This is a genomic window from Photorhabdus cinerea (assembly GCF_011189575.1).
Classification (GTDB): Bacteria; Pseudomonadota; Gammaproteobacteria; order Enterobacterales; family Enterobacteriaceae; genus Photorhabdus; species Photorhabdus cinerea.
The window spans coordinates 57,672-115,342 of record NZ_PUJW01000015.1 but is presented as its reverse complement, the minus strand read 5'-3'; the positions used below and the strand labels follow the sequence as shown (position 1 = coordinate 115,342).

Annotated in this window: 57 protein-coding genes, 1 tRNA gene and 1 pseudogene (2 of these 59 cut by a window edge); 21 read left to right on the top strand and 38 right to left on the bottom strand. The window is 40.6% G+C overall.

Annotation, left to right across the window (positions count from 1 at the left end):
- The 3 genes in view from C5469_RS15340 to C5469_RS15330 are tightly spaced (at most 46 nt apart) and all read right to left on the bottom strand, a layout consistent with a single transcriptional unit that may run on beyond the window.
- Positions 1 to 206, bottom strand: the 5' end (the start) of a protein-coding gene (locus C5469_RS15340; RefSeq protein WP_166308376.1) for an MFS transporter. The gene continues 988 nt to the left of window position 1, outside the view; only the first 206 of its 1,194 coding nucleotides appear in the window; the start codon lies at positions 204 to 206; the stop codon falls past the left edge of the window.
- Between the two features lie 22 nt (positions 207 to 228).
- Positions 229 to 1,410, bottom strand: a complete 1,182-nt coding sequence (locus C5469_RS15335; RefSeq protein ID WP_166308373.1) for a cysteine desulfurase family protein — start codon at positions 1,408 to 1,410, stop codon at positions 229 to 231.
- A 46-nt stretch (positions 1,411 to 1,456) separates the two neighbouring features.
- On the bottom strand, positions 1,457 to 2,173 hold the full coding sequence (locus C5469_RS15330; RefSeq protein ID WP_166308370.1) for a hypothetical protein: 717 nt from the start codon (positions 2,171 to 2,173) through the stop codon (positions 1,457 to 1,459).
- Between the two features lie 447 nt (positions 2,174 to 2,620).
- Here C5469_RS15330 and greB point away from each other — a divergent pair, with 447 nt between their 5' ends.
- From greB to C5469_RS15315, 3 genes are all read left to right on the top strand, one after another.
- Complete coding sequence (gene greB / locus C5469_RS15325; RefSeq protein WP_166308367.1) at positions 2,621 to 3,094, top strand: transcription elongation factor GreB; 474 nt, start codon at positions 2,621 to 2,623, stop codon at positions 3,092 to 3,094.
- A gap of 308 nt (positions 3,095 to 3,402) precedes the next feature.
- Positions 3,403 to 5,727, top strand: a complete 2,325-nt coding sequence (locus C5469_RS15320; RefSeq protein ID WP_166308364.1) for a Tex family protein — start codon at positions 3,403 to 3,405, stop codon at positions 5,725 to 5,727.
- Positions 5,728 to 5,981: 254 nt separating this feature from the next.
- Positions 5,982 to 6,143: a hypothetical protein gene (locus C5469_RS15315; protein ID WP_166308361.1), complete on the top strand. Its 162-nt coding sequence runs from the start codon at positions 5,982 to 5,984 to the stop codon at positions 6,141 to 6,143.
- Between the two features lie 54 nt (positions 6,144 to 6,197).
- Here C5469_RS15315 and C5469_RS15310 read toward each other — a convergent pair whose 3' ends face one another.
- Both C5469_RS15310 and C5469_RS15305 read right to left on the bottom strand, forming a co-directional pair.
- On the bottom strand, positions 6,198 to 6,863 hold the full coding sequence (locus C5469_RS15310; protein ID WP_166308358.1) for an RES family NAD+ phosphorylase: 666 nt from the start codon (positions 6,861 to 6,863) through the stop codon (positions 6,198 to 6,200).
- A complete protein-coding gene (locus C5469_RS15305) occupies positions 6,856 to 7,530 on the bottom strand; it encodes an MbcA/ParS/Xre antitoxin family protein (protein WP_166308355.1) in 675 nt (224 codons plus the stop codon). The genes C5469_RS15310 and C5469_RS15305 overlap by 8 nt, the downstream gene beginning before the upstream one ends.
- Before the next feature lie 261 nt (positions 7,531 to 7,791).
- On the opposite strand from C5469_RS15305, the gene C5469_RS15300 reads away from it, so the two are divergent.
- The 4 genes from C5469_RS15300 (at position 7,792) to C5469_RS15285 (ending at position 10,923) form a co-directional block, all read left to right on the top strand.
- Positions 7,792 to 8,010, top strand: a complete 219-nt coding sequence (locus C5469_RS15300; RefSeq protein ID WP_166308352.1) for a hypothetical protein — start codon at positions 7,792 to 7,794, stop codon at positions 8,008 to 8,010.
- 64 nt (positions 8,011 to 8,074) lie between these two features.
- On the top strand, positions 8,075 to 8,299 hold the full coding sequence (feoA, locus tag C5469_RS15295) for a ferrous iron transporter A (RefSeq protein WP_166308349.1): 225 nt from the start codon (positions 8,075 to 8,077) through the stop codon (positions 8,297 to 8,299).
- Positions 8,300 to 8,361: 62 nt separating this feature from the next.
- The gene (gene feoB, locus C5469_RS15290; RefSeq protein ID WP_166308346.1) at positions 8,362 to 10,674 is read left to right on the top strand and encodes a Fe(2+) transporter permease subunit FeoB; all 2,313 of its coding nucleotides are present in this window, start codon (positions 8,362 to 8,364) and stop codon (positions 10,672 to 10,674) included.
- Between the two features lie 9 nt (positions 10,675 to 10,683).
- Positions 10,684 to 10,923 carry a FeoC-like transcriptional regulator gene (locus C5469_RS15285; RefSeq protein ID WP_166308343.1) on the top strand — a complete coding sequence of 80 codons (240 nt, stop codon included), beginning with the start codon at positions 10,684 to 10,686 and terminating at the stop codon, positions 10,921 to 10,923.
- 132 nt (positions 10,924 to 11,055) lie between these two features.
- Here C5469_RS15285 and C5469_RS15280 read toward each other — a convergent pair whose 3' ends face one another.
- The 8 genes from C5469_RS15280 to bioH form a co-directional block, all read right to left on the bottom strand.
- Positions 11,056 to 12,054 carry a sterol desaturase family protein gene (locus tag C5469_RS15280; protein WP_166308340.1) on the bottom strand — a complete coding sequence of 333 codons (999 nt, stop codon included), beginning with the start codon at positions 12,052 to 12,054 and terminating at the stop codon, positions 11,056 to 11,058.
- A gap of 30 nt (positions 12,055 to 12,084) precedes the next feature.
- On the bottom strand, positions 12,085 to 13,107 hold the full coding sequence (locus C5469_RS15275; RefSeq protein WP_166308337.1) for a Gfo/Idh/MocA family protein: 1,023 nt from the start codon (positions 13,105 to 13,107) through the stop codon (positions 12,085 to 12,087).
- Positions 13,100 to 13,399 carry a pyrimidine/purine nucleoside phosphorylase gene (locus C5469_RS15270; protein WP_166308334.1) on the bottom strand — a complete coding sequence of 100 codons (300 nt, stop codon included), beginning with the start codon at positions 13,397 to 13,399 and terminating at the stop codon, positions 13,100 to 13,102. The genes C5469_RS15275 and C5469_RS15270 overlap by 8 nt, the downstream gene beginning before the upstream one ends.
- Positions 13,392 to 13,994 (bottom strand): hypothetical protein, encoded by a 603-nt coding sequence (locus C5469_RS15265; protein WP_166308331.1) that lies wholly within the window; start codon positions 13,992 to 13,994, stop codon positions 13,392 to 13,394. Before C5469_RS15265 ends, C5469_RS15270 begins: the two co-directional genes overlap by 8 nt.
- A 3-nt stretch (positions 13,995 to 13,997) precedes the next feature.
- Complete coding sequence (locus C5469_RS15260; protein ID WP_166308328.1) at positions 13,998 to 14,237, bottom strand: hypothetical protein; 240 nt, start codon at positions 14,235 to 14,237, stop codon at positions 13,998 to 14,000.
- Positions 14,238 to 14,435: 198 nt separating this feature from the next.
- On the bottom strand, positions 14,436 to 14,744 hold the full coding sequence (locus C5469_RS15255; protein WP_166308325.1) for a hypothetical protein: 309 nt from the start codon (positions 14,742 to 14,744) through the stop codon (positions 14,436 to 14,438).
- The gene (locus C5469_RS15250) at positions 14,728 to 15,906 is read right to left on the bottom strand and encodes an MFS transporter (protein ID WP_166308322.1); all 1,179 of its coding nucleotides are present in this window, start codon (positions 15,904 to 15,906) and stop codon (positions 14,728 to 14,730) included. Before C5469_RS15250 ends, C5469_RS15255 begins: the two co-directional genes overlap by 17 nt.
- Positions 15,907 to 16,808: 902 nt before the next feature.
- The gene (gene bioH, locus C5469_RS15245; protein ID WP_166308319.1) at positions 16,809 to 17,591 is read right to left on the bottom strand and encodes a pimeloyl-ACP methyl ester esterase BioH; all 783 of its coding nucleotides are present in this window, start codon (positions 17,589 to 17,591) and stop codon (positions 16,809 to 16,811) included.
- 39 nt (positions 17,592 to 17,630) lie between these two features.
- On the opposite strand from bioH, the gene gntX reads away from it, so the two are divergent.
- From gntX to C5469_RS15220, 5 genes are all read left to right on the top strand, one after another.
- The gene (gntX, locus tag C5469_RS15240; protein ID WP_166308316.1) at positions 17,631 to 18,314 is read left to right on the top strand and encodes a DNA utilization protein GntX; all 684 of its coding nucleotides are present in this window, start codon (positions 17,631 to 17,633) and stop codon (positions 18,312 to 18,314) included.
- 59 nt (positions 18,315 to 18,373) lie between these two features.
- Positions 18,374 to 18,949 (top strand): Fe-S biogenesis protein NfuA, encoded by a 576-nt coding sequence (nfuA, locus tag C5469_RS15235; RefSeq protein ID WP_166308313.1) that lies wholly within the window; start codon positions 18,374 to 18,376, stop codon positions 18,947 to 18,949.
- A gap of 98 nt (positions 18,950 to 19,047) precedes the next feature.
- Complete coding sequence (gene glpE / locus C5469_RS15230; protein ID WP_166308310.1) at positions 19,048 to 19,383, top strand: thiosulfate sulfurtransferase GlpE; 336 nt, start codon at positions 19,048 to 19,050, stop codon at positions 19,381 to 19,383.
- A gap of 10 nt (positions 19,384 to 19,393) precedes the next feature.
- Positions 19,394 to 20,242, top strand: a complete 849-nt coding sequence (gene glpG / locus C5469_RS15225) for a rhomboid family intramembrane serine protease GlpG (RefSeq protein ID WP_166308308.1) — start codon at positions 19,394 to 19,396, stop codon at positions 20,240 to 20,242.
- Positions 20,243 to 20,258: 16 nt separating this feature from the next.
- A complete protein-coding gene (locus tag C5469_RS15220; protein WP_166308306.1) occupies positions 20,259 to 21,017 on the top strand; it encodes a DeoR/GlpR family transcriptional regulator in 759 nt (252 codons plus the stop codon).
- A 153-nt stretch (positions 21,018 to 21,170) separates the two neighbouring features.
- Here C5469_RS15220 and C5469_RS15215 read toward each other — a convergent pair whose 3' ends face one another.
- Positions 21,171 to 22,055, bottom strand: a complete 885-nt coding sequence (locus C5469_RS15215) for an RNA-guided endonuclease InsQ/TnpB family protein (protein ID WP_339414506.1) — start codon at positions 22,053 to 22,055, stop codon at positions 21,171 to 21,173.
- On the bottom strand, positions 21,977 to 22,300 hold the full coding sequence (locus C5469_RS15210; RefSeq protein ID WP_166308304.1) for a hypothetical protein: 324 nt from the start codon (positions 22,298 to 22,300) through the stop codon (positions 21,977 to 21,979). Before C5469_RS15210 ends, C5469_RS15215 begins: the two co-directional genes overlap by 79 nt.
- A gap of 187 nt (positions 22,301 to 22,487) precedes the next feature.
- Between C5469_RS15210 and glpD the strand changes: the two genes are divergently transcribed.
- Positions 22,488 to 23,990 (top strand): glycerol-3-phosphate dehydrogenase, encoded by a 1,503-nt coding sequence (glpD, locus tag C5469_RS15205; RefSeq protein ID WP_166308302.1) that lies wholly within the window; start codon positions 22,488 to 22,490, stop codon positions 23,988 to 23,990.
- A gap of 331 nt (positions 23,991 to 24,321) precedes the next feature.
- A complete protein-coding gene (locus C5469_RS15200; RefSeq protein ID WP_166308300.1) occupies positions 24,322 to 24,801 on the top strand; it encodes an Hcp family type VI secretion system effector in 480 nt (159 codons plus the stop codon).
- Between the two features lie 243 nt (positions 24,802 to 25,044).
- Here the strand turns inward: C5469_RS15200 and C5469_RS15195 are convergent, their stop codons facing one another.
- Together C5469_RS15195 and C5469_RS15190 are read right to left on the bottom strand one after the other, a co-directional pair.
- Positions 25,045 to 25,347 carry a hypothetical protein gene (locus C5469_RS15195; protein WP_166308298.1) on the bottom strand — a complete coding sequence of 101 codons (303 nt, stop codon included), beginning with the start codon at positions 25,345 to 25,347 and terminating at the stop codon, positions 25,045 to 25,047.
- A gap of 17 nt (positions 25,348 to 25,364) precedes the next feature.
- Positions 25,365 to 25,745, bottom strand: coding sequence for a hypothetical protein (locus C5469_RS15190; protein WP_166308296.1), 381 nt, complete (start codon positions 25,743 to 25,745; stop codon positions 25,365 to 25,367).
- A 227-nt stretch (positions 25,746 to 25,972) separates the two neighbouring features.
- Here C5469_RS15190 and C5469_RS15185 point away from each other — a divergent pair, with 227 nt between their 5' ends.
- Positions 25,973 to 26,860, top strand: coding sequence for a hypothetical protein (locus C5469_RS15185; RefSeq protein ID WP_166308294.1), 888 nt, complete (start codon positions 25,973 to 25,975; stop codon positions 26,858 to 26,860).
- 378 nt (positions 26,861 to 27,238) lie between these two features.
- Here the strand turns inward: C5469_RS15185 and C5469_RS15180 are convergent, their stop codons facing one another.
- The 3 genes and pseudogenes from C5469_RS15180 to C5469_RS15170 all read right to left on the bottom strand — a co-directional run.
- A complete protein-coding gene (locus tag C5469_RS15180; protein ID WP_166308292.1) occupies positions 27,239 to 27,886 on the bottom strand; it encodes a bifunctional 4-hydroxy-2-oxoglutarate aldolase/2-dehydro-3-deoxy-phosphogluconate aldolase in 648 nt (215 codons plus the stop codon).
- Entirely contained in the window at positions 27,870 to 28,847 is a 978-nt protein-coding gene (locus C5469_RS15175; protein WP_166308290.1) for a sugar kinase, read from the bottom strand. The genes C5469_RS15180 and C5469_RS15175 overlap by 17 nt, the downstream gene beginning before the upstream one ends.
- Before the next feature lie 139 nt (positions 28,848 to 28,986).
- Positions 28,987 to 29,055: pseudogene (locus tag C5469_RS15170) on the bottom strand (IS200/IS605 family transposase); the annotation flags it as partial.
- A 74-nt stretch (positions 29,056 to 29,129) separates the two neighbouring features.
- Here C5469_RS15170 and C5469_RS15165 point away from each other — a divergent pair.
- Positions 29,130 to 30,335: an RNA-guided endonuclease InsQ/TnpB family protein gene (locus C5469_RS15165; protein ID WP_166308287.1), complete on the top strand. Its 1,206-nt coding sequence runs from the start codon at positions 29,130 to 29,132 to the stop codon at positions 30,333 to 30,335.
- Between the two features lie 83 nt (positions 30,336 to 30,418).
- Here the strand turns inward: C5469_RS15165 and C5469_RS15160 are convergent, their stop codons facing one another.
- The 3 genes from C5469_RS15160 to C5469_RS15150 are packed head-to-tail and all read right to left on the bottom strand — an operon-like array spanning position 30,419 to position 33,755.
- Entirely contained in the window at positions 30,419 to 31,876 is a 1,458-nt protein-coding gene (locus tag C5469_RS15160; protein WP_166308284.1) for a fructuronate reductase, read from the bottom strand.
- Positions 31,877 to 31,914: 38 nt separating this feature from the next.
- Positions 31,915 to 33,216, bottom strand: a complete 1,302-nt coding sequence (locus C5469_RS15155; protein ID WP_036839621.1) for a TRAP transporter large permease — start codon at positions 33,214 to 33,216, stop codon at positions 31,915 to 31,917.
- Positions 33,217 to 33,248: 32 nt separating this feature from the next.
- Entirely contained in the window at positions 33,249 to 33,755 is a 507-nt protein-coding gene (locus C5469_RS15150; protein WP_166308281.1) for a TRAP transporter small permease, read from the bottom strand.
- A 329-nt stretch (positions 33,756 to 34,084) separates the two neighbouring features.
- Between C5469_RS15150 and C5469_RS15145 the strand changes: the two genes are divergently transcribed.
- The 3 genes from C5469_RS15145 (at position 34,085) to uxuA (ending at position 37,361) form a co-directional block, all read left to right on the top strand.
- The gene (locus C5469_RS15145) at positions 34,085 to 35,065 is read left to right on the top strand and encodes a TRAP transporter substrate-binding protein (RefSeq protein WP_166308278.1); all 981 of its coding nucleotides are present in this window, start codon (positions 34,085 to 34,087) and stop codon (positions 35,063 to 35,065) included.
- A gap of 119 nt (positions 35,066 to 35,184) precedes the next feature.
- Positions 35,185 to 35,946: an FCD domain-containing protein gene (locus C5469_RS15140; protein WP_166308391.1), complete on the top strand. Its 762-nt coding sequence runs from the start codon at positions 35,185 to 35,187 to the stop codon at positions 35,944 to 35,946.
- Between the two features lie 227 nt (positions 35,947 to 36,173).
- The gene (gene uxuA, locus C5469_RS15135; RefSeq protein ID WP_166308276.1) at positions 36,174 to 37,361 is read left to right on the top strand and encodes a mannonate dehydratase; all 1,188 of its coding nucleotides are present in this window, start codon (positions 36,174 to 36,176) and stop codon (positions 37,359 to 37,361) included.
- A 187-nt stretch (positions 37,362 to 37,548) separates the two neighbouring features.
- On the opposite strand, the gene C5469_RS15130 is transcribed toward uxuA, so the two are convergent.
- The 14 genes from C5469_RS15130 to C5469_RS15065 form a co-directional block, all read right to left on the bottom strand.
- Positions 37,549 to 37,728 (bottom strand): hypothetical protein, encoded by a 180-nt coding sequence (locus C5469_RS15130; protein WP_166308273.1) that lies wholly within the window; start codon positions 37,726 to 37,728, stop codon positions 37,549 to 37,551.
- Positions 37,729 to 37,758: 30 nt separating this feature from the next.
- Positions 37,759 to 38,505: a deaminase gene (locus C5469_RS15125; RefSeq protein ID WP_242689485.1), complete on the bottom strand. Its 747-nt coding sequence runs from the start codon at positions 38,503 to 38,505 to the stop codon at positions 37,759 to 37,761.
- Positions 38,506 to 38,976: 471 nt separating this feature from the next.
- Positions 38,977 to 40,572 carry a serine hydrolase domain-containing protein gene (locus C5469_RS15120; RefSeq protein ID WP_166308270.1) on the bottom strand — a complete coding sequence of 532 codons (1,596 nt, stop codon included), beginning with the start codon at positions 40,570 to 40,572 and terminating at the stop codon, positions 38,977 to 38,979.
- Positions 40,573 to 40,688: 116 nt separating this feature from the next.
- Positions 40,689 to 42,290, bottom strand: coding sequence for a serine hydrolase domain-containing protein (locus C5469_RS15115; RefSeq protein ID WP_166308267.1), 1,602 nt, complete (start codon positions 42,288 to 42,290; stop codon positions 40,689 to 40,691).
- A gap of 212 nt (positions 42,291 to 42,502) precedes the next feature.
- The gene (locus C5469_RS15110) at positions 42,503 to 43,384 is read right to left on the bottom strand and encodes a DMT family transporter (RefSeq protein WP_166308264.1); all 882 of its coding nucleotides are present in this window, start codon (positions 43,382 to 43,384) and stop codon (positions 42,503 to 42,505) included.
- 306 nt (positions 43,385 to 43,690) lie between these two features.
- Complete coding sequence (locus C5469_RS15105) at positions 43,691 to 44,557, bottom strand: 2OG-Fe(II)-dependent halogenase WelO5 family protein (RefSeq protein WP_207629070.1); 867 nt, start codon at positions 44,555 to 44,557, stop codon at positions 43,691 to 43,693.
- Between the two features lie 63 nt (positions 44,558 to 44,620).
- Complete coding sequence (locus C5469_RS15100) at positions 44,621 to 45,577, bottom strand: fatty acid desaturase family protein (protein ID WP_166308261.1); 957 nt, start codon at positions 45,575 to 45,577, stop codon at positions 44,621 to 44,623.
- Positions 45,578 to 45,820: 243 nt separating this feature from the next.
- A complete protein-coding gene (locus C5469_RS15095) occupies positions 45,821 to 45,958 on the bottom strand; it encodes a hypothetical protein (protein WP_166308258.1) in 138 nt (45 codons plus the stop codon).
- 650 nt (positions 45,959 to 46,608) lie between these two features.
- On the bottom strand, positions 46,609 to 48,204 hold the full coding sequence (locus C5469_RS15090) for a serine hydrolase domain-containing protein (protein WP_166308256.1): 1,596 nt from the start codon (positions 48,202 to 48,204) through the stop codon (positions 46,609 to 46,611).
- Between the two features lie 366 nt (positions 48,205 to 48,570).
- A complete protein-coding gene (locus tag C5469_RS15085) occupies positions 48,571 to 49,671 on the bottom strand; it encodes an amidinotransferase (protein WP_166308253.1) in 1,101 nt (366 codons plus the stop codon).
- A gap of 742 nt (positions 49,672 to 50,413) precedes the next feature.
- A complete protein-coding gene (locus C5469_RS15080) occupies positions 50,414 to 50,716 on the bottom strand; it encodes a hypothetical protein (RefSeq protein ID WP_166308250.1) in 303 nt (100 codons plus the stop codon).
- Positions 50,717 to 51,520: 804 nt separating this feature from the next.
- Positions 51,521 to 51,826, bottom strand: coding sequence for a Cro/Cl family transcriptional regulator (locus C5469_RS15075; protein ID WP_166308247.1), 306 nt, complete (start codon positions 51,824 to 51,826; stop codon positions 51,521 to 51,523).
- Between the two features lie 743 nt (positions 51,827 to 52,569).
- Positions 52,570 to 53,502, bottom strand: a complete 933-nt coding sequence (locus tag C5469_RS15070; protein ID WP_166308244.1) for an alpha/beta hydrolase family protein — start codon at positions 53,500 to 53,502, stop codon at positions 52,570 to 52,572.
- 592 nt (positions 53,503 to 54,094) lie between these two features.
- Positions 54,095 to 54,189, bottom strand: a tRNA-Sec gene (locus tag C5469_RS15065).
- A 237-nt stretch (positions 54,190 to 54,426) separates the two neighbouring features.
- On the opposite strand from C5469_RS15065, the gene prlC reads away from it, so the two are divergent.
- Positions 54,427 to 56,469, top strand: coding sequence for an oligopeptidase A (prlC, locus tag C5469_RS15060; RefSeq protein ID WP_166308241.1), 2,043 nt, complete (start codon positions 54,427 to 54,429; stop codon positions 56,467 to 56,469).
- 5 nt (positions 56,470 to 56,474) lie between these two features.
- Positions 56,475 to 57,218 (top strand): 16S rRNA (guanine(1516)-N(2))-methyltransferase RsmJ, encoded by a 744-nt coding sequence (gene rsmJ, locus C5469_RS15055; protein ID WP_166308238.1) that lies wholly within the window; start codon positions 56,475 to 56,477, stop codon positions 57,216 to 57,218.
- A 35-nt stretch (positions 57,219 to 57,253) separates the two neighbouring features.
- Here rsmJ and gdhA read toward each other — a convergent pair whose 3' ends face one another.
- A protein-coding gene (gene gdhA / locus C5469_RS15050) for an NADP-specific glutamate dehydrogenase (protein ID WP_166308236.1) crosses the window boundary here: on the bottom strand, positions 57,254 to 57,671 show its 3' portion. It continues 926 nt past the right edge of the window; the window shows 418 of its 1,344 coding nt (coding positions 927-1,344); the start codon falls outside the window, past its right edge; it ends in the stop codon at positions 57,254 to 57,256.

The following is a 57,671-nucleotide window of genomic DNA, read 5'->3' as shown; positions in this document are numbered from 1 at the left end:
CGCGATGCTTCCAGCCGCCCGGCAAACCATCCGACCAAAGGAACACCAATCAAGGTGCCGACCAAGGCCACACCGAGAGTCGTCCCAGCGTCAATGTCACTCCCCCCTTGTGACCGAAAATACGCGGAAATAAGAAAGGTGGCGCCATATCCCCCCGCAGTGAACAGGGTTCCGAACAGGAGAAAAAGTGCCGACATTGTTCGCATGAGTCAAACTCCATCTTAATTATCATTGAGTAACGAATGACTTTGGTGCCATGGACCGCAGTTTATTCACTGCTTTTTCCAGACGGAGACAAACATACCGTATCTCGTCCTCATTATTAAATCTTCCCAGTCCGAAACGCACACTGGCTTGAGCCTGTGCATCACTGACCCCTATTGCTTTCAGTACATGTGACGGTGCCTTGTTAGCGGATGTGCATGCAGATCCAGAAGACAGAGCAACCTCAGAAAGCTCTAGCAAAAGCGAGTCAGCATCTATGCCGTTGAAGGAGACATTTAACAGACCAGGAAGGCATTCGGTGAGATGGCCGTTTATCCGAGCACCAGCCACATTCTCGATAATATACGACCGAAGCAAATCCCGTAAATAACGTAACCTTATCGACTCATCGGTCAAGTTTTTCACAGACAGCTCGACAGCACGACCGAAGCCTACGATCCCTGGGACGTTAAGAGTTCCAGAACGTAATCCTCGCTCATGTCCCCCTCCGACAATGAGAGGGGTAAGTGTTATATTTTTATTGCGTGAGTTGATATAAAGTGCGCCGATCCCCTTTGGCCCATAAATTTTGTGCGCGGAAAATGAGGCAAGACTAATGTTCATGCGCTGTACATCAAATTCTATTTTGCCGAGCGCTTGCGTGGCATCTGTATGAAGAGGAATATCATGCTCCTTACAGATTGCGCCTATCTCTTCAATTTTTTGTATTGAACCAATCTCGTTGTTAGCAGCCATAATTGAGACGAGATAGGTATCATCTCTTATTGCACGAGATATTGAGTCTGGGGATACGATACCGTCGCTTTGCGGCGGTAAATAGGTCACCTCTGTTCCCATTGATTCGAGCCGACTGCAACAATCAAGAACAGCTTTATGCTCAATTGTCGATGTGATGACATGCCCCCTCTTGCCCCGATGTTGAAGGCCCGCGATTGCAAGATTGTTCGACTCGGTCGCGCCAGACGTGAATATAATATCGGAATGACTCATCGCATTTATCGATGTTGAGATCACTTTCCTTGCATTATCAACAGCTTCCATTGCTTTCCACCCAAATGCATGGTTATTGCTGGAAGCGTTTCCATAAGCGTTGGTAAAATAGGGCATCATAGATTGAAGCACATCGGGATCTAATGGCGTTGTAGCGTTGTTATCCAGATATATAGGTCGGGCTAAGTTATACATAATTTTCTACCTTAACAAAGATGAAATTATTTTCTTATTATCTTGACTATATCTGCTGGGCAGTAATTATATCGCCTTTGCTCACATCGCCCGCTTCATTAACAAGATTAAGACGAATGGCGGTTGAAACACCGAGCATGTGGCTGAGCTGAAGCCCACGCACATATGCCAAAGCTCTCGACCAGGCGCAATCCTCAAAGAACACCTCCAGAAGAGCGTCTGAGCCTTTGTGATCGCCGGCGGCTTTCTCGAAGTACTCCTTCGTAATTGCTGCACAAGTGAGTTTCTGAGTCGGCTCTTCGTAAGAAGCATCTGACGTCGATGGTTTGCCGTCAGCGAGGTTTTTGGACACCATCCGTCGTGTGATAATTTCGGGTATTTCCCCGGAGGCAAGGATGTGAACAAGGTGCTGCCTGGCTGAATCTTCGTGAATAACGCGTATTTCACTGAGCGGGATCTGATATTTTTCCGTTACGGGCAAGAATACATTCCTGATCGAGGTATGGAGATGACTCAGGCGAGGGTTCCGCTTTTGAGAATTAGTGAGGTTTTCTGTCAGGAACTGAAGGCGGAATATCCCATGATGATCGAAAGCCACGGATATCCTTGGCAATTGACCACATTTATCTTGGCTTTGCTTGGCGAACAGCAGCGCAGCCTCAAAGGCTTTCAGTTGAGCCTCGACAACTATCTCACTATCCTTATTGAGATAAGCCCGTGAATTCCCCGCCAATATGCTTACGTTAGTTTCTTGCTGATTCATTATCATCAATATCCTTTTCCATGATGGATCGTACGTATAAGAATGACCCAATTTTTGGATCGGGGAACGTTCAGAGTGGCTGGTATAACACATGAGAGAATAATGCGATCTTTATAACTAAAAGTTCGCTAAATACCGTTTTCTCTTGAGACCCCTGTTATATGAAATAAGAATTTCTTATATCAACAAGAGTATATTTCCCAGAAAAAAAGGAAGGGTAAAGGTTAACGTCTCTTTTTTGTTTAAAAGTGGATCTTCGTCTTATTTAGACTGAAAATTAATGTGTCTTCTTATGTCAAAAGTAGATCTCTATCTTGTTTAAAATATCGTTGGTTGATGAGATTATTTTGAATCGTTAGGATCTTTATAGTTAACTACAGTATTCAAAGTCAGGAACAAAAAGCTGTACTTATCTCCTGTTCTGAACATATATCAAAGCAAATCAAAATGAAAACTAAGCTTATAACTCGTGAAGGCTACGACAAACTAAAGAAAGAATTGGATTATCTATGGCGTGAAGAGCGCCCGGAAGTCACCAAAAAAGTAACCTGGGCGGCGAGTCTCGGTGACAGGAGTGAGAACGCAGATTATCAATATAACAAGAAGAGACTGCGGGAAATTGATCGACGGGTCAGATACCTTACCAAGAGCCTGGAAGCACTACGATGTGTTGATTACTCACCTCAACAAGACGGAAAAGTGTTTTTTGGTGCATGGGTAGAGATAGAAAATGATCAAGGAGAGATAAAACGCTTCCGTATCGTTGGGTACGATGAAATTTTTGGTCGTAAAGACTACATATCCATCGATTCTCCAATGGCTCGAGCTTTACTAAAGAAAGAAGTCGGAGACAGCGTAATCGTTCATACGCCAACAGGAGAAGCCATGTGGTACGTGAATAAGATCGAATATGTGAAATAGGCAGAGCCAGCGAATAAGATTAAATTGCGAATACAAGAGCTGATTGCGGGTTTGAGGCTGGAATAAAGAGAAATAATCACTAAAACAAACTAACCTTTTCCGGTGATGGGGTGACTTTTTCCATGAAAAATCCAAGGAAAAGATTCGATTTAATCGCGGTTGCTCTGACGTAACTTGCAATAAATTCGTTGAATTGTGGCGTAACCGATCAAAATAAGATTAGGCATGAACTGGAAATTGTTTCTCCTAAAACGTATAAAGGGGTTTTTGCGAATATTTGAAGCCTATCCACCAGAAGAAAACACAACATGAATGAATCTCTGAGCCAAATTATTGCAAGTGAGCTACAGGCCCAGCCACAACAGGTACTTTCAGCGATCAGTTTACTTGATGAAGGGAATACCGTTCCTTTTATTGCTCGATATCGTAAAGAGGTCACCGGAGGTCTGGATGATACCCAACTTCGCCAACTTGATAGCCGCCTTAGTTATCTGCGTGAACTGTCAGATCGTCGCCAAACCATTCTTAAATCCATTGATGAACAAGGTAAGCTGACACCAGAGCTGGCCGAAGCAATTAATGGAACACTGAGTAAAACAGAGCTGGAAGATCTTTATCTTCCATACAAACCCAAACGCCGCACCCGCGGGCAAATCGCTATTGAAGCGGGCCTTGAGCCTCTGGCGGATTCTCTATGGCAAGATCCGCAACAAGAACCAGACTTAATTGCCGCTGCCTTTGTCGATACCGATAAAAGTGTAGCTGACACCAAAGCTGCTCTGGATGGCGCCCGTTATATCCTGATGGAGCGCTTCTCCGAAGATGCCGCATTATTAGCAAAAGTTCGGGAATATTTATGGAAAAATGCCCATCTGGTCGCTAAAGTTGTCACAGGAAAAGAGGAAGAAGGCGCTAAATTCCGCGACTACTTTGATCATCATGAGCCTATCGCACAGGTCCCTTCTCACCGTGCACTAGCCATGTTCCGTGGCCGTAATGAAGGAATACTGCAACTTTCTCTGAATGCTGATCCCCAATTTGATGAGCCACCCAAAGAGAGCCACGGCGAGCAGATTATTACGGAGCATCTTAATCTACGTCTGAACAATGCACCGGCAGATAGCTGGCGCAAAGCCGTAGTAAACTGGACATGGCGTATCAAGGTATTGCTGCACCTTGAAACTGAATTAATGAGTACCTTACGCGAAAAAGCAGAAGATGAAGCCATCAAAGTGTTCGCCCGCAACCTGCAAGATCTGCTAATGGCTGCACCAGCAGGTATGCGTGCAACAATGGGGCTCGATCCTGGTCTGCGTACTGGTGTTAAAGTTGCGGTAGTCGATGCCACTGGCAAATTGATAGCCACAGACACTATTTATCCACATACCGGGCAAACCACCAAAGCAGCCGCAAGCGTAGCAGCGTTGTGTATCAAACATCAGGTAGAACTGGTCGCTATCGGTAACGGAACCGCTTCTCGCGAAACAGAACGTTTCTTCGCGGATATACAAAAACAGTTCCCGGAGATAAAAGCACAAAAAGTCATTGTCAGTGAGGCAGGAGCCTCTGTTTATTCTGCATCTGAGCTGGCAGCCCAAGAGTTTCCTGATCTGGATGTTTCACTGCGTGGTGCAGTTTCTATCGCCCGCCGCCTGCAAGATCCACTGGCTGAGTTAGTGAAAATCGATCCTAAATCCATTGGTGTGGGCCAGTATCAACATGATGTCAGCCAGACTCTGCTTGCCAAGAAACTGGATGCGGTCGTCGAAGATTGTGTGAATGCTGTCGGTGTCGATCTGAATACCGCCTCCGCACCTCTGCTCACTAAGGTTGCCGGGCTGACGCGTATGATAGCCCAGAATATCGTAAACTGGCGTGATGAGAATGGCCGCTTCAATAACCGTGCACAATTACTGAAAGTCAGCCGCCTTGGGCCAAAAGCTTTTGAGCAGTGCGCCGGATTCCTGCGTATTAGTCACGGTGATAACCCACTGGATGCATCGACCGTTCACCCGGAAGCCTATCCAGTCGTTGAGAAAATTCTGGCAGCTACTGAACAGAAGCTTCAAGAATTAATGGGTAATCCTTCCTCACTGCGTGGATTGAAACCTGAAGATTTCACCACAGAACAATTTGGGGTTCCAACCGTTAGCGATATTCTGAAAGAGTTGGAAAAACCGGGCCGCGACCCACGCCCAGAGTTTAAAACCGCGACCTTTGCAGAAGGCGTGGAAACGATGAACGACCTGCGCCTAGGTATGATACTGGAAGGTACCGTGACAAATGTGACTAACTTTGGTGCATTTGTCGATATCGGCGTCCATCAGGATGGTCTGGTGCACATCTCTTCATTGTCAGAGCGGTTTGTAACAGATCCCCACACGGTGGTAAAAACAGGCGATATCGTCAAAGTAAAAGTACAGGAAGTTGACCTAAATCGTAAACGTATTGCGCTGACCATGCGCCTCGATGAACAACCGGGAGAAACCAGCTCACGCCGCAGCAGCAATACCCAAGCTGACCGCCGTCCTGAACGCAATGACCGGAACCGCAATACTCCACGCTCTCCTGCCTCAGCCGGGAACAGTGCCATGAGTGATGCACTCGCCGCCGCATTCGGAAAAAAACGCTGAGATTCATATACCTGTAAATAGATGCACTGCCTTGGCAGTGCATCTCAGATTACGGAGATTTCTGCCATGTTAAGAACACTGCCCCCTCAAACTTTCACTATAAATATACATTTCAAGGAGTAGATTAGATGGAAGTAACATAGTGAATTTATCATCAACGATGTACTCAAACGTCGGGAAAAGAATCTGGTGCACTCCTGAGAAATCTTTAGAAAAGTGACAGGCAGATCTACTTAATTGAGCTAACAATTTCAATGAGAACACAGCCATGCCGCTCGTTCATTATGTCAAAAGATGATGGTCTTACTCATCAGTCATATGGCAGGGCTGCTCGCCACATTATTCCGTCCTTTGATTTGGTCTATCTGGAGGTGAAGATACCAGAACAACACTCAGCAACGTTACTACTGTCATAGTAGAGGACGGAGCCCACCTACAATTCAGGCTTTCAATAACAAATATGCCGTAGATTATGCTATATCTTTAGGTACTAAAACCAACTCCATTTCATCTGCAAGCTCTTTAAGTTTTTCGTTAACTTCTTTAGAGGTAGTGGCTGGTTCAGATTCAAGAGACACATGCAAATCTTTTTCTCCCACTCGATCTCCAAAAATTATTATTGCTTTGCCGCCGTGTTGCTTAGAGGGCCATCGAATTGCTTGAGCATCAGGATTATTATGATAAATTTTTGCTGCCCAGAGCTGAGTAATATGATAATCCGATGCTCCAGATTCTATTAGTTGGCTTTGAATAATCCCCCATTTCTTCAGTATTCTTGGATTGATATCGACATACTTGATATCTCTTTGCGGAGTAATTTGGCTGTGCGCTAAATCATCTAGTTTACCCAGATCAACAGGTATACCAGCGCAATTTAATGGAATATCATGCAAAATCGTCTCCATAATAGCTACTCCTACGTTTTCACCGCCATAGAGCGTTGGAACAGATATTCCATTATTTTTGAACGGACTAAAACGAGCATTGCCAACTCCAGGATTAAATTCAGCTCCTTTAAACTTAGACTTATGAATACGTTCAATAGGTGTACCTGCTTTCCATTTTTGGGTTTTGGTTGCTGTATTCTCTGGAGGAAGCGGTATACCTTCTTGAAATTCTTTTTTATCATCAGCCATGACATGGCCCTTCAACTTCTTCTTTGGCTGCTATATAAACATCATTCGGTTGAGTTAATAGAAGGTCCTTTGGCTTTTTATTACCAAGCCAACTATTTGGTGTACCAAACCAGATAGCTATTGCCCAAGGCGTCTTTTTATCCCCAAACAACGCAATAATTTTTTTTATCACTGGCAATGGCTGGCCGCCTTCGTCTAGAGCATACAGCGGGAATAGGTCTTTGCCACCAATTTGTAATGCGAATATTTTTTTCGACTTTTTCAACCGATTTGCCGCAGCGCTGGGATTCACTGATTTAGACCCGACTAATTTGCTGAGTTCACTCGCAGTCAGCCACTTTGAATCAGTAATGATCCGATTTTTTAATTCTTCAAGGCGTGCTTCATTACGGGAAGTAAATCCAATTTTTGAAGATGGTTCGGTTACAATAGACTGATATTTGTTCTTATTGAATGTAGTGACAGCTGTTACTGCACTAGCTATTGCCAACTTAATATCATGATAATCAATTGCTCTTGGCAACTTTACTACCACATACTGATTTGCCTCATCAGCAGAAATTTCAGACAAATTGATATGTTTGGCAGCATCCTTGTCATTTAATAACTCAATTGAAAGAAAGTCAAAGCTGACATTTTCTGATTTGGCTTGCGATTTAGTAATCATACTGCCTCCATATTGTATCTACTTGAGTTCATATTTTACGTATATTCGTTATATAGATGATATGGAGTATTTGCGAAAAGTGCAAAAATTATTACTGTCTACGGACCGAACATATCAACATTGATACAGGAATTAGAGAAGGGGCTAATATAGTTCCTAATCAAGCATTTAGAATACCCGGTAAATGTTATAAAGTTAGCATTATATAGAAAATCAATGAATTACCTTTGGATTTAAGAGGATCGGAATACAAACGATACCATGAATATCGCTGCTGAGAGCCAGAAACATCGAAAGACAAAAGCACCTTCGATTAAGGGTGCTGCACTGCTCCGGCAGTGCATCTTTATCTCTTTAACCAGAAAAAATCCACATTCACTGATCAATATCAACCTTGGTGACTTCAATAATGAAAATGCAATTAATATTGAAATCAATGTTGGTTATTATTTCCATTTACAATTAATATGGATAGAATAAAAATCGTACTTTATATTAATTAATACGATTATCACTTTTACTTGCAAACATCGCGGAAGGTTATATGCAACTTCTTCCAGACCATAGTTACAAAATCATTGGCTTTTCTCCAAAGATAAGCCCCGCTTACCGGCAAAAATTGCTGTCATTAGGCATGTTACCCGGCTCCTCTTTTCATGTTGTCCGCTTAGCTCCTTTAGGCGATCCGATACAAATTGAGACTCGTAGAGTCAATCTGATTCTGAGAAAAAAAGACCTAGAATTTCTTATATTAGACAACGCTCAGTGAAACGAATAATCCATTACAAACCGTAAAACTGTTATTCCTAATCTTAATTTGGCAACGAAAACATGAAAGCACTCACCATTGGCTTAATCGGTAACCCCAATGCCGGCAAAACAACATTATTTAACCAACTTACTGGCGCCCGCCAGCGTGTAGGCAACTGGGCGGGCGTCACGGTAGAACAGAAAACTGGTCGTTTTATCACTGCGGATCATAAAATCGAATTAGTTGACCTGCCAGGAACCTACTCTCTCACCACGATTTCCGAACAGACATCACTGGATGAGCAAATAGCCTGTCACTATATTCTAGGCGGTGATGCTGACATGCTGATTAACGTAGTCGATGCTTCTAACCTTGAGAGAAATCTCTACCTGACACTGCAACTCCTTGAATTAGGCATTCCATGCATTATTGCACTGAATATGCTAGATATTGCTAAAAACCAACATATCCAAATTGATATTGCCGAACTGGAGCAACGCCTTGGCTGCCCGGTTATTCCAATGGTGTCAACACGTGCTACCGGGCTAAATGAGCTGAAACAGGCGATAGATCATCATAAACAAAATTCAGAGCAGTCACTGATTTGCTACCCTGACAGTCTATTACAGGAAGTTGACAAGCTATCTGGTGCAATCTCAGACAATTTTAATCCTCAACAACGCCGCTGGTTAGCGCTTCAGATGCTTGAAGGAGATATTTACAGCCTGGAACGTTCCGGTCTTGCTACTTCAATATTGGCTGAATCTAAAGAACGCCTGCAACAACAGCAACATGAAGAACCGGAACTGGTCATTGCCGATGCTCGCTATCAAAGTATCAACGCGTTATGTATGGCAGTGATCGACACCCAAAAAGCCATGCCAAACAAACTCACACAGGCAATCGATAAAATTATCCTCAACCGCTGGCTGGGTGTGCCAATTTTCTTGGTTGTTATGTATTTAATGTTCGTGCTGGCAATTAATATCGGTGGTGCATTACAGCCTATTTTCGACGGTGGCTCTATTGCTATTTTCATTCACGGCGTTCAATGGCTTGGTCATACATTAAGCTTCCCTGAATGGCTGACGGTTTTCCTCGCACAGGGTATCGGTGGCGGTATTAACACCGTGCTACCACTCGTGCCACAAATCGGCATGATGTATCTTTTCCTCTCTTTCCTTGAAGATTCCGGTTATATGGCACGAGCGGCGTTTGTCATGGATCGCCTAATGCAAGTTCTGGGACTGCCGGGTAAATCTTTTGTCCCGTTGATTGTTGGCTTTGGTTGTAACGTCCCATCGATTATGGGTGCGAGAACACTGGATGCACCACGTGAACGTCTGATCACAATTATGATGGCGCCATTTATGTCCTGCGGTGCACGGCTGGCAATCTTTGCTGTATTCGCCGCTGCATTCTTTGGCAAAAATGGTGCCACCATTGTTTTCTCCCTTTATATATTGGGAATTATGGTTGCTATCCTGACTGGCCTGATGCTGAAATGCACCATTATGCGTGGTGAAGCTTCACCATTCGTTATGGAGCTTCCGGTTTACCATATTCCACATCTGAAAACCCTGTTTCTGCAAACCTGGCAACGCCTGAAAGGTTTTGTTATCCGTGCCGGTAAAGTGATCGTTATCGCCAGTATATTTATTGGTGCACTCAACAGCTTTTCTTTCTCAGGTCAAGCGGTGGATAGCATCAACGAATCCGCGCTGGCTTCGGTCAGCAAAGTCATTACACCTGTATTACAGCCAATCGGAGTTCACTCAGATAACTGGCAGGCAACCGTGGGCCTGATAACTGGCGCAATGGCAAAAGAAGTGGTTGTTGGGACACTAAATACCCTGTACACCGCGGAAAGTATCACTAATGAACCGTTTGATGCAGATGGGTTCAACCTACTTGGTGAGCTGAAAGATGCTGTTGATGAAACCTGGGATAGTTTGAAAGACACCTTCACTCTGAGCGTACTTTCTAACCCGATAGAAGCTAGTAAAGGTGACGGTGACATGGATAGCGGCTCTATGGGAACAATGAGTACCAAATTCGGCTCTGCGATTTCCGCTTACAGTTATTTAATCTTCGTTCTACTGTATGTTCCCTGTGTTTCTGTGATGGGTGCTATCGCCCGCGAAACTAGCCGCGGCTGGATGACATTTTCTATTCTGTGGGGACTGAATGTAGCTTACTCAATCTCAGCTCTGTTCTATCAGATTGTGACTTTTTCACAACACCCACAAAGCAGCCTGATCACTATCCTTACTATAGCCATATTTAACGCATTAGTGTTTTTCTTCCTACGCCGGGCACGCAGCCGCGTAACGATGAAGCTGAACAACAACACTGTAAATCGCTGCCACTGTTCCAGTGGAAACTGCCACTAGGAGCCGAGAATGATTAGCCTGTTAAAAGTAAGGGATGCAGTCGCTCTGAATGGACGGGCTGATGCTAAACTGTTGAGCCACCAGCTATCTGCTTCACTGTCGATGATTGAAGCTATGCTTGAGCAGCTCACAGTGATGGGTAAACTGGAAAAGATCAATGCAACTGCCTGCCTAAGCGGCAGTTGCAAACAATGCCCTGAAGCACAGAAATGCGATACGGCGGTTTATCGGATAGTTGGGGAGCGGTGATCATATGATTGGAAATTGCCTCTTGACGAGATAAAAATTATGATTCACCCACCGCTAATTCCTCAAAGGCAACATCGACTTCTTCCTTCTCCCCTCTGACGAACTCGACAAAAGTGTATGTTCACAAGGATTTTACTGGCATCGGAGACCTTCAATTATTTTCTTCAGTCGTTTTACAACTCGTTTAAAAGGCGTTACATACATATTTTTCACCCCAGAATAATTATCATATCTTTCTCCTGCTGCACCAAAAGTCAATACTTCATCTGCCTGAGGCATAATTTGTGTTTTAAATAAGCGATCCCAAAATGAAAAAATGAAACCAAAATTTTTATCATAGTGTTTAACGGAACTACTATGATGTAACTGGTGATATGCAGGGCTAACAAAAATATCTCTGATAAAAGGGGGATATTTTAAGTAAACCATAGAATGTTGCAAATTCAAACCAAACATAAGAAGTAAAAACATAAATACGTTTTGCCCAGAAAAAAGAATATATGTGTGCTGAGCATCGAAAAAATAAGATATTCCACCTGCATATATACCTGTAAACAAACTTGCTATTAAGATAAAAAATCCTTGATTTACAGGGTGAGATCTATAAGCAGTTAAAGGTGTCAAATTTTCAGCAATGTGATGAACTTTATGAAATTCCCATAATAGCCTGATTTTATGAGACAGAAAATGTTCAAAAAAAACGGCAAAATCAAAAACAATTATTGCGCCAAGAGTTAAAACCAAGTTGATAGCTATGCCTGGAGTAACATGGAAATGAGGAATGCTAAGAAATGACAAGATATTTATGGTGCCCTCTTTAAAGAATAAAGCTGACGATAAAATAAGGGCATATGTAAACCCAAACACTATCTTGTCGACAAAATAAAAAATGAAATCATCCTTTGATGATTTTGATGTGAATTTGTGCGCCTTGATTACCATTTTGCTGGCTTTTAATGGGTTAGCCGTTTTATTTTTATAAGCATAAAACAAAACGGCAATTAAAAAAGCCATAAATAAATATCCAATGAACAACCCATGACTCGGTGTAAAAAACACAGTTAATCTTTTAAAAAAAGGGATAACAATATCCTGATATATAAAATCAAAATAATTATTGATATTCTCCATGTTTTTTCCTTTTTTTAAATAGCTATAGATTTAAATTTGTAGAGAATCTGATTGGCATTGGATGGTTTCAATCAGTTTGATAGTGTCTAAAGATTTCCTCTGGAGTTCATCAAGTATATATTTATCTTTATTTCCTTTGATGAAATCAATAAAATTATATACCATTCTGTGATGTTGTAATTCTTTAAAGAATATTCTTTTATATTCCTCATCAACCAATGGCTTTAGTCCCGATGCTATTTTCACCCTCAAAAATGGCAGCATCCTATCATAGACAAAGGAACCGCAATATGGCATTACAAAATCTCGAATGCTAATCTCACCCTTTTCACCAGATATTGTTACTTCCTGCCGGGCTGTGGAACCCCGATAGGATGAAGCCATACTGAAGGTTATATTAGAATTTGTTAAACCTATCGCATTAAATTCTAGAATGGCTCCTGTTTCTTTCTTCAAAACAAATGAGTCTAATTTATATATCTCTTTTCTTTCAATAAGCGATAAGACCATGCGAATAGGATACCAACCAAGATCGCCAAGAGCACCTTTATCCTCAAGACGACGGTTAAATTTTATATGTGAATAATCAGTACTAGGCCAAAAAAAACTTGAATCAATTCTGACAATTTTTCCCACATTTTCATTTATTAGTTGCGGTAATGAATTATATAACTCATTATGTACAAAGTGCGTTGCATCCATCCAAATAATATTTCTCTCTTTTGATAATTCAAGAAACTCCGAGAGAAACATAGATGAAGGCAAAGGCTTTTCAACTAAAGTATGCTTTTTATATTCGAGACATAATCTCATATAAAACTCTTTTGTTGAGCTAGGAGTTGCAATATAGACCGCATCCAACCCCGGATCTTCGAAAAAAGCCTCAGGTACAGTGTAGCCTTTTCCTCTTTTGCCACAAAACTCTCTACAAAATGATTCCGCATTGTTTTTACTCCTTGATAATACAGAATAAACTTTTACACCAGTATTAACACAACTCTTGGCTATGATTTTTGCTATTAATCCTGTGCCAATAATTCCTAAATTAATCATAAAAGCACCTATAATCTAAATGTTCTATTACTTCGACTTCAAAGGTTAAATCTTTAGGAACAATAATTTCATCACCAGATTGTAATAATCTCCTTTTTCCTTCAATGGTAAAAGAGGCTACTCCACTATAAATCCTGAAATTCTCAGTAGTTTCCGCCAACCAGCGATATTTACCTTTTGCCATAAAGCCAAAGGTAACAAGATTATCATCTTCATCTTGAAAATTGCGGAGAACAGATCTCCCGTCAAAAAAAATATACGTTTCTACAAATTTGTATCGGCCATTACACATAGTAAGTGCTTAGCTCCTTTATATAATCATCGTCGATATTTAATTTTTCTTTAAAAGGTGATGTTATAACTTCAGGTACAGGATCGTAGCCAAGATGTGACCTTTTATCGAATCTTAATGATAAATCCCGTGTATAGCACAAAATAAGTTGTAATCTGTTTTTGTATGGGCAAGGCTCTCTCCAGTGTTCAAATCTCTTCCCATCTAAAATCAGAATATCACCAGATTTCATATTTACTGGATTGCTCTCTACGTATAAACTCCAGTCAGCTTCCTCTTTAGTATGTATACCAATCGAAATAATATAATCTACAGAGTTTCTGTCCTTATGCTTTGGAAGTGTATATTTCTCTTTATAATTCCATAAAAAAGAATAACTTGGATATACTTTTTCATTTACAGTATCTGATACTAAATCACAGTAATGACTCAGCATGGCTTCAAAATAAGGTGTGGCATAATACATATGGGCTCTGGTTGAGTCATTATTCCCTTTTAAATGCCCCAGATTTTTAGAGATAGCTAAGTATCTGTAAATAATATCTATTTCTCGTTCTGTTATTGCATCTTCGATGACGCGAACACCATTGAACATTAATTATTTCTCCATTATTTTATTAATGAAATTATCATGTCGATTTTTAATTCTAGTTTCAATTTCATCAGCCGGAATACCGCTGATATCTGACAGCCAGTTAATCCCTTCTTTATTAACATGCAGTATTTTCTTAAAAGTAGTCAGATGATCTATAACCATTTCTCTTTTAGCTGGTGACTTCTCGATAAGCTCCCTGAAATATGTAATTCCCATTTGAACATGTCTTGCTTCATCCTGCATCGCACCCTTATATATCTGGCCAATTAAACTTTTATCACCAAAAGCATGAATAAAAATGTTAAATTGCTCAAGAGCACCATTCTCAAGAAAAACATGACTGAGAAATGTTTCATTAAAATTTCTTAATTTGGCAAAGTGCTCAACATATATATCCCTAGTTTTCGGCAGATCCTTTATGCTACCATTCGCTAAAATCGCCTATTTCGCGAAAAGTTCAGAGTGTCTGGCTTCATCATTAACAGCTTGAGCTAGCCCTATTTTAAGCGAAAAGTCATCACATTGAAGCAGTAACTCCGCAGCATTTTGCATTCCCAGAATTTCAACATGAACTGATAAACTCGCAACGATTGCAGCTGTCTCGTATAAACTTTCAGGGATTAAATCTTTCCCGGCCAAGTCCCAGTTCAGATTGCTATCCCATATTTGCTTAGTTTTTCCTTTCAGATATAAGTCATAATGTTTCGCATTGATAAAATCAATATTACTAAGTTTATTTGGATTGTACATATTTATCCTTTTCCTCAGTTAATTCATGCTTTTTAAATAAAAAATATAGGAATATCACCACAAGCAAGATACTTGTTAATTTGAAAGTAAATTCGATAGAAATGAGTTTTGCAGTATACCCAACAATAATCGGCATCAAAATTGCCACTACAGATGAAATTTTTTGTATATTTCCTGTAGCTTTTCCTACGTGTTCAAAACCAATAATATTTCTCACACCATATCTAATCGCGAAGAATGTTACACCAGAGGCCGTACCAACAAGGAAAACCAACAAATAGTATGTGGCATAATGATATGTTTTTGCATCTAAGAAACCAAATCCCCAAAAAGCCACAAAATTAACCATAACGGAGAATAACAGGACATTCTTAGCTGACAATTTTTTAAGTAACCAACCAGACACTCGAGTTCCTACTATTCCTCCGACCCCAAGAAGTGAAATTATGTAGCCAATGCTACTTTCATTCTGCCCAATCCTCTCAAAGAAGATACCGAGCATATCGTTACTGAGAAAAAAAGCTAAATTTGACAAAGTATAGGCCGAAACAAGTAAATATAAATCTGGTTTATTTTTCAATTGTTGCATGAATGAGAAATGTTCTACAGCCGTAGGCTGTATACTTTTATTTGCATCAGGTCGGAAAGTATTATCAAAGTATGATATCAGCATGCCGACCAAATTAAATGTCATTGATAATAACAGGACAAACCATAGTCCATAATTCGTATTTAAATATACAACAAACAAAGGAATAACTATTCTACTAAAGTTGGTAATATATCCATAAATTTCATAAAATCTTTGAGATTCATTATCATCTACGTTCAATTTTGTGTTTGATATTCCAAGCCCACACCGACAAGTTGTCTTGATTAATGTAATAATATAAAGAAATATAATTGGATCAGCTACAGATAAAAAAAGTATGACAATGCCATTAATAAAGAACAGCAGTGTCCTCCAATTTAATATATTTCCGTTGTCAAACAGCTTGCCGAATAATCCACTTGCCACCAGGAATGGCACTGCGAAGCAAGCACCCAATATTCCCATTTCGGATGGAGTAGCATGCAGACTATATATAGCTATGATGCTTAAAATAGCATAATCAAGATAAGTATCAAGCTCATGGACACCTATACTAATGTATTTTTTCATTGATTATCATCCACGTGAGGATAGGTATAAATAAATATTTACACCTATCCTTGGTTTTTAAAGTTTTATATTAGCTAGCCAGAGGTTGATAGTCCATAACATCTCCTTTTTAAATTTTAGGCTGATATTTACTTATTTCCCGTGAGGGAATTTAAATATAAGCAAGAATCTTATTCCATGTAAATTAGCTGTTAACGTAAAAATTTTATTATTGTGAAACAACTCATGTTTTTTAACTTTCTAATATCTTTCATTATTGTATTTAAAAATCATTTAAATACATATACATATACATACTACATAAAACATGAATAATATTTCCTCATATTAATCTAATTTCCAATTTTACTTTTATTTAGCATATCTATTTAATAGTACCATTAGATTATTGTCTGATTTTTGAGATCACTCATACCCTTGTACCGTGATTTGGTTCAATAATATCAATATATGCATTTTTATTAATGTTAAAAGATAAAATTCTGCATTAGTGAAGCCAGCACTTTATTTTATAAAATTATTCACTTTAAAATATGTTTGCTGAAATCAATAATGTTCACACCTAACTTTTTGCTTCGTGGCAATATACCCTATTTGGTGGCTAATCTCAGTATGTAAAAAGGAGATTCTACAAGACATCATCAGAAAAACTCTAAAGTCCCTGTAGCAGTGCAATACCTGACGAAGGCTTATGCTGGAGCTGCCTGGATAATCTGACCGTTAGCAGCGGTTTGTCCTCTTCAATCATATGACTCTCCCTTGAGATACATCAAAACAAAGCAGAAAGTACAGCCAAGTAAATCTCATTTGGCTTTACCTACAACCCAATTCTTTCCTGAACCATCACTGTTTTTATAAGCCAGAAATAATATATTGATATCATTATAGAAATACTAGCAAAACTAACCATTTCTTAACGCCCTGCCAGCAAATTCAGTTAATACCCCAACAAACTCATCAGGATGAGAAATAAAAGGCGCATGAGCGGCATGGCGCATTATGGTTGAAACCGAACGCGGCCATTTTTCATCAAGAATATTCTGGATTTTTCTTGGCACCAAACCATCCAGATAGCCGTAAATCCGCAGGAATGGGATGGCAAGCTCAGCCAAAGGCTCCCTTAAATCTTCAGTCCGCAAAATTTCTAGTCCAACATGCAACACTTCAACAGAAGGCATCGGCTGCGCCAGCACAACGGATTTCAATAGCCTCGCATCCTGACGGGCGCTATCTGTGCCTAATGTCTGTAAAGCCAAAAACCGCTCGACGGTACGCTGAAAATCTTCACTCAACCGATGTTCGAAATCGCGCAAAACTTCAGGCTTAATCCCCGGCCAGTCACTTTCTGCACTGAAATGCGGTGAAGAAGCTACGGTAATTAATCCAGCAACCTTATCCTGATGATCAAGCGCAATCCGGCTGGCAACCAGCCCACCCAATGACCATCCCAACCACAGCGCATTTTCAGGGGCATGCCGCCAGACTTCATCCGCCATATCCGCGAGGCTCATCGGGCCATATTTATGGCTGCGGCCATAGCCCGGTAAATCCACCAGATGCAAACGAAAATGCGGAGCGCATCGCATTTCCATGGAACGCCAGACTTCCGCATTCAGCCCCCATCCGTGCAGCAGCACAAGATCACGCGAACCTTCATCAGAAACCTGCCAAAACAGATCAGCCATTGTTATTCTCAACTTTATTTGCCATCAAGGAAGAAACCTATGCTAACAATGGTTGGGTACTGTTGGCTATGCCATCAGTCTCTTTGGTTTCCACATCACGGAATATGCAGTTTTTGCAGCAAGCGGTTGAAACGTCTGACAAACATGTGCCCATGCTGTGCCCTGCCCTCAGAGTTAACTTCATTACCTTGTGGGCGCTGCATCAAAAAACCACCTTTGTGGGAAAATATGATAGCGATTACCGATTATCGCCCTCCCTTAAGCCGCCTGATTCGCCGCTATAAATATCACAGTACCCCACAACTTGCGTCAGTTTTGGCGCGTCTGTTTCTGCTGCACTGGCAACAGGGCTATCGTGATGGACGATGGTGTAAACCCAATATTCTGCTTAGTGTGCCACTGCATCGGCACAGACGCTGGAAACGAGGATTTGATCAAGGCGAATTAATGGCAAAGCAATTATCAGAATGGCTACAATGCGACTATCAGCAAAGCATTCTGCAACGCACGCGTGCTACACTACCACAAAGAAATTTATCAGCGGCACAACGTAAAACCAATCTCAGGAAAGCATTTCAGCTTTGTGGCCCAGTTGCTGGACAACATGTCGCCATACTTGATGATGTTATTACCACTGGTGCGACGATAACTGAAATTTCCCGTTTGTTAATTCGTGCTGGCGCCCGTTCAATACAGGTCTGGGCGATTTGCCGAACCTTGTAGTCAATATGAGAATGGGCGTATTATAACCAACTATAGCAGTCAACTATTGAGCAAATGACATGATTAATATTACTGAAGCAGCGCAAACCCATTTTGCCAAATTATTGGCAAACCAAGAACCCGGTACGCAAATCCGCGTATTTGTTATCAATCCGGGTACACCTACCGCTGAATGTGGCGTGTCTTACTGCCCGCCGGATGCAGTTGAAGCAACTGATACTGAACTGAAATTTGAAAAACTGTCAGCATACGTTGATGAACTGAGCGCCCCGTTCCTTGAAGAAGCAGAAATTGATTTTGTCACTGATCAGCTAGGTTCTCAGCTAACACTGAAAGCGCCTAACGCCAAAATGCGCAAGGTTTCTGATGATTCACCCCTTGTAGAACGCGTGGAATATGTTTTGCAGTCACAAATTAACCCACAGCTAGCGGGTCACGGTGGTCGTGTCAGCCTGATGGAAATCACCGATGAAGGTTTCGCTATCCTGCAATTCGGTGGTGGTTGTAATGGCTGTTCAATGGTCGATGTCACCCTGAAAGAGGGGATCGAAAAAGAGTTATTGAATATGTTCCCTGAACTAAAAGGGGTGAAAGACTTAACCGAACATCAGCGCGGTGAACACTCTTATTACTGACAACTGATTTTCCCGCTCGGATAACCGTCGGGAAAACATTATTACGATAATAACCAATTGGTATAATCTCTAAATTCTAAGAGCAATTCAGAATATATATGGATCATTTTCAAACAATTAACCCCGAGCAAGCCTACCAATACTGGCAAGATAAATCCGCTATTATGGTAGATATCCGTGATCCACAAAGTTTCCGATCCGGTCATGCGTGTGGGGCTTTTCATCTAACCAATGAAACATTAAATGAGTTTATGCTACAGGCCAATTTCGAGCAGCCGGTGATGGTCATGTGTTACCACGGCCACAGCAGCCAAAGTGCCGCTCAATACTTACTGAACATGGGTTTTGAGGCCGTTTATAGCATTAATGGCGGCTTTGAAGCTTGGCTGAGAGACTATCCTCACGCCGTTGACTCCTTACATAACCCGGCATAACACACATCCCATGATCCACGTAATCACTATTTCAAACCCGCGTCTGGCACAAGGCTTTATCGATTATATGGCAACTCATCAGGTATACCTGACTATGCGTCCGGGTCACGATGAACAACATGTAGAACTGTGGCTAGAAGATGACTCTAAACTCACAATGGTTCAGCAAGAGCTGGAGCAATTTACCCGTGATCCACTGAACGAACGCTATCAGACCGCCAGTTGGCAATCTGGCAAAGTCAGCCATTCATTGCAATACCAGAATAATCTGAATTGGCATTATTTGAGTCATCAGGCTGGCCCGTTAACAATGATAGTGCTGATCTTGAATATCGCTGTTTATCTCTGGATGCAGTTCGCCGGGGATTATCAGGTAATGTCCTGGCTGGCCTGGCCTGACAACAGCCAACATATGGAGCTGTGGCGTTGGGTCACTCACGGTTTGCTGCATTTCTCACTACTCCATATCATATTTAATCTCATGTGGTGGTGGTATCTTGGCGGGCAAACAGAAAAACGTCTCGGTACAGGAAAACTGTTTGTTATCACTATTGTCTCTGCCGTTTTCAGTGGCTGGGGACAATCATTATTCAGCGGCTCTCATTTTGGGGGCCTTTCAGGTGTTGTTTACGCCTTAATTGGTTATGTTTGGTTAACCGGTGAACGCGCGCCCGAACGCGGCATTGGCGTTCCTCGTGGTTTGATGGCCTTTTCGATCCTCTGGCTGATTGTTGGCTACTTCGATACATTTGGACTCTCCATTGCTAACGCAGCCCATTTCTCTGGTTTAACCATCGGCTTACTGATGGCGTTGTGGGATAACCGCTATACATTCAAAAATAATAATCAGCATTTTTAAGAATTAGGGGACTATCGTGAAGCAAACTCAACGGCATGATGCAATTGTTGAGCTGGTACGTCTTCAGGGCTATGTCAGTACTGAAGAGTTGGTTGAACACTTTAATGTCAGCCCCCAGACTATTCGCCGTGACCTGAATGATCTGGCAGACAAAAATAAAATACAGCGGCATCACGGCGGTGCAGCATTGCCATCAAGTTCAGTTAATACTGCTTATCATGATCGCAAGATCATGTGGTCAGAAGAGAAAGCGCGTATTGCCCAGCGTGTTGCCAGCCAGATCCCGGATGGTGCAACACTGTTTATTGATATCGGCACGACACCAGAAGCCGTCGCTCACGCACTGTTAAATCATAAAGATCTGCGGATTGTCACTAACAACCTCAACGTAGCTACCCTGTTGATGGTAAAAGAAGACTTCCGCTTAATCCTCGCAGGTGGGGAAGTTCGCACCCGTGACGGTGGGATTATCGGCGAAGCCACACTGGATTTTATCTCCCAGTTTCGGCTCGATTACGGCATTCTGGGTATTAGTGGCATTGATATGGATGGCGCACTATTGGAATTTGATTACCATGAAGTACGAATCAAACGCGCAATTATCGAAAATTCCCGTTGCGTTATGCTGGTAACTGACCATTCTAAGTTTGGCCGTAATGCCATGGTTAATCTGGGTAATATGGACCTCATTGATTGCTTGTTCACCGATCAAATGCCTCCTGCAAGCATCCAGAAAGTGATTGAACAACATAACGTTCAACTCGAACTTTGCTAATTATTTTTTCTCTGTACTGGGGATAGAGCTATCCCCAGTATGCTCTCGCAATTCCCCATAATTCCATCTCTATAATCCCCTAATTAATACCATGTCAATTATTTGACATCCTCCCCCACTTTCGCACTTCGTGACTCAGGAGGGGGATTCCCGTTAGTGGGCGACGGCTGATCGCTCTGCGTCTGGTTCCTGCTTCAACGGGCGGCCTGACTGCTCCGTCCCTCCACAGGCAAGCACGGCATGCCCTGCCGCTAAAATGTTACGTGCGCCGTTGACATCTGCGTTCGCGGTATATCCACACACCTGGCACACGAATTTACTCTGCGACAAGCGGTTCTCTTTGACTGTATGACCGCAACATGCACACCGCTGGCTGGTGTAGGCCGGAGGGACTGCCAGTACCTGACCGCCGCGCCAGAGCTGCTTATATTCTAGCTGACGGCGCATTTCATACCAGCCCTGCTCCCGTATCGCGCGATTTAAGCCTGATTTAGCCCGAACGTTCCTTCCGGGCTGTTCTGCCGTGCCTTTCGCTGACTTCGACATGTGACTGACCTTCAAATCTTCAATCACGATCATCGCGTGGTTTTTGCTTATTTTCGTGGTGGTCTTATGAAGGTAGTCGCGGCGAATATTAGCAATATGCGTGTGCAGACGCCGAATTTTTCGCTTCTGTTTCTGCCAGTTGGCGCTGAACTTAACTTTGCGGCTTAACTGACGCTGAAGCCTCGCCAGCTTGCGCTGACTGGTTTTAAAACTGTTGACGGGTTCGTATATCGTACCGTCTGAGAGCGTCGCCAGTTTCGATATCCCGGCATCCAGACCCACCATTGTTGTTGATTCGTGGGGGGGCTCAGAGGCTTCTATCTCGACTTGAAACGACACATACCACTTACCCGCTGACTGTCTAATCGTGGCATTTTTGATTTTGCCGTTCACCTCCTGCGATTGCCGGAACTTTATCCATCCGAGTCCAGAAGGCAGCCTGACTCTGCGATTTTCAAGGAGACAATATTTCTCAAAATTGACGAACCGGATTGAATCCCTGCCGTCATTTTTTCGTTTCCATACAGGCGCTTTCCTGCCTGTGTTTTATCGAAGCAACGCCTCCATGCCCCCTGTAAGTCTTTCAGTTTTTGTTGAAGGTTATCGGTGTAAGCTTCCTGCAAGAAGGCGTATTCCGGTGTTTTTTTCCACCCCGTGAGCATGCGGTTTAGTTCAAACGCGGAAGGAAGTTTTCCGCCAGAATCCAGAATGTGTTTTGTTACCTCAAGCCCGTCCAAATTCCCCTCCCGCCTGATGTCGGCGGGAGTACCCTTTTGGAGGTAAAGATGGGTACGATAATATTTGCCACCGATATCACGCAAATGTGTTTTTTCTCAGTTAGTGGTTGGCTATTGGCAAATTTCCGATTACAATTGTGAGCGAAAACGAACATTAAAGAACTGTTTCGAACATTTGGGAGGATGAATGGAAACTAAAGACTTGATTGTTATCGGCGGCGGGATCAACGGCGCTGGTATCGCGGCTGACGCCGCTGGCCGGGGACTCTCCGTTCTGCTGCTGGAAGCACAAGACTTAGCTAAAGCCACCTCATCCGCCAGTTCAAAACTGATCCACGGTGGCCTGCGCTATCTGGAACATTATGAATTCCGTCTGGTCAGCGAAGCGCTGGCAGAACGTGAAGTTTTACTAAAACTCGCCCCACACATTGCTTTTCCGATGCGTTTTCGCCTGCCGCACCAGCCACACCTGCGCCCAGCATGGATGATCCGCATTGGTCTGTTCCTCTATGACAATTTGGGTAAACGAGTCAGCCTACCAAGCAGTAAGGGGCTGAAATTCGGTGCTAATTCCGTGTTGAAACCAGAATTGGTCCGTGGCTTTGAATATTCTGACTGCTGGGTTGATGATGCTCGTTTAGTTGTCCTTAACGCTCAGGAAGTGAAAAAACACGGCGGTGAAGTCCGTACACAAACAAAAGTTACCCGCGCCTGGCGCGAACATGACAGTTGGATGGTTGAAGCCGAAGATCTGCGTACAGGTAAAACCTATACCTGGCGGGCAAAAGGTCTGGTTAATGCCACCGGCCCTTGGGTTAAAGAATTCTTTGACGATGGCCTGAAATTGAAATCACCTTATGGTATTCGCCTGATCAAAGGTAGCCATATTGTGGTACCAAGAGTGCATGATGAGCCGCAAGCTTATATTCTGCAAAACGAAGATCATCGTATCGTATTTGTTATTCCCTGGATGGATGAATTCTCCATTATTGGTACAACCGATGTGGAATATAAAGGTGATCCAAAAGAGGTGAAGATAGACGATCAGGAGATTAACTATCTGCTGAAAGTCTATAACGATCATTTTAAGAAACAGCTTAGCCGTGAAGATATCGTCTGGACCTATTCTGGCGTCCGCCCACTGTGTGATGACGAGTCTGATTCACCTCAAGCGATTACCCGTGACTACACGCTCGATATTCATGATGAGCAGGGTAAAGCCCCATTGCTATCTATATTCGGCGGTAAGCTAACCACTTACCGTAAACTGGCAGAACACGCAACCGAGAAGCTCATGCAGTACTATCCCAATGCCGGAAAAGCCTGGACCAAAAATGGTCAGTTGCCGGGGGGTAATTTAGAAGGCTGTGACCGTGACGGTTATGCCCGTTTATTGCGTAAACGCTACAACTGGTTACCGGAAGCCGTTGCCGTACGCTATGCACGCACTTATGGCAGCAACAGTGAACTAATTCTGCAAGGTGCTAATGATCTAAGTGATCTAGGTGAGTCCTTCGGCCAGGGCTTGTATGAAGCTGAACTTCGTTATCTGGTTGACAACGAGTGGGTTGTTGAACTGGATGATGCCATCTGGCGCCGCACCAAATTGGGTATGTGGCTGAAAGAAGAGCAGAAGCAACGTATTGCGGCATGGTTGGCGGAGAATGCGAAGCCACGTACCGAGATTTGATTTTTCTTTACAGAAAACCATTGCTTTTCCAGTTTAAAAAACGCGACTACCGCGAGAATATTAAAAACTTCTTCGCGGTTTTTATTACATTGAATTTATATCCAATTTCTCCCTTCAACGTTATATCAATCTTTCCAATTAATTATTGACACATAAATTGACCAAATATCATATATATTCAGTGTAAAATACTATCTCATGTTCCCTCTTGGAGTAACTAGCCACAAACATTTTAAGATTATTATATAAACAATACTTTTGATTCTTTTGTATTATGGAGATAATATAGACACTTCTATTAACTGTTATGGGATTGATATAGGATGTTTATATGAGCTTTTCTATTTACTTAAAACTAACTGGCCGTAAACAAGGGTTAATATCATCAGGGTGCTCAACATCTGACTCTATAGGAAATAGGTATCAAATTGGACATGAAGATGAAATTCAAGTTTTATCTTTCGTTCATAGTTTAACTAGAGAACAAAATTCTGATCATCATCCAGTAGATTTCATGAAAATAATAGATAAATCATCTCCTCTACTTGGCATAGCTATTTCTAATAATGAAATCTTAAATGCTTATTTTGATTTTTACAGAATTAATTCTTTTGGTGTTATGGAAAAATTCTATACCGTCGAGTTAAGAGATGCCTCTATTGTTGATATATGTGCCAATTATCCTCACAGTATAGACAGTTCAAATGCAATACCATTTGAAACTATTTCTCTAGCATATAAAAGCATAACATGGAAACATCACATAGCTGGAACTTCAGGCTACAGTATATGGGATGATAGAGTGTACTAACACTTTATTAATCAATGTAATACCTTATTGTTGAAGTTATTCTAACTTCAACATTTTTTTTTTACTTTTATTGTAACGAAATACGACACTATCAGAATAATTATTCCCCCAATTATACCAAACCCTTCAGGAGTAATTACAAACCATGCTAAACAAAGAGCAAATGTTATGAAAATTCCAACAAGATCTATTACAAAAGATTTAATTAAATCCATTTTTTGTCACCAATTACATTATGTTAAGTTAAAGGTAAATTAATCTTTCTATTTCATCTAAAAGTAATTTTTCATCTTCTAAAGTCATGATATTTTTTCTATAAATATTTATTAATTTCCCCATGTATGGCTCAACCAAGAAATAAAGCATTTCTAACCCTTTCTTCCTTAAGGCTAAATATGTCACAGGCGATTCTATTTTTAATTTTCGTGCAGATCTAGCTGCTTTTTCGAAAATCCCATAAATAGCGAGGGAGTTTATTGATATGTTTAAAAAGGTTGCTATTTTTGCTTTTACAGATGGAACCGCATTTATCTTAATCGATATCAAACTTGTTACTGCGGTGGCTATACTAATCTTCGTTGCTGTTTGAACTCCATATGTAGTGTAGCTACGATTAAATTAAACTTCTCAGATATAATTCTTTGTGTTCTCTCAGGAATCAAATCATACATTGTATTTATGATTGTAGACACAATATCATAAATTACATCACCTTTTTTAAAAATTGCTTTAATAGCTGCATCAATCATTCTCTCATCTTCATTAGATATCTGCTTACCATAAATATCTTTATACAAAAAAGCTTGAGAGTTTCTTAATCTAACTAAACCTAAATAAATATCCTCCATAGTTGAATATACAATTGGCGCAGATTTTCTTGATACATTCTCTATGTTTTCTGCTATAACATGATCAGCCTGTTTTTTGTATGATAAATAATCCATAATAGAACTCCTTAGCCACTAATAGAATTGTCATTGCGACATAGACATTTTCATTAATATAACTAATATGTCAATAGAAAAAGATATACCCTATGGATTTCAAGATGCATCGCGACGGCAAGGGAACGAATCCCCGGGAGCATAGCGAACTATGTGACCGGGGTAAGCGAGTTCAGTCAACAAAGAGGCAACTTGAAAGATAACGGGTATAACTAGCGAGATGTTACATGACTACAGATATAAATATTGATGAACTCTTAAAAGCAGAAGCTTCATTTATGCTAGGAGCCCTGACGTTAGAATCTCACATTATCGGGGTTATGAAGTATGAAGATGGCACCATTTTGATAGCCCAGGATAGTCCATTTTATCCTAAAAACTATAACTGGCCGGATCAATTATATGATAATGGAATAGTTTCAATAGGTAATAAAAAACTTGCCGTAACAAAAGTTTACACCGCAGGTCTTTTCAATGATCATTTATATATAGATCAGGAAATAACGAAACAAGCAACGTCGCCAGAAAAAATCATTCCAGCACACTATATACCTGACTTACAAGAATTTTCTGAACGAGACCTGATAGGAAAAACAGTCACTTTATCTGTGAATTATGAAACAAGATACAGGGTAAGTGCCGCACACTCTATGGCGCATTTTATGTCTCTTGCATTAAACAAAGCAACAAATCATATATGGTCTAAAGTGTACGATACCGATGATTTGGGAAATTATAATTTAGATAAAGCCGCAATTTACCAATCTTCAATCACAGAACTTAAATCAGTGGATATTTACCGCTTTGGTAAATCACTTAAAAAGAAGGGGTTCGATAAAAATATATTAATTGAAAATCTGGATAAAATTAATAGAGAAGTGAATAGTACACTTAATAATTGGCTAACCCAAGGAGCAGAAATCACTGTCGAATATAAATCGAAAGAGATCAGTGATACCAGATTATGGAAATCGACTATTGACTCCACAGTAGTCACTATTCCATGTGGCGGCACACATATAAATAATATTAATGAAGTCAAAGAGGTAAATGTTGAAATAAAGATCGGTGAATCTATTGATTTTATTCAAGTAACAACTAATTGCGAAATATAGAACTGCGAATCTTTCCCTGATTTATCTCTATATACCCTATGGATTTCAAGATGGATCGCGACGGCAAGGGAGCGAATCCCCGGGAGCATAGATAACGATGTGACCGGGGTGAGTGAGTGCAGCCAGCAAAGAGGCAACTTGAAAGATAACAGGTATATACCTATATCCTTTTTATCTTAATATAACACTGGCCCCAAACAGGGCCATGATTAGTGAAGGAATGTTCAAAGTTACCACAAGAAATATTTCTTTTTTGAATGTGTAAAATTTATTACATTTTTCACCTGATGAGACCAAAAATCCTTTATTCTCAAAGCGAGGAAAGGCCAAAGTGACTTATCGAGAGTGTAGCGTTGTTAACTCAAGGCCCGCTGATGATTAATCCATCCGGTTGTTAATACCATTCACCAAAGCCACCGCTTCGCGAGTCAAGCGGCCAATTTCCTGCCAATTCTGACTGTCCACCAGCGCTTTACTGACCATCCATGAACCACCGCATGCCACAATGCGCGGTACAGCAAGGTAATCACAGATATTCTTCAGCCCTATTCCCCCAGTAGGCATAATTTGCAGTTCAGTATAAGGTGCCAATATTGCTTTAATCATTGGCAAACCACCGGAAGGTTCTGCCGGGAAGAATTTCAGTAGTTTCAGCCCCAATTCCATTGCACCTTCAATCGCACTTGGGTTATTCACACCTGGAATAATCGGAATATTCAATTCCTGACAGGCTTTGACCGTATTTGGATTAAAACCCGGGGAAACGATAAAAGTGGCCCCCGCTTGTTTCGCCGCCATCACTTGCTCACGATTCAGAACTGTTCCTGCACCAATCAGCATATTCGGCTGAGCCTCTCTCAGCAGACGAATCGCTTCTGCCGCTGCCGCAGAACGAAAAGTAATTTCCGCTACCGGCAAACCATTGTCAGCAAGTGCCTTACCCAACGGAATAATATCTTCTGCTCGATCAACAGCAATCACCGGGACAATTTTTAACTGGCGTAACTGCTCAATCATTTGTTTCATCTATTTGTCCTCTGTTGTTAAAAAAACAATCAGTTACTGTCTTAGTAATACCAATTGGAATAATCGCCCCTTTATGCTGAATGACGATACCCGCAAGACGATGCCCCATGATTGCCGCTTGTTTTATCGGGCAACCCATTAGATATCCAGCCAGAAACCCGGCGTTAAAAGCATCTCCCGCAGCCGTGGTATCGACCACTTTAGCAACCGGCTCCGTTGGGATCAGTTCAATCGGAGTATCCTGTACCAAATGCTGATAATAACAACCAACTGCCCCAGTTTTAACAATAGCTTCTTTAACCCCCACCCGTTTGAGGCGAGCCATGGTTTCTGTCACCGATTTATCCCCCCACAGATTACATTCATCTTCATCTGTCACCAGTGCCAGTGAGGTAAAAGAGAGTAATTTCTGATAGCAGGCTTGGGCTTCTGCCACACTTTCCCATAATGCTGGGCGGTAATTACTGTCAAAGACGATGGTTTTTCCTTGCTCAGCCAGTTCAGCCAACAGATTCAGTAACTTTTCACGATCATCGGTAGGCAAGATAGCCAAACTGATGCCACTGAGATAAATAGCATCCATCTGCTGCAACGATTGAATAACAGAAAAGAAATCAGGATGGCGAACCATATAACGAGCGGCGGAATCATTACGCCAGTACAGAAAGGTACGCTCTCCTTGTTCATCAAGCTGAATCAGATACAACCCCGGCTGATGAGCTGGATCACGTAACACCAGATGCGTATAAATGCCCTCATCTTGCCAACGTTTGATCATTCCTTCACTGAGTAAGTCCATTCCCAACGCAGTCACAAAATTGACAGCAATTTTCTGTTGGCTTGCTCGTGCTAAATAAACCGCACTGTTCAGTGCATCACCACCAAAAGTCTGATGCATAGTGCCGAAAGGCGCGCCATTAAGTTCAATCATACATTCACCAAGGAACGCAATCTGCTTCATGGGTTTTCTCCCGGCAAAGCAAAATAACGGCGGGCGTTATTAAAGCAAATATCCTCAACCATCTTTTCCTCCAAAGGGTACTCCCGCCGACATAAGGCGGGAGGGGAATTTAGACGGGCTCGAAAAACCCGAAGAATCATCAGCCACGCTGATGCTGAATATACTGTTTAACCCCTTCCAACGGCGCATCACCGCACGAACCCGCAAAATTTGTATTTTTGCATTGAAATTAACCGGATATTCCGTAGGATAGCGAACAAAATGACGACATACTGAATGCCCATGCTCATCCTGAAAGCCTACAAATTCAGACTCGAACCTACAGTAGCACAGTCGCAGCGTCTGCGGCAGTTGTGCGGTTGTGCCCGTTTTATCTGGAATTACGGGCTTGCCGAAACGCAACGCATTCTGGGCTCGGGTGGCAGGCTCCCTTCAGCCTTTGAGCTGAACCGGATGCTCACCGGATGGAAAAAAATGCCGGAGCATGCCTTCTTACAGGCCGCCTACACCGATAATCTTCAGCAGAAGCTTAAAGACTTACACGGCGCCTGGCAGCGCTGTTTTGATAAAACACTGGCGGCAAAAGCGCCTGTATTTAAAAGGAAAAATGACGGTCGTGATTCGGTCCGTTTTGTTAACTTTGAAAAATATTGTCGGCTTGAGAGCCGACGTGTCAAGCTCCCGGCGGGTCTTGGCTGGATGAAGTTCAGGCCGTCACGGGATGTCAGCGGGAAAATCAAAAATGCGACCCTCAGCCAGCAGGCAGGTCACTGGTTCATCTCATTGCAGGTGGAAATTGATGTCCCGGCACCGCAGCATCAATCCACCTCAATCGTGGGGCTGGATGCAGGCGTGGCCAAACTAGCCACACTCTCAGACGGCACCATTTTCGAGCCGGTTACCCGTTTTAAAACCCGTCAGCGCCATCTAAGCCGAAAAGTGAAGTTCAGCGCTAACTGGCAGAAACAGAAACGAAAAATTCAGCGCCTGCACGCGCATATTGCCAATATTCGCCGCGACTATCTTCACAAGACCACCACGACAATCAGCAAAAACCACGCGATGATAGTGATTGAGGATTTGAAAGTGAAAAATATGTCGAAATCAGCGGCAGGCACGCTGGCGCTGCCTGGACGGAACGTGAGGGCTAAATCCGGTTTAAACCGCTCTATATTGGATCAGGGCTGGTACGAAATGCGTCGTCAGCTTGAGTACAAACAACGCTGGCGCGGAGGTCAAGTGTTAGCCGTCCCGCCGGCCTATACCAGCCAGCGGTGCGCCTGCTGTGGTTATACAGCGAAAGCAAACCGCCGGTCACAAAGCCAATTCGTCTGTCAGGAATGCGGATATACCGCGAACGCCGATATAAATGGCGCTCGTAACATCTTAGCGGCAGGGCATGCCGTGCTGGCCTGTAGAGGGAGGGTGCAGTCAGGCCGCCCGTTGAAGCAGGAACCGGACACTGAGCGATCAGCAGTCACCCACTAACGGGGATCCCCCTCCTGAGTCACAAAGTGCGAAGGTGGGGGAGGATGTCAATTATAGTGATCCCCTTTTTCCTGTTCCCCCGTTCAGAATACTGCCACCGCCCGACGAGCGCCGCAATCTAGTAATTGCTGGTAAGCTTCAGTAACTGCCCGGACAAAATGCGGATTGGCTGACAATGGATTACCAAAAGCAGCCAACAATGCAGGCACCACATCAATAGATACCCCATACTTCTGGTAAATAGATTTAAATTGCTCTACTAGTGGATCACGCACATCAATCAATTTGTCTTGCTCATCTTTACCGCTGACATAACGCATCCATCCGGCGATACCTAAAGCCAGGTGAGGATAATCGCTGCCATTGGTCAGGTGATAAGTCACAGAGTCCAACATACGCTGTGGTAATTTCTGGCTGCCATCCATTGCTATCTGCCAAGTCTGGTGTTTAAGGCTGGGATTACTGAAACGCTCAATCAGCAGATGGGCATATTGGGAAAGATCTGTTCCTATCGGCATCGTCAGAGTTGGTGCTTGTTCTTGCAACATCAAATCCAAAACGGCTTGCCGGTAATCGGGATTAACCATCGTATCAGCAATATGTGCATACCCTCCCAGATAGCCCAGATAAGCCAAAAATGAGTGACTACCGTTTAGCATCCGTAATTTCATGGTTTCAAAAGGCACAACATCTTTAACGAATTGTGCCCCTGCTAAATCCCAATTTGGGCGGCCATTGGCAAAATTATCTTCAATCACCCACTGACGGAAAGGTTCACAGGTGATTGCACAGGGATCATATACACCTAACTGTTCGGCAATCTCCCCCAACGATTCTGATGTCGCGGCAGGAACAATGCGGTCAACCATTGTACATGGGAAAGTCACATTCAATTCAATCCACTGTGCCAGTTTTTCATCACGCAAACGGGCAAAACCCACCACCGCTTCACGGGCAACATTGCCATTCTCTCTAACATTGTCGCAGGACATCACCGTCAGCGGCGGTAAACCACGTTCATAACGCAGGCGAAGCGCTTCAACAATATAGCCAATAGCGGATGTTGGTGCGGTTGGGTTGGCTAAATCTTGTTGAATCAACGCATTATTTTCATCCAGCTTACCGCTGGCTATATCGGTACAATAACCTTTTTCAGTGATTGTCAGAGAGATAATCGCAACCTGCGGCTGTGCCATGGTTTCCAGAATACCTTGCTGACCAACAAACTCAGGATGCAAAGCATCAACCATAGAACCAATAATTTTCAGCTCAGTTTTTTCTGCCCCTTTTTCCGCAATGGTACACAAGCAATCCTGATCTTTAAGTTGCTGAATCAACGTATGGCCGGAGAATAAACTGACTTCACAAATTCCCCAATCACTGTTTGTTTTTTCCAGCATATGATGCGTAAAAACTGCCTGATGTGCCCTATGAAACGCGCCACACCCCAGATGAACAATACGGGCAACCAACCTTTTACGATCATAGGAAGGGCAAGAAATAGCAGAGTTGATTTTGCAATTGGCTATATTGCGAATCATGGAACAATTCCTTTTTAAAACGCAAATTACCTGAATAATTAGTAATTCAGTAACATCTTAGGCAACCACAGACTCAGCTGTGGCATAAAAGTCACCAGCATCAAGGCGATAATCAAAGCGCAGTACATTGGCACCAGCGGTTTCAAGACCTGATTAATGCTGACCTCACCAATGGAACAGCCAACAAATAGCGCACTCCCTACCGGCGGCGTACAGATACCAATAGCCAGATTAAAGGTCATAATGATGCCGAAGTGTACCGGATCAACCCCCATATTCTGCGCCACAGGCAGAAAAATCGGCGTAAAAATCAGAATCGCCGGGGTCATATCCATAAAGGTTCCAACCAGCAACAGAATGATATTAATGACCAGCAGAATAACCAGCGGGTTTTCCGAAACCACCATCAATGCATCAGCAATCAGATAGGGCAAATCAGCATTTGCCATTGCCCAAGACATTCCCATTGATGCACCAATCAGCAACAGAACAATGGAAGTGGTCACAGCAGAATCCAAAATGATTTTTGGCAGTTTGGTGATACTGACTTCACGATAAATCAGGACTGCCAGTACAAAGCTATACAACACTGCAATCGCGGAAGCTTCTGTCGCGGTAAAAATACCGGCAATGATACCGCCCATAATAACCACAATCAGCATCAGAGAAGGCAATGCGCGAACCAAAGTGATAAAAAATTCGTTCCACGTGGGCCTTGGTGAGACTGGATAGCCACGGCGTTTAGCAATAATTGCCGCCACTATCATCAGAGATACCCCCATCAGAATGCCAGGAATATAACCAGCGAGAAACAGGGCGGCAATGGATGTACCACCAGAAACCAGTGAATAAACAATCAAGGTATTACTGGGCGGGATCAACAAACCAGCAGGACAGGAAGCAATGTTGACAGCGGCAGAATACTCCGGTTCATAACCCTCTTTTTTCTGCATTGGCGCCATCGTTCCGCCGACTGCCGCAGCAGATGCCACCGCAGAACCCGAAATCGCACCGAAAAACATATTCGCCATAATATTGACGTGAACCAGTGAACCGGGCAAGCGACCACCAATAACTTTTGCCAGATTAATCAACCGGGTAGCAATTCCCCCCTGATTCATAATATTTCCCGCCAAAATAAAGAACGGAATAGCCAGTAAAGAGAAGTTATCAACACCCGCAGCCATACGTTGAGCGACAACAGTAATAGCCGCTTCCATTGGTAGCGTCATCATAATGGCCAGTAATGATGACAAACTAATCGCAAAGGATACCGGGACACCCAGTGCCAGTAATACCGCGAAACTACCAAACAAAGCTAAAACAACTTGCCAATCCATAAGCTCATCCCCTTCTGTCTTGTCTGGTGATTTCAATAATTTTCTGAAACGGTGGTATCTTTGCCTGAAAAATTCTGAATAAGAGCAACGCTATCTACCAGTGCATAGAAGATTATCAGAACACCGCTGATTGGCAGACATAAGTAGACATATCCCATCTGTAACCCCAACGCGGGAGTGATTTGCCCAGTTTCAAGCGTCGAGATAGCCAGTACCGATCCGCCATACACCAGCACCACGGAAGCAAACAGAGCAATCAAGGTCTGTATAACTAAACCCACAATATTTTTACCTACCCCCTTAAGTTTCATGGCTAACAAGTCGATAGCTAAGTGGCGGTGTTGGCCTGTGGTATATGCCGCGCCAATCATGGCGACCCACATAAACAGATAACGGGCAAATTCATCCGTTACCGTACTCGGCGTACCAAGCACATAGCGGGAAACTACTTGCCATGTAACACAAAACACCAAAAAAGTGGAAAGGCAGATTGTAAAAAATGCCAAACCTTTATTGATGCAATCCACAAGGTTTTTCATGGGGCTTGTCCTTTTATTGATCTTAACGAAATTGATCTTAACGGAATTGACCTTAACGGATGCCATATTTGGTCAACCAGATAATGGAAAACTGCTTGACCAAAGTAAGTAAAGAGAACGCTACGCCACCTGGATTATAAGATCCAGGTCAAAAAAACATCCAGTGAGCAGGATCACAAACTGACTGGTTCACTAGCTGACACGATTATTTTGTGATATTGGTCAACCAAATGGCATTTACTTTTTGACGACAGCAGAAGTGGTGCTTATGGTTTGGCCGTCAGTTCAGTTGTGCCCGTAACCTATTTACAGCAATTGGAGAACGAACAATGAACAATTCTAAGCGTATTTTATGTACTGTAATCGGGGCGATATTTACCCTAGGAGCATCACAAGTCATGGCAGTGACAACATTAAAACTCAGCCATAACCATAACCGCGATCACGCAGTACACAAGGCAATGACTCAGTTTGCTGATGAAGTTCGCCAAAAAACAAATGGTGATGTTCGTATTCGGATCTATCCAGATGCACAATTAGGTAATCAACGGGAATCCATGGAGCTGATGCAAAATGGTGCGTTGGATTTAGTCAAATCTAATGCCGCAGAGCTGGAAGCTTTCTCACCAGCTTATTCCGCTTTTAATCTGCCTTATTTATTCCGCGATAAAGCACACTACGAAAAAATCAAAAATGGAGAAATTGGTAAAGAGATCCTCGCTTCCAGCAAAAACCGCGGGTTTGTTGGCATAACCTACTATGAAGCAGGTGCACGCAGCTTCTACGCCCAAAAACCCCTTCGTACTCCCGCAGATCTCAAAGGTATGAAGATCCGAGTACAACCTAGTCCAACAGCCATTTCAATGGTGAAAAACTTGGGAGGTAATCCAACACCTTTGGCTTACGGCGAATTGTATACTGCTCTGCAACAGGGAGTTGTCGATGCTGCGGAAAATAACATTCCCTCTTTCAGCCTGAGCCGTCACAGTGAAGTTGCAAGATATTTCTCACTGGATAAACACACGATGGTGCCAGATGTATTAGTTATTTCTAATAAATCTCTCAATAAGTTGTCATCAGAACAACAAAAAATTCTCATGAATGCTGCAATCAACTCCTCGGAATATATGACGAAATTATGGGAAAAATCAGAGGCGAGGGAACGCCAAAATGCAGAAAAAATTGGGGTTAAATTTATTGATGTCGATAAAAAGTCATTTGAAGAAGCCGTCAAACCTATGTACGACGACATCAGGAAAAATGACCCGATACTTTACCGTATGGTAGAGCGCATTCGCGCAGTAAAATAATCATCATAGGTGAAGGTCATTTGGCCTTCACCCTGAAATGGTGTTTTTGGTTGACCAATTCCTGTTTTTGACTATGATCCATACAATTAATAGATAATCATCGTAATGGTAGTCACATGATGAAGCATTTACTTGAGTCAAAACGTCCTTACCAAGAAGTCGGCATTTCATTAAGGCAGATGATTGCTAATCAGCAATATCACATCGGGGATCGCTTACCACCCGAACGGGAACTTGCTGAATTATTAGGGGTTTCCAGAACCGTTGTTCGTGAAGCATTAATTATGCTCGAACTGGAAAATCTGATCGAAGTCCGTAAAGGTTCCGGGGTCTATATTATCAGTCTCCCTCAGCTGTTGCCTGCCTCTGCATGCTCAATCAATGCAGCAGGGCCTTTTGAGCTATTACAGGCTCGTCAACTATTGGAAAGTAATATTGCCGAATTTGCCGCAATGCAAGTGACACCAAACGACATTGCTAATATGCGTCGAGCATTGAAAAGAGAATCCGAAGATTTGGTTTCTGGTGAAGATGAATCCGGTGACAGAGAATTCCATCTGGCAATTGCTGAAGCAACACATAACAGCATGTTAGTTGAACTACTTAAACAATCCTGGGCTTGGCGGGAAAATAATCCCATGTGGCTGAAACTCCACACCCGAATCACGGACAAAGATTACCGTAAAGAGTGGTTGCATGATCATCAGATCATTTTCTCCGCCATGATCAAAAAAGATCCGGCTGCTGCTAAACAGGCAATGTGGCAACATTTGGAGAATGTGAAATTACGTTTACTGGAACTGTCTGATATTGATGATCCCTATTTCGACGGTTATCTCTTTAATTCGTATCCCTATGAAATAACAAAGAGACGTAATTAATTTAAAGCAGCAGCTTGAAAGATGAAGGGTATATACCCAATAGATTTCAAGTTGCAGCGCGGCGGCAAGAGAACGCATCCCCAGGAGCATAGATAACTATGTGACTGGGGTAAGTGAACGCAGCCAACAAAGAAGCAACTTGAAAGATGAAGGGTATAAATAAGTTTTTATATCCAGTTATTCTGATCACTACTTTTCATTATGAATTTGTGCAAAGGTAAATAACAATGGAACAAACTTGGCGTTGGTTCGGCCCAAATGACCCTGTTTCTTTAGATGATATCCGCCAAGCTGGTGCAACCGGCATCGTTACCGCGTTGCATCATATTCCTAACGGACATGTTTGGCATAAAGACGAAATCTTGGCTCGTAAAACCCTTATCGAAAATAAAGGACTTATCTGGTCAGTTGTTGAAAGTGTACCTGTCCATGAAGAAATTAAAACTCAGACCGGTCACTATCAACAATGGATTAATAACTATAAAACTTCACTAAAAAATTTGGCGGAATGTGGCATCAATACCGTTTGCTATAATTTTATGCCCGTGCTGGATTGGACACGTACTGATCTTGAGTACTTACTCCCTGATGGTTCTAAAGCCCTGAGTTTTGATCAAATTGCCTTTGCCGCGTTTGAGATCTATATCCTCAAACGCGCTAATGCAGTAGCTGATTACACCGCTGAAGAACAAGCTCAGGCAAAAATCTATTACAACAATATGTCTGCTAATGATATTAGAAAACTGGCTACTAATATTATTGCCGGTCTGCCGGGGGCCGAAGAGGGCTATACGTTAGCAGAATTTCAAGCGCAATTGGATCGCTACCAAGATATTACCCGCGATAAACTGCGTGAACATTTGGCTTATTTCCTGCACCAGATTGTTCCCGTGTGTGAAGAATATGGTTTACGTCTGGCAATACACCCGGATGATCCACCTCGTCCTATTCTGGGCTTACCACGTATTATTTCCACTATTGAAGATATTGAATGGCTGACCACCATTGAACCAAACCCGGTTAACGGCATTACCATGTGTACCGGTTCCTACGGTGTTCGTAGTGACAATGATTTGGTTGAGATGATTAAGCGCTATGGCAACCGAATCTATTTCACTCACCTGCGCTCCACCCAACGGGAAGAAAACAGCAAAACTTTCCATGAGGCCGCGCATCTGGCTGGTGATGTGGACATGTATAACGTAGTGATGGAAATCCTGCGTGAAGAATATCGCCGCAAAGCGGCTGGAGATAACCGTTTAATCCCAATGCGCCCTGACCACGGCCATCAAATAATTGATGATCTAAAAAAACAAACTAATCCCGGTTATTCCTGTATTGGCCGTTTAAAAGGTTTGGCCGAAATTCGCGGTCTGGAATTAGGTTTAAGGCGAGCGTTTTTTGAAAAAAAATAATGAGTTCGAGTTATTCACTATATTTACTAGTAACCCTAAAAAGGGTTACTTTTTATATTTATCCACATCGATGTAATTATCAGGGTGTTGAAATAAAACCTTACTCTATTATTTTAATTAGTTTTATAACAGTCAGAAAACAGAAAACCATTATCAAGTTCTCTGTTTTTCAATAAGTAAGAATAAGTTATACTAATTTGTTTTTAGTAAAATCTTCATAACCTCCAGGTTTTAACGCAATATTATCTCTACGGGATATATACGGGTTACGAGGAGTTCTTAATCCAACTTTTTTCCAATCTGGCCATTGATCAACTACTTTTCTCATTTCAGCTAAATAAGCTAGAAATTCTTCTTTCTCAGTCATTTTTTTAACTCCTCTATTAAGTTATCCACGTTAATTACTGATTGTGCCTCTCTTTCTATATAGGATAATGGTAGCATCTTCATTTTTTCTTTTTATTTTATATCCTATCCCCAGATTTGTTGAGAATAAATCAAAGAAACAACGAGGCCCAACCCCCACGAATGGCTCAAAAATCACTTTATTATCAGAAATCTCTTCTTCAGGTGTTGAAATAGAATCAGGATGAAAATCAAAAGCTTTGCTTTTAGGATAAGGTTCAATATAGACAACTCGTTTTATACCACTAACAACGATATGTTTTGCACAATTATGACAAGGGAATGTAGTACAATACAATATCCCATTATGAGTACTAATATTACTTCTTGCACATGTCAAGATGGCCTCCATTTCAGCATGCACAACTCTTCCATATTCAGTAATATCTTTTATCTTACTTTTGAGAATATATTCCTTAAATACTTCCTTTTCCTCATCTGGAATATCTTTAAGTATATCCTCAACAATCAATCTTTTCTCTTTCGCGTTTGAATCTTCACCTACCTTATAATCTCTACCATTTTCAATATCTTCAATTGAATCTCCGACATAATCAGGCCAATATAATCCTCCACCGAATTGTGGTACATCATTAGCACCAGTTGAGATTATGTTCTTATCTTTCGTTAATACAGCACCAACTAACCCAATAACGACCTCAGAATCAAAATCATAAGATATCTGACCATCTTCAGATGAAGGTGTTTTATTGTTATTAATTATGTTAAATATTTCCATTCATTATTGTTTTAATTTGTTTAAAATAACGTTAATTACATCTATAAAAAATGCAATATAACATTTAAAACAATATGATTTCGTCGATGAATATAAATGTTATATTTACTTTACCCTGTATATTATGATTTAAGCTTTTTCCTAATACCAGATTAGATAACATGAACCAATATTACATAATTTACCATTTATCACACATTTATCCCGCTTTATTGCCATAAAAATTAAATCGTATCTCTAATTAGAGAGAAGAGTGTATTCTTAATGCATTGGAGATCGATGGGAATATAAACCAAAAACAAACCATGAAGCAATCAAAATATAAAAATAATAACAGACAGGCAGAACCTAGCCATAATAGTCCTGCCTGGAAATAAATAGATTAGATAGAAAATATCTTTATGCTCTCAATCGAATCTCTTCATTCTACAAAAAAATATTATCTTTAATTCATATTTACAGCCTTATCAATTAAACTGGGACAAATTCTATCTTCCAACAACGTGCATCATTGACATAAAGACGAGGTTCATTTGTATCAGAGTCAAATTTAAAATCAATAATCAGTTCTGTGGCCTGAGAAAAATAACTATTATCGTAAACCCACCGTAAAGCTTCTTTTTTTCCGGGTAAAATAACCGCATCAATATAAATCTCGCCACTAGATACTTCAATATTGATAATCGATTCTGTTTCGTGATTATAATAACGTCCTGACAATAGCTGAATATCGATATCACCTTTATCAATCATCTTTTTCAAATAAAAAACATTGCCATTTTCATCAATTTGTTCCAGTGCGATAACATCATCATTTTCAATGACGGGTCTGAACCGGAATTCTCCTCCCTTTTCCTGGAATGTCCCATCAGCGTTAAAAATAATCGGATTGCCTTTCTCAAATAAATTACCTAATAAATAAGTATCTTCCTTGGTAATAATATAGGGATAGGGATCAACCCCTTTGAACATACCGGTGATATCAATATCACTGGTTAAGCAATGCGGTTTTTCTGGCTCAATATGGGTGGTGTTAAACAATATATCAATATGCAGATCCACCCACTTACTCACCTCAACACCTGTTGCTGCAATAATCGCAATACCTAATTTAGCATCCGGTAAAATACAAACATGAGATTTAAAACCACCATAGGAACCACCGTGTTGTATTATCTTTTGCCCTTCGCGTTGGCTAATAATAAAACCGTAGGCATAATTATTACGATTGCCATTGGTTAAATCTGGTGTACGGGATAAATGAGGCAACATATCCCGAACAATCGATGGTGAATAAAATGCTTTCATCCAGCGACATAAATCACTCACTGTAGAACGAAGCCCTGCACTACCTATAGTTGAATCGTTGTGATCATATCTCATCCATTGATTTGAATCTTCGTTATAGACATAACCTATTGCCCGATCAGAGATAATCTCAGTAACCTCATCATAGAAAGAAGTATTATTCATCTTTAATGGGATAAAAATATTTTCTTTCGCATATTCCCTTAACGATTTACCAGAAACCACTTTGATGATTTCCGCCAACAAATTATAGCCCATATTACTATATAGAAAACGCTCTCCCGGTGTGAAATTAAGTACTTGTTGCCGTTGAATGAGTTTTCTCAATAAATCTATATTACGATGGTCAAAATCTGAATTTTTACCTGCCAAGCCATAAGGAAGATATTTATCCCGTAATCCACTGGTATGATGAATAAGATGCTCAATGGTAATATCAGAGAAATGTGCCGGGAAATAATCTACATATTTCCCAACTTTATCCTTGACGTTGAGCTTTCCTTCTTTTTCTAGCAAGGAAATACAAAAAGCCGTGAATTGTTTTGAAACACTCGCCATATAGAATTTCGTATTTGGGGTTATAGCAGCAGCATGTTCAATGCTAGCTTGCCCGATATAGCGCTTATAAATGGTTTCATTTCCGTGGGTAACAGCAATCGCGAGGGCGCCGCCATTTTTCTTATTTTCAATATCAACCAACTCGTTTATTTTTTTGAGAAACAATTTAATATTATTTGTAGATATTGCCAATTCCATCATGAATTTCCTTATTTAAGGTTATAAAACAGGCAAAATATAAATATAATCGTTCTGCCTGGAACAAAGTGTATCTAATAAAAAATATCTTCAAGCTCTCCTGTCCTGCTAAGGCAATGTTATCTCCTATCAATTAGAACGAACTCTATCCTCCAACAGCGTGCATCATTGATATAGAGACGTGGTTTATTAGTATCAGGATCTAATTCAAAATCAATAATCAGTCCAGCACCAGGAGAGAAATAACTATTCCCGTAAATCCGCCGTAAGACTTCTTTTTTACCTGGATAAACTATTCCATCAATATCAACCCCATTACCAGAAACAGAAATAACCAGCGTTGCTTCTGTTTCATGGCTATAATAACGTCCTGACAATAGCTGAATATCGACACCACCATCATCAACTTGCTTTTTAAGATAAAACACATTGCCATTTTCATCAATCTGTTCCAATGCAATAACACTGTCTTTTTCAATAATGGGTCTGAACCGGATTTTACCGCCTTTCCCCTGGAATGTACCGTCAGAGTTAAAGACTACTGGGTTACTGTTTTCTAACAAATTACTTAACAAATAAACATCTTCTTTGGTAATAATATAAGGATAAGGCTCTCTCCCTCGGAAAATACCAGTGATATCAATATCACTGGTTAGACAATGCGGTTTTTCTGGCTCAATATCAGTGTTAAACAATATATCAATATTCTTATCCACCCATTTAGCAACATTAACATTTGTTGCAGAAGTAATAGCAATACCTAATTTAGCATCTGGTAAAATAACAATATTAGCTCTGAAGCCAGCATAAGTACCACTGTGTTGTATTATCCTTTGCCCTTCGTGTTGGTCGATATCAAAACCGTAAGCATACTTATTGCGATTTCCATTGATTAAATCTGGTGTACGAGATAATTGAGGCAACAGATCCTGAACAATAGATGGCGAATAAAATGCTCTAATCCAACGACACAAATCATTCACAGTGGAATGAACCGCTGCACTACCTACCACAGAATTGTTGATATCGCTTCTTATCCACTGGTGTGAATCTTCGTTATAAGTGTAACCCATCGCCCGATTAGGGATAATCTCGGTTATATCGTCACAAATAACGGTATCTTTCATCTTTAATGGGGCAAAAACATTTTCTTCTGCATATTTTCTCAGCGTCTGACCTGAAACCACACTGATTATTTCTCCCAAAAAATGATAGCCCGTGTTGCTATAAAGATGATATTCCCCTAGGGTAAAGCTAAGTATCTGTTGCCGTTGAGTCAGTTTTCTTACTAAATCAGCATTGCAGTAATCAAAATCTGAGTTTTTACCTGCCAGATTATAAAGTAAAAATGTATCCCGTAACCCGCTGGTATGGTGAATAAGATGCTCAATGGTAATATCAGAAAAACGCGCAGGAAAATCATCCAAATATTGTCCGACCTTATCCTTAACGTTGAGCTTTCCTTCTTTCTCCAACAAAGCAATACAAAAAGCTGTGAATTGTTTTGAGGCACTCGCCAAATAGAATTTAGTATTTGGCTGTATAGCAACAGCATGTTCAATGCTGGCTTGTCCAATATGGCGCTGATAAATCGTTTCATCACCGAAGGTAACAGCAACAGCGAGAGCCCCACCCTTTTTTTTATCTTCAATATTAACCAATTCGTCTATTTTATTAATAAACAATTTAATATTATCTATAGATATCGCTGATTCCATCATTAATTCCCTAATAATTTAACGTGATACAAATATGACATATATATGCAATTTGGTAATACGACATATGCGGGCAGTACTGTAAGATGGAAATAGACAACATACAAATGATAATGATTGTCATTTAATATATAAGGAGCAATACAAAGTAACTGAGGTGCTTAAGTCCACAAGGGGACTGCTGCCAGGCTGTAATCAGCCTGGCAAATACACGTTTATTCAGTGGAAAGCGATATTTTCTTTGTACGAAAGACCAAGATCAGCCCAGACAAGATGGCAACCATACCCAGTACACTTAAAGCAGGCAACGAATTTCCCAAAAACAAATAGTCCATTACAGCCGTAACCCCAGGAACAAGATAAAACAGACTGGTCACATTCACTAAATTACCCGCCTGAATAAGCCGGTAAAGTAATAGTTGAGCCACAACAGAAATGACTAATCCAAGCCATAACAACGAAATAATAAAGCCAGGCACCAGCTGAAATTCAAAAGGCTGAAAAGGAATAAACAGTAAGCAAAGCAGTAGGCTAACACCATATTGTAGAGGTAAAACTACAGAAGGAGCTTGATGAATTCGTTTCTGTAAAATCGCACCGATACTCATACAAGCTAGTGCTGCCAAAGCAAAAGTAATACCGGCCAGAGAAAATCGGGACAGCACGAGACTTTGATACACCACTAATATCAAACCCAGCAACGCTAACAATAAACCCGCCAAACGTACAGCCGAAAAACGTCGCTCGATGACTAACAATGTAATAATCGGTTGAATTCCCATCACTGTCGCCAGAACTCCGGGGGTAATTCCATTATCCAGCGCGAAAAAATAACAAATAGAATAACCACCGATTAGCAGAACGCCGGTACTGGCTACTTGTTTACGCGTACCCTGTTCAGGCAGGAAATGGCCCTTACGCCCGAACAATAATCCAAGAAATATCAAAGAAATAAGCGCAACCGCAAAACGCATTGAGAGAATGGCAAACGCGGTACTGTGGTCAAGTCCCCACCGCGAAAAAATCGCACCACTGCTCCACAACAAAACAAACAGCAAAGTCGAGCCATAAGAGACCCATAGGGCTTTAGAAATCATCGGAATCACACCTGTCTTACGTTTTAGCTAAGCCAGCACAACCAAATCTGGCAATACGTTGCATGCAAACCATCTCTCAGAGACGAGAGTATTACAAGGGGGTGGGGGTGGCGGTGGAGCTGGGGGAGAAGTGAAAACATGCATGTACACATCTACGGCTGTTAATGCTAAGCCAGCAGATGCAATCAGTGTACATGCAAGTATTGACATAGTATGCGTCTTACAACATTTTACATTAGTCATTTAAATGTAGATGCATATCTCACTATGGTCAAATATCTATGGAACTATTTTCAATATCATGACTTATGTCCACCAGATAAGATCACCATTTTGCTGCACGCCCATAAAACAAGTCACAAGCAATCGTCGTTCTGGTGCAGATATAACATTACCATTCAGTACTGCATGTATTAAATTTCCATTCAGCAATACCAAATCCCCCGCCTCAATATTGATCACCATGTTTGCATGATTTTCCAATAACTCTGCTGGATAGGGAAAACCACTGTAAGTTAAACCAAGGGCACTACGTGATTGGTTGTCAGGTTGAATATTCCATACTTTTAATTGCCCTCCATTTTGGGGAACGTCAGCGTAAAAATTTACCGCCATGACACGATTAATTTGTTGGACCTCAAAATCGCTCTGACGTGGATCGCTCAACTGTGCAAGATCATCATGAGGTAATAACAGAAATTCACCGAAATTATTCCAATACACAATTTTTACATTACCCGCAGCAACACCATGATACATGGCAGGACGCGTTACCTGTGGGTTATCCCCACTAAAATGCGTTATTTGCTCTATGAAACGATCAATTGGATTGATCGTATCCTGGAAAACCTCACTAATTGCCGGGCGGAAATTTTCTACTTCTTCTATATATTGGCGGGTATTTTTTTCAATATGGGATGCCCCGATAAAATATCCCTCAACACCATCAATACCATCTCCGTAACGGGGAGTAAGTGCTGAAGAACGCCAAAAATTCTCAATTATTTTCTTTCTTTGTTCCGGTAAAAGAAAATGACTAATCCGGCAAGCAGCAAGATGACCATCCAGAAGATCAGAAACTGCATTTATAGATATATTATTTGATGTTTCGTATACAATAAATTCTGACTTTGCCAGCATTGTTCCTCTAATACCGAATTTTTCTTGCATCATAGCAGACTCCTTTAATCGTGAATTCGTCGGACTCGCCATAAAGCCAAGAATAATTACCTGGAACTATTCTTGGTTTATAGATCTATGCAGTAAAGGTCTACGTTTGTGTAAAAAACCCAAGATTGCAGGTACTGGGCTGACAACTCTTTCCTGTGCTGAAAGCTTAGTTGAATATTTCTTACGTAGATTAGGTAACAACTTCCAATGAGTGTCACCTGAAATATGATGTTCTTGATGATAACCATCATTAAACATCAATAAATTATAAATCCTCCCATAATAACTGACTGAATTTGCAAATCTATTCTCTGGCTGTGCACCATAATGCTCATAATAGTTTTGTATATTAACCAAGATAAAAGCAAAACAGAGAGAGGGTAAATAGCAAAATAACGCCCATTTCCATGATAAGGTGAATAAGATAATAACCCACACTGCTTGAAATAACCTATCTAATCTCAATTGCCATAACTCTTTAAGTTTCCTCGCCTTGTCTTTCGAAAGGAGTTTTTCATATCCTTTATCAACGTTGCTAAGCGGTTTATGCCAGATAAATACAGCCCAAAACATACGAACAAAACTGTTATATAGAGTAAATATTCCACCAAGGACAGAATAGTTCCAAAGAGTACTATGCTCCCCTATTTCTTTTCCATTTATAAAAGTAGAAGACGTATCCTGTGGCCCATTTTCACCTACTCCCCGGTCGTTATTATATTTATGGTGATTACGAACATGGGACAGATGATAAGCCTGTACAGACTGTCCAATATTCATTGAATTCAGTATAGACACAAATATATTCATGGTACGAGAAACAAACCAAGGAGTATGAGTGAAAAAATGTGATATCACTATTACGTTGTAGGTTGTCATCAGTGTCAGCAGCACAATATTACCTAACCAACCCATAATAGTGAAATTATCCCAATATACAACCAGAGTAACAGTAGCTACCACATGCAATATACTTAATGTAAACATTACCGCATCCCAAGAAGAATGTTTCCAGATGCCCATAGCTGCTCCTAGTTAAAATAAGATTGTAAACTTCCGCGTCGCTTTACATCCAATGTTGCACAATGGAAATAAACCGAAAGAATTAAAATCCCTGAAATTACATAGAATCGGAATAAACCCCCAACGTTTTATTGCAACGATCCTTGGTTCATCCTACATTTCAACAATCACCTGATTAGTGAATCTTTAACACCTTTTCTGGATTAATCATCAGTTTCCTAAATGCTATATACCCAATGGATTTCAAGATGGATCGCGACGGCAAGGGAGCGAATCCCCGGGAGCATAGATAACTCGGTGACCGGGGTGAGTGAGTGCCGCCAACAAAGAGGCAACTTGAAAGATAACAGGTATAGGAACAAATATAGCATCAATATGCATAGATTGATCATCATTAAATTCAAAAGCGTGAATACGATAATAATTACCTAAATGACGCTGAAGTCATTCGAAATCATTCTGACGTTACCAACAATACCAGCAATAACCGCCTCAAGAAGGTCCATTCGGTAAAAGAATTCACTGAAGAAGACATTTCATTATTACGATCTATTAGATATGTCATCTCCTGACATTTGAATATTATGTCGCTTTGAGACTGTAACAACGGTATTAATTACTCGCTTAGTACCATCAATAGTGACCTCTCATAAAAATTCAATTTAAAAATCATAACATCGGTTATTTAAAACAGTATAAGACTATTAAAAATTTATTTTTTCATTAATAATATATGGACATTTAATTTTATAAAAATTCAAACTTAAACAGAGTTATCATTATTTCCATGAATAATTAAATGGCTATTTACTAATAAGTACAATTTTTCAGAAAGCACATACTTTTCCATAACCTGTTAGTATGATGAATAAGATATGAATGGTAATGCCAGAGAATTCTATTGGGAAATTAATTTAGTCACATTGGGTCAGGAATATAACTATTCTAACCTGGATGATTATGCTCTCATATAATCCACTCAATTCTACCAGAGAAATGCTATTCTCCATTCGTGTTTACAACACTATCAACTAAACTGCGCCGAACTCCACCTTCCAGCACCGTGGATCGCTGATATAGAGATGAGGTTTATTCGTATCAGAATCCAACTCAAAATCGATAACAAACTTCGTCACCGGGGAGAAATAACTATTAGCATAACCCCGACGTAAAACCTCTTTTCTTTCAGGAGAAAAAATCGCATCAATATAAATATCACCATCAGACACTGCAATAACAAGCGTCGCTTCGGTTTCATGACTATAATAACGCCCTAACAATTGCTGAATATCGATATAACCTTCATCGAGCATCTTTTCAAAATAAAGAACATTCCCGTTCTCACTAATCTGTTCCAGTGCAATAACACTCTCACTTTCAAGGATGGGTCTGAATCGAATTTTACTTCCTACTTCATGGAATGTACCGTCATGGCTAAAGATAATCGGGTTACCTTTTTCGAATAAATTACCTAATAAATAGCAATCTTCCTTGGTAATAATATAAGGATAAGGATCTTTCCCTCGGAAAATACCGGAGATATCGATATCACTGGTTAGGCAATGCGGTTTTTCTGGCACAATAATATCAATGTTAAACAATATATCAAGACACCGGTTAACCCATTTAACAACATCAATACCTGTCGCCGCAGTAATAGCGATACCTAATTTCGCATCTGGCAAAATACAAACTTCTGATCTAAAGCCGGCAGAGGAGCCATCGTGTCGTATTATCTTTTGCCCATCACGGTAGTCGATAACAAAACCATAGGCATATTTATTACGATTACCATTGGTTAAATCCGGCGTACGAGATAACAGAGGAAGCAAATCTTGAACAATAGATGGGGAATAAAATGCTCTCATCCAACGACACAAATCATTCATAATAGAATGAACACCTGAAGCACCGACTACTGAGTCGTTAAGATCATCTCTTATCCACAGGTTCGTACTCTCGTCATAGATGTAACCCATCGCCCGATTAGAGATAATCTCAGTTACGTCATCATAGAAACAAGTATCCTTCATCTTTAATGGGACAAAAACATTTTCTTCTGCATATTTTCTCAACGGCTGGCCTGAAACCACTCGAACAATTTCCGCCAGCAAATTATAGCCCGTGTTGCTATAAAGATAGAATGTCCCCGGCGTGAAGTTAAGCACTTGTTGCCGTTGGGCCAGTTTTCTCACCAAATTAACATTGCGGTGGTCAAAGTTCGAATTTTTACCGACCAATCGATAAAGCATAAATTCATCCCGTAACCCGCTGGTATGATGAATAAGATGTTCAATGGTAATATCAGAGAAGTGCGCAGGAAAGTAATCCAAATATTTCCCGACCTTATCCTTGATACAGAGCTTTCCTTCGTTTTCCAGTAAGGCAATGCAAAAAGCGGTGAATTGCTTTGAAACACTCGCTAAATAAAATTTAGTGCCAGGATTTATAGCAACAGCATGTTCAATACTGGCCTGGCCGATATAACGCTCATAAATGATTTCATTCCCATGGATAACAGCCGCCGCCAGTGCACCACCATTTTTTTTATTTTCAATATCAACCAGTTCGTTTATTTTCTTGAGAAAGAATTTAATATTGTTTGCAGATATCGCCGATTCCATCATTAATTTCCTCACTTAAGGTTAGACAAACAAAGTCTGGTGGAGCAGCTGGGGAGAAATGAAAAGATGCATGCACACCCCTACTGTGGTTAATACTAAATACTAACCTAGCAGAAACTAGTATGCATGCGAATAATAACATGGTATGTACGGTCTTCTAACATTTAATTTGATTATTTAAATGTAGATGCATATTTCACTATGGTCAAATATCTGTGAGCTATTTTCACTATCATAAGCACTTTTGCAATAGTGAAATTACGCCAATACACAACCAAACCAACGTAATAATGGCTATCCTAATGCAGGAAGCTTAATGTAAACATTACGCATTCCAATAAAAATATTTCCAGATAGCCATAGCTGCTTTTAGTCAAAATAAGATTGTAAACTTCCGCGTCGCCTTACATCTACGGTTGCACAATGGAAGGAACCACCGAAGGAGTTAAAATTCCTGAAATTACATGGAATCGGAGTAAAGCCCCAACGTTTCATCGCAGCGATCATGGGTTCATCCTGCTTTTCAACAATCACGCGATTCTCATCCAACATCAGAATGTTCATATTGATCCATTTACTGGTCATATACAACGGATGATCGTCAGGAATAATCGGCTCAGGGGCATGTAGCACATCCCATCCTTTAAACAGTTCAGGAATCTTTAACACCTTTTCTGGATTAATCAGCAGCTTCCCAGGTGCCATAGGAACAAATGTGGCATCAATATGCATAGGGCTATCATCGTTAAATTCAAAAACATGAATACGATAATCATCACCTATATGACGACGAAGCCATTCGATACCAAATTCATTCGTCACATGGCTCTTTTGCGCAATAATATCTCGCCCGCAACGAATAAAGTCCGCAGCATCAAATGTCGGTTCAAATTCAGTCACAGCAAGACGAGTACTATCCTTGCCGTCATCCTGATACCATTCGAAATCATATTGTTCATCTATCAACTGTGGTTTTGGCCCTGCGCTCCATCTCGCTCCTTGCTTAAAGTAATCTTTAAGTAGAGTTTTGTATGCCGCAGTTTCAAAATAACGGGAACGCCATGCCAAAGGGCACTCAATAATATCATCACCAATAACTAACAGGGCATCACGAGGCATGGCACAATATAGCCCTGTGCTGCTCCAACCGGGCGCCCCAAATACCTGAGATTGATCTTGAGGCTCAGGCCGACGTACTTTAATACCTTCACTTTCGAGAATATGAACAAACTCTTCTAACTCTCTGGACGCAGCCTCAATCCGCTCTTTTGGAAATGACCGACCAGCATTCCGTTGAAAAGTCGCAATCTGATTCGGTGGTAATACCGGCTCTATCGCCATATGCCAGCCAGGAAATCTGGCACCATCAACTACACCGACAATAACCTCCTCAAGCGGGTCCCATTCGTTAAAAGAATTAACTGGGGAAGAAATTTTACTATCACTATCGACTAAATTTGGATCAAGCATGTCTTCTCCTGATATCTGAATATTATGTCGCCTTAAAACTATATTCACTGTATTAATTGCGACCCTAACACCATCAATGGTGACTTCGTATGAAAAATTCAGTTTAAATATGGGGTAATGATTAATATGATGGCTCTACGTACTCCTACAATTTGAAAAATTAAATAACTATGATGCTTTCAGGTTTAATAAACCCGGAACTGAATTATAATGCTTTTATTAAAAACGGTAATACACAGTTGGGAATTCTATTTTTTCATCATAAAATATTAAATCATTGTAATAATATACGATAACAACATTATAATTCTACCGTGCTTTTATAAACCTAAAATTACGCCATAAATTCACCTGCCAACAATAATATATAGACATTTAAATTTGTAAAGGCATTAGATCTAAGCACTATGAAATAGAACACATGTTATTGTTTGCCTCAGTATTATTTACTTATAATAACATTAGCGAAGGTAAGTAAAGTGGGATTTATTTATGAGATATTGTTGTTTTATTTTTCAATGATCAATTGCAATAGAGGAAGGCAGAGCGATAATATTATCGCTCCACCTGAGTTAATTGCACTAATAGAAAGCTGCCTTTAGGATTTAAATAAGACCCACTTTATTCCACTAAAGAAATTATTTATATAGATAAAATTAATTTTAGTTACTCTAAAGAACTTTTCATTCCTTACATCCTATTAACAGATTATAATTATTCTATTAATACACAAAAAACTCTATCACTTTATAGTTATATGTTTTATAAAATTGTTAATTCCAGCACCAGGAACTACATTATCCACAGTTTCTACGTCTATAGAAAGCAACTTACTAGAAAAAGCCGCTAGCAACGTGTTATAAACTGTCACCCAATTCCTATATTCATCGTCTTTAGTCATATCCCAAAATATACCATAATCTTTAGCAGCACTAGAACCTTCCTGTATACTAACAACAACGTTTTGCGGTTTGTCAACATTAAAGGTCATATTTTGTACTTTACAATTAGACAGCTGTATTGCTTGGCCCATTTTAGCTTTCATTTCAAACTCCATAATGTAATAAATAAATTTATATTACCCAAGATACAGAACAACAAACTGTTTACTTGTGGAATATAAGATAGTGAGTACTTCTACTATAAAATCAGTATGCATTAATAGATCATCCACGCATCAGATATAGTAGTTAGCATTTTTAATACTACATTAATACTTTATCTAACACATATAACTATAGATGCCATTCATACGTTGTCAAATAAAGGTGATAGCTTAATTTTAAAATACGTCTACATTGTCACAAAAGACAAAAATGCAGATCTTCCATATGAGAATATTAATATATTAATAACTTTTTCCACATCTAACAGTTACATATATAAATTATAATAATATGGGTATTTATCACTCTCCTTAAAAAGATAAAATTATTGGTACAATCACAGAGTCAAAAAATAAATTATAGAAATTATAATCGATGTATTGATCGTATAACTATATGCCACTTTTCAGGCTATATTACTCATAGCTCTCCGCATTTAGATTAAACTAATAGTATGTAAAATAGAGATAGTTTAGTTTCCCTCTATATCATTATTACCACAGATAAATAAACTGCATTTATTTATCTGATATTATTCCTTTAATTCCATAACAATTCATTAAAATAGAAAAAGGCAGAACGATAATATTACCATTCTGCCTTTGACTAAGTGCATTTAGTAGAAAATATCTTTTTGAATTGAATAAAACCAGCTCTATCTGATTATATCTTTCAAACAAAATTCAATTACTCTACCGAATATATTATTCCATGCACTCATTCAGAGATTTAATAAATAATTATTAAATCTCCACACCTACTATATATTTTAGCTTAGCAAGCTTACTTTTTGCGACTCTTACTTTTACATCTGATTTTTCATGAAGAACACGTAAAAGAGACAGATAGAGCAGCACAATCTTCTCTTTATCTTTATCACCATCAACTAGTAATAGATGAAAATCTTCAATCACGCCTAAAATATTCAGGCTAACGATGACTGAACTGGGTGACAGAATATCAACGTTGACCTTCTCTACTTTACCCACTTTAAGCTCATCATCTACAATCAGCTCTTCATGTAACAGAATATCTTTTTTAATCATCATGATATAAACTCCGAGATTTAATGTAACTAATTGATAAATAACTTATATTATTCATAAATACAAACAATAGCTATTTATCTTGCCCATATAAAATTGTAACCATTTTCACTAGAAAACAAGTATACATCAGGAATTTATCCAGCATTTAGATAATATATACAGCATTTTTGATGCCATATTACTGCCTTATCTAATACATATAACTATAGATGCCATTAATGTATTGTCAATAAAATACAAAAATAAATTTAATTAATTTAAAATCAATATTTTATTAGCAAAAAATAAATAAAAAAGACATTACATCCTGTAATTAACATGATATATCGTTAATTTTTACCATCTAATATAATGACATACATAAATGATAATGAGAAATAACCCTAGAGTTCCCCTCTGTTATATAAAAGATAAAACCGAGAACATATAGCAAAAACAACGAATAGTTCATAACATTTTAATATTATATTTTATGGAAATTACAAGCAGCATATTAATCATATGATAGTTCATAGGAAATAATATAATTACATCCCATTCCACAATGATAATAACAAAAATATAAAAATAAATTTCATGTAATTATCTAATTATTAAATATATCCTTCATCTTTCAAGTTGCTGCTTTGTTAGCTGTTTTCACTTACCCCAGTCACATAGTTCGCTACGCTCCTAGGGAGGCGTTCCTTGCCACCGCGCTGCATCTTGAAATCCATAGGGTATATCATGCAAATTACAGGCTCTTATCCAGAAGTTCTGGATAACCAATTCCTTATATCTTCAACAATAGGAGCAACTTGCAAAACACCTGCACTATTTTTAAATCCATGATTCAATCCCGAGTATTGGTAGAAAGTAATATTACTTTTCTTTAATTGCTCCTCCATTTTCATAGCTGCACTCACACTGACGGAGTTATCATTCAATGTTTGAATAATCAGAACCGGTCTTTTTGTCTGATTTAATACTTTATATTGATTAATACCTAATGCAACTTTCCACCAATTAGTTCCATGATTACTCATTTCCAGCTTACCCGTATTATTGTTGTTATGTATTCTTTGCTGGAATTCTCTGAATCCTTTAATCGCCTGATCAATATGTTCTGGTGGAACTTCACTCTTCATACTGTGAATAACATCATCAGCTAAATACCGACTGCCGCCATTCAGTGAGATTGTTCTATCAATATAGTTAACTTGCGATGTAATTAAATTGGCAACCGTTGCCCCTTCACTGCCACCCAATATAATGATTTTTTTATATTTATTTTGATTCTTCAGATAACCAATGATCTGAATATAATCCTTAACCCGCTGTTCTGGCGTATCTGATTCTATATAAGCCTTAGGACAATCTGAACGCTCACCGGCATCAGACCAGGGAAGTGATGCATTAATACCATATTTCTCCACGGTTAACACATCTGTATCTGGATAAATATCATTGAATGTCTCATTTACAAACTTATTATTAGCTATACTATTACAATCAGAACCTTGTATCAGCACCAATAGGTTTTTACCTTCTCTTTGCTTAAGATAGTAAGTTATTTCACTACCATCATGACGGAAAAACTGTTTATGTGTATTCGAGTAAACGAAACCTATATAACATGTAAAAATCAGAATTGACGTCAGAATCTTCTGTCGTAAATTAAAACAATATGCTTTCATTAACATCTCCTTTAGCCGACATATTTAAAGACCACAAATTGGCAATATTGTTCCTGTCAGGAAGGTTTTTAAGATTCGAAAGCAAGGTTTAGCATCTTCTTACCCTAATCAATAACGATAATCATTACAATGCTAATTCCCTGGGAGATAGGGAATGAAAGCAACTTTATCAATAAAAATCACATTATCGAATAACTATATTAACGTTGATTATCAATTTCTACTTTCTTGACTGATATAGCTTATCATTGCCATTAAATTATAATCCAAGGAGCAATTTGTCTCGTGAATAGGAATTCTATGATAGGATTTTCCAATTTTTTCAGAAACAAAGGGTTGTGATATATACTTATTCTTTCTTCATTTGGATGGTTCATTGAAATGAAAAATTTTTCAATATCCCCAAATATACTTATTGACAACCATAGCTATAAAAAAGGAGGTGTTCCCTCCTTAATCAGGGAAGAATAAATGTTAAAATATTCAAACCAATTAGTTGCCTGCTACCGACATCTTCGCCAATTCCGGATTCATAGGATCAAAAATTGCCAGCGGCAATTCAACCTTCCGGCCTAGAAAGTAGATTAATAATTGGCGGAAGATCACAGGAGTCGAACCTGCCAGAGACCGCTGGCGGCCTCATCTGGATTTGAAGTCCAGCCGCCCCACCGGGGACGATGATCTTCCTTATAAATACCAAATAATTATGAAAAGAAGCCAATCATAGCGCAGATTATCTGGCTTCTGAATCCGTTTGCTGAAATCATTCTCAATTTGCTAAAAAGCATTAAATTTTATTGTTCATAAACTCAACATTCGCGTTGAGTTTGTCGAATTTTACCTACATCTTATTAGCCGATACCCATTACGATACAAGGTTGTTCCGCTCAGCAATGTATCCAAAACATAAACAGGACGCTTTATATGACTAATCCGTTACTCGTTCCATCAGGTTTACCAAAATTTTCTTCTATTAAACCAGAACATGTTGTTCCCGCTGTAAAAGAAGTGATTGCCAATTATCGCCAAACCGTCGAAAAAATATTGGCCGAGAATACCGTTTTTACCTGGGATAATCTGTGTCAACCATTGGCCGAAGCCGGTGATAAGCAGTCCCGTGCATGGTCACCCGTCAATCATCTCAATTCGGTTAAAAACAGCCCAGAATTACGCACCGTCTATGAAGAAAGTTTGCCATTACTGTCCGAATTCAGTACCTGGTTAGGTCAACACAAGGGGCTGTATCAAGCGTATACGTCATTACGTGAGAGTGCTGAATTTGAGAAACTCTCTCAACCTCAACGCAAAGCGGTCGAAAATTCACTGCGTGATTTTAAACTATCAGGTATTGGTCTGCCTGAAGAAAAACAGAAACGCTATGGCGAGATTAGTGCTCGTTTGTCGGATTTAAGTTCGCAATTCAACAATAATGTGCTTGATGCCACTATGGGCTGGACCAAATTAATTACTGACGTGAAAGATCTGTCTGGTCTGCCCGAAAGCGCGATTGCCGCCGCTAAAGCCCAGGCAGAAGCCAAAGGACAAAAAGGCTGGCTACTGACTTTAGAAGCACCAAGTTACCAGCCGGTTATCACCTATGCAGATAACCGCGAACTGCGTCGGGAAATTTATTACGCCTACAATACCCGCGCATCCGATCAGGGGCCAAATGCAGGTAAATGGGATAACAGCGAAGTGATCGCCGAGATCCTTGCACTGCGTCACGAACAAGCTCAATTGCTTGGTTTCAAAAATTATGCTGAACAATCCCTTGCGACCAAAATGGCAAAAACGCCTAAGGAAGTATTGGATTTTCTGAATGATTTGACAAAACGTGCTCATCCACAAGGCGAAGAAGAGGTAGATGAATTAAAAGGTTTTGCTAAATGGCATCATTGTGCCCACAAGCTGGAAGCTTGGGATATGACTTATTATGGCGAGAAACAAAAACAGTATGAGTTCTCTATCAATGATGAGCAGTTACGTCCTTATTTCCCTGAACAAAAGGCTGTTGAAGGGCTATTCGAGGTTGTTCGTCGTATCTATGGTATTACTGCCAAAGAGCGCCATGATGTAGAAACCTGGCACCCAGATGTTCGTTTCTTTGATCTGTACGATGACACAAATGAGTTGCGCGGTAGCTTCTATATGGATCTATACGCACGTGAGAATAAACGTGGTGGCGCCTGGATGGATGAGTGCATCAGCAGAATGCGTCGTTCCAACGGCGAACTGCAAAAGCCTGTCGCTTATCTGAACTGTAACTTCAACAGACCTGTTGGCGATAAACCCGCGCTGTTCACTCACAGTGAAGTCAACACGCTGTTCCACGAGTTTGGTCACTGTCTACATCATATGTTGACCCTGATTGAAACTGCCGGCGTTTCCGGTATTGGTGGTGTACCGTGGGATGCGGTAGAAATGCCAAGCCAGTTCATGGAGAACTGGTGTTGGGAACCAGAAGCACTGGCATTTATCTCTGGTCACTACGAAACTCAAGAACCTCTACCACAATCCATGTTGGATAACCTTTTAGCAGCGAAAAACTATCAAGCCGCTATGCGGATCTTGCGTCAGCTTGAGTTTGGTCAGTTCGATTTCCGTCTACATGTTGAGTATGATCCAAAGAAAGGTGCTCAAACCATGAAGACCTTAAAGGAAGTGAAGAAATTGGTCTCCGTAGTGCCTTCACCTGAATGGGGCCGTTTCCCTCACTCATTCACCCACGTCTTTTCCGGTGGTTATGCCGCTGGCTACTACAGTTATCTATGGGCTGATGTGTTGGCAGCCGATGCTTACTCCCGTTTTGAGGAAGAAGGCATTTTTAACCGCGCAACCGGGCAATCTTTCCTTGATAACATTCTGTCCCGTGGTGGTTCTGAAGATCCAATGGAACTGTTCAAACGTTTCCGTGGCCGTGAACCAAAACTGGATGCAATGCTACGTAGTTCCGGTATTAAAGGATAATCAGGGTGGGTATCTGTTTAATCTGTGAACAAGGCGCTGATAACAGCGCCTTATCTCAACTGGCAGAACGCTGGGATCTAGTACATGACGAAAGCGCAGTTATGGCATTGGTTCTTACCCCTCAATACCTCGAACTCCGTAAACTGGATGAGCCAAAACTGGGTGGTATCTATGTGGATTTTGTATCAGGTACCATGGCACATCGTCGCCGCTTTGGTGGCGGACGCGGCGAAGCAGTCGCTAAGGCCATCGGGATCAAAAAAGATTATCTACCAACAGTCGTAGATGCTACCGCAGGTCTGGGGAGAGATGCCTTTGTACTGGCATCATTGGGTTGCCATGTAAGGATGCTGGAACGCCATCCTGTAGTCGCGGCATTGCTGGATGATGGGTTGCAACGCGGTTATCAAGATGAGGAAATTGGTGGCTGGTTGCAAGAACGCATGACACTGCTTCACACTTCAAGCATTACAGCGCTGGCCGATATTACACCACAGCCTGATGTCGTTTATCTCGATCCTATGTATCCACACAAGCAAAAAAGTGCATTGGTGAAAAAAGAGATGCGAGTGTTTCAGTCTCTGGTTGGCGCTGATGAAGATGCTGATAATTTGTTGTCCCCCGCTCGCGCTTTAGCAAAACGTCGCGTAGTAGTAAAACGGCCTGATTATGCAGAACCCTTAGCTGGAGTAGTTGCATCAGCAGCTATCACCACGAAAAATCACCGTTTTGATATTTATCCTTGCTGAAAAGTCAGCCGCATATTGCGGCTGATATCTTCAATTCACAAAATGCCCTGGGCAAGCATGGCATCGGCAACTTTTACAAATCCAGCAACATTCGCCCCCTGAACATAATTGGTCTGTTTGCTCTCGCCACCATACTCAACACAGGCGTGATGGATATCCAGCATGATGTGATGCAAACGTGCATCCACTTTCTCAGCCTTCCAGCCTAAACGTGCTGCGTTTTGTGCCATTTCCAAGCCAGACGTTGCCACGCCACCCGCGTTAGCGGCTTTGCCTGGTGCAAACAACACACCCGCTTCAATAAAGGCTTCAGTCGCTGAAATGGTTGCAGGCATATTCGCACCTTCAGCTACAGCTTTAACACCATTCTTGATAAGCACTTTAGCCGCATCCAGATCCAACTCATTCTGAGTGGCACATGGCAAAGCGATATCAACTGGCACAGACCAAGGT

Coding starts and splice junctions, on each gene's coding strand:
- C5469_RS15335 (WP_166308373.1), bottom strand. CDS start 1,410: ATGTATAACTTAGCCCGACCTATATATCTGGATAACAACGCTACAACG.
- C5469_RS15330 (WP_166308370.1), bottom strand. CDS start 2,173: ATGAATCAGCAAGAAACTAACGTAAGCATATTGGCGGGGAATTCACGG.
- greB (WP_166308367.1), top strand. CDS start 2,621: ATGAAAACTAAGCTTATAACTCGTGAAGGCTACGACAAACTAAAGAAA.
- C5469_RS15320 (WP_166308364.1), top strand. CDS start 3,403: ATGAATGAATCTCTGAGCCAAATTATTGCAAGTGAGCTACAGGCCCAG.
- C5469_RS15315 (WP_166308361.1), top strand. CDS start 5,982: ATGAGAACACAGCCATGCCGCTCGTTCATTATGTCAAAAGATGATGGT.
- C5469_RS15310 (WP_166308358.1), bottom strand. CDS start 6,863: ATGGCTGATGATAAAAAAGAATTTCAAGAAGGTATACCGCTTCCTCCA.
- C5469_RS15305 (WP_166308355.1), bottom strand. CDS start 7,530: ATGATTACTAAATCGCAAGCCAAATCAGAAAATGTCAGCTTTGACTTT.
- C5469_RS15300 (WP_166308352.1), top strand. CDS start 7,792: ATGAATATCGCTGCTGAGAGCCAGAAACATCGAAAGACAAAAGCACCT.
- feoA (WP_166308349.1), top strand. CDS start 8,075: ATGCAACTTCTTCCAGACCATAGTTACAAAATCATTGGCTTTTCTCCA.
- feoB (WP_166308346.1), top strand. CDS start 8,362: ATGAAAGCACTCACCATTGGCTTAATCGGTAACCCCAATGCCGGCAAA.
- C5469_RS15285 (WP_166308343.1), top strand. CDS start 10,684: ATGATTAGCCTGTTAAAAGTAAGGGATGCAGTCGCTCTGAATGGACGG.
- C5469_RS15280 (WP_166308340.1), bottom strand. CDS start 12,054: ATGGAGAATATCAATAATTATTTTGATTTTATATATCAGGATATTGTT.
- C5469_RS15275 (WP_166308337.1), bottom strand. CDS start 13,107: ATGATTAATTTAGGAATTATTGGCACAGGATTAATAGCAAAAATCATA.
- C5469_RS15270 (WP_166308334.1), bottom strand. CDS start 13,399: ATGTGTAATGGCCGATACAAATTTGTAGAAACGTATATTTTTTTTGAC.
- C5469_RS15265 (WP_166308331.1), bottom strand. CDS start 13,994: ATGTTCAATGGTGTTCGCGTCATCGAAGATGCAATAACAGAACGAGAA.
- C5469_RS15260 (WP_166308328.1), bottom strand. CDS start 14,237: ATGCAGGATGAAGCAAGACATGTTCAAATGGGAATTACATATTTCAGG.
- C5469_RS15255 (WP_166308325.1), bottom strand. CDS start 14,744: ATGTACAATCCAAATAAACTTAGTAATATTGATTTTATCAATGCGAAA.
- C5469_RS15250 (WP_166308322.1), bottom strand. CDS start 15,906: ATGAAAAAATACATTAGTATAGGTGTCCATGAGCTTGATACTTATCTT.
- bioH (WP_166308319.1), bottom strand. CDS start 17,591: ATGGCTGATCTGTTTTGGCAGGTTTCTGATGAAGGTTCGCGTGATCTT.
- gntX (WP_166308316.1), top strand. CDS start 17,631: ATGCTAACAATGGTTGGGTACTGTTGGCTATGCCATCAGTCTCTTTGG.
- nfuA (WP_166308313.1), top strand. CDS start 18,374: ATGATTAATATTACTGAAGCAGCGCAAACCCATTTTGCCAAATTATTG.
- glpE (WP_166308310.1), top strand. CDS start 19,048: ATGGATCATTTTCAAACAATTAACCCCGAGCAAGCCTACCAATACTGG.
- glpG (WP_166308308.1), top strand. CDS start 19,394: ATGATCCACGTAATCACTATTTCAAACCCGCGTCTGGCACAAGGCTTT.
- glpD (WP_166308302.1), top strand. CDS start 22,488: ATGGAAACTAAAGACTTGATTGTTATCGGCGGCGGGATCAACGGCGCT.
- C5469_RS15200 (WP_166308300.1), top strand. CDS start 24,322: ATGAGCTTTTCTATTTACTTAAAACTAACTGGCCGTAAACAAGGGTTA.
- C5469_RS15190 (WP_166308296.1), bottom strand. CDS start 25,745: ATGGATTATTTATCATACAAAAAACAGGCTGATCATGTTATAGCAGAA.
- C5469_RS15185 (WP_166308294.1), top strand. CDS start 25,973: ATGACTACAGATATAAATATTGATGAACTCTTAAAAGCAGAAGCTTCA.
- C5469_RS15180 (WP_166308292.1), bottom strand. CDS start 27,886: ATGAAACAAATGATTGAGCAGTTACGCCAGTTAAAAATTGTCCCGGTG.
- C5469_RS15175 (WP_166308290.1), bottom strand. CDS start 28,847: ATGAAGCAGATTGCGTTCCTTGGTGAATGTATGATTGAACTTAATGGC.
- C5469_RS15165 (WP_166308287.1), top strand. CDS start 29,130: ATGCTCATCCTGAAAGCCTACAAATTCAGACTCGAACCTACAGTAGCA.
- C5469_RS15160 (WP_166308284.1), bottom strand. CDS start 31,876: ATGATTCGCAATATAGCCAATTGCAAAATCAACTCTGCTATTTCTTGC.
- C5469_RS15155 (WP_036839621.1), bottom strand. CDS start 33,216: ATGGATTGGCAAGTTGTTTTAGCTTTGTTTGGTAGTTTCGCGGTATTA.
- C5469_RS15150 (WP_166308281.1), bottom strand. CDS start 33,755: ATGAAAAACCTTGTGGATTGCATCAATAAAGGTTTGGCATTTTTTACA.
- C5469_RS15145 (WP_166308278.1), top strand. CDS start 34,085: ATGAACAATTCTAAGCGTATTTTATGTACTGTAATCGGGGCGATATTT.
- C5469_RS15140 (WP_166308391.1), top strand. CDS start 35,185: ATGAAGCATTTACTTGAGTCAAAACGTCCTTACCAAGAAGTCGGCATT.
- uxuA (WP_166308276.1), top strand. CDS start 36,174: ATGGAACAAACTTGGCGTTGGTTCGGCCCAAATGACCCTGTTTCTTTA.
- C5469_RS15130 (WP_166308273.1), bottom strand. CDS start 37,728: ATGACTGAGAAAGAAGAATTTCTAGCTTATTTAGCTGAAATGAGAAAA.
- C5469_RS15125 (WP_242689485.1), bottom strand. CDS start 38,505: ATGGAAATATTTAACATAATTAATAACAATAAAACACCTTCATCTGAA.
- C5469_RS15120 (WP_166308270.1), bottom strand. CDS start 40,572: ATGATGGAATTGGCAATATCTACAAATAATATTAAATTGTTTCTCAAA.
- C5469_RS15115 (WP_166308267.1), bottom strand. CDS start 42,290: ATGATGGAATCAGCGATATCTATAGATAATATTAAATTGTTTATTAAT.
- C5469_RS15110 (WP_166308264.1), bottom strand. CDS start 43,384: ATGATTTCTAAAGCCCTATGGGTCTCTTATGGCTCGACTTTGCTGTTT.
- C5469_RS15105 (WP_207629070.1), bottom strand. CDS start 44,557: ATGATGCAAGAAAAATTCGGTATTAGAGGAACAATGCTGGCAAAGTCA.
- C5469_RS15100 (WP_166308261.1), bottom strand. CDS start 45,577: ATGGGCATCTGGAAACATTCTTCTTGGGATGCGGTAATGTTTACATTA.
- C5469_RS15095 (WP_166308258.1), bottom strand. CDS start 45,958: ATGCATATTGATGCTATATTTGTTCCTATACCTGTTATCTTTCAAGTT.
- C5469_RS15090 (WP_166308256.1), bottom strand. CDS start 48,204: ATGATGGAATCGGCGATATCTGCAAACAATATTAAATTCTTTCTCAAG.
- C5469_RS15085 (WP_166308253.1), bottom strand. CDS start 49,671: ATGCTTGATCCAAATTTAGTCGATAGTGATAGTAAAATTTCTTCCCCA.
- C5469_RS15080 (WP_166308250.1), bottom strand. CDS start 50,716: ATGAAAGCTAAAATGGGCCAAGCAATACAGCTGTCTAATTGTAAAGTA.
- C5469_RS15075 (WP_166308247.1), bottom strand. CDS start 51,826: ATGATGATTAAAAAAGATATTCTGTTACATGAAGAGCTGATTGTAGAT.
- C5469_RS15070 (WP_166308244.1), bottom strand. CDS start 53,502: ATGAAAGCATATTGTTTTAATTTACGACAGAAGATTCTGACGTCAATT.
- prlC (WP_166308241.1), top strand. CDS start 54,427: ATGACTAATCCGTTACTCGTTCCATCAGGTTTACCAAAATTTTCTTCT.